The sequence below is a fragment of the Pseudomonas sp. QLc11A genome (genome assembly GCF_052112305.1).
Classification (GTDB): Bacteria; Pseudomonadota; Gammaproteobacteria; order Pseudomonadales; family Pseudomonadaceae; genus Aquipseudomonas; species Aquipseudomonas laurylsulfatiphila.
In genome coordinates, this window is record NZ_JAVAJJ010000023.1 from 57,672 (window position 1) to 111,146 (window position 53,475).

A 53,475-nucleotide genomic window follows, 5' to 3' on the forward strand; every position below is an offset into this window, starting at 1 on the left:
TGTACACAATCCGGTCCTCACGCTTGATCAGCGCTTCGAGCGCCAGCAGATTTTCCGGCAGATCGTCCACGATCAGCAGTTTGGCCTGGATATTACTCAGCATGCGATTCGTTCCATCTCGACAAGCAGACGGCCGATGCCGCGTACAGAAAGTATGTGGTCTGGCTGATGCATATCCAGCGCAGCCTGGGGCATGGTGGCGACCTGAGCCTCTTGCGGGTCTTGCACGATGGTGATGCCACCGCGCTGTTTGACCTGGGCCAGCCCGTGCGCGCCATCGCGGTTGGCGCCTGTGAGCAGGACTGCAGCGAGCCCGGCGCCGTAGGCATCGGCAGCCGACTCGAACAGGTAATCGATGGCGGGGCGCGAATGATGCACTCGAGGCTCAAGGCTCAGGGAAAAGCTGCGGTCCCGCTCCACCGACAGGTGATAACCGGGCGCGGCGAAATACAGCGTGCCGGCCTCGACCGCGGTCTTGTCGCACGCCTCCAGCACCGGCATGGCCACCCGGCGGGCAAACACATCCGCCAGCTGGCTGCGGCGTTCGTCCGGCAGGTGCAGCACGACAATGATCGGCAACACAAATCCTTCGCGCAGCGGTCCGAGGATGTTCAACAGCGCCTCAACGCCACCGGCGGAGGCACCGATCACGATCGCTTCGATAGCTGGCAGGCTCGTTGCACTGTTCATTTTTTTCGATAGATCCGTTCTTGTTTGACCAGCGGCTCGAACTCATCGCCAAAAGACGAGAAATCCGGGGTTTCCTTGCTGCCCAATACCAGGAAACCGCGATGGCAGAGGGACTCATGAAACAGTCCGAACGCCCGATCCTGAAGTTTTTTATTAAAATAAATCAATACGTTACGACATGAAATTAATTGAGTTTCGGAGAACACACTGTCCGTCGCCAGGCTGTGATCGGCGAAGGTCACGTTTTCGCGCAGTTTCTTGTCGAAAATCGCGTACCCATAGGCCGCCGTATAGTAGTCGGCAAAGGAACACTGGCCACCGGCCTGCTGGTAATTGGCAGTGTAGGCGCGTACGTTCTCCATCGAGAAAATCCCTTGCTTGGCTTTTTCCAGAGAGTTCGGATTGATGTCGGTCGCGTAGATGATGGTACGGTCGAGCAAGCCCTCTTCGCGCAACAGAATGGCCATCGAATACACCTCTTCCCCGGTACTGCATCCGGCGATCCAGATCTTGATCGAGGGGTAGGTTCGCAGCAGCGGCACCACTTCCTTGCGGATAGCCAGGAAGTGCGAGGGGTCACGAAACATCTCGCTGACCGGGATGGTCAGCAATTGCAGCAATTGCATGAAAGCGGCCGGATCGTGCAGGACCTTTTCCTGCAGCGCCGAGATGGTCTGGCACTCGAACTGACTCAACGCATGATTGACCCGACGCTTGATCGACGCGCCGGAGTAATCGCGAAAATCGTAGCTGTACTTGAGGTAAATCGCCTCGATCAACAGGCGCAATTCGATTTCGCTGCTTCGCTCCCCTGAAAAATGGCGCTCCACTAGATGCGTTCCATCTTGGGCAACCACACGCGAATCAGCGAAAACAGGCGGTCCAGGTCGATGGGTTTGGCCAGGTAATCGTTGGCGCCGGCTTGCAGGCAGCGCTCCTGATCGTCCTTCATGGCCTTGGCCGTCACCGCGATGATCGGCAATTTGCGCCAACGCGGGACCTTGCGAATTTCAACAGTGGCTTCAAAGCCATCCATTTCCGGCATCATCACGTCCATCAACACCAGATCGATGTCCTCCACTTCATTGAGTCGTTCAATCGCTTCCCGGCCGTTGCGACCAATAACCACGACTGCGCCCTTTTGCTCCAGCGCGCTGGTGAGGGCGAAGATATTGCGCACATCGTCATCCACCAGCAGCACCTTGCGTCCTTCGAAGACCCGGTCGCGACTGCGGGCGACCTTGAGCATCTTCTGCCGGTCATGGGACAACCGCGATTCGACTTTGTGCAGAAAAAGTGTCACCTCGTCCAAAAGCCGCTCCGGCGAACGCGCGCCCTTGATGATGATCGAACGCGAATACTTGCGCAGTTCAGCCTCTTCATCGCGGGTCAGGTTGCGCCCGGTATAGACGATGACGGGTGGAAAGGAGCAGATGTCTTCGGTGGACATGCGCTTGAGCAGGTCGTTGCCGAGCATGTCAGGCAGCTTGAGGTCGATGATCATGCAATCGAAGACCGACGCGCGCAGCAGGTCCAGTGCCTCCTGCGCCAGGCCAACGGCGGTGATCTCTATGTCATCGTCGCCGATCAGGCGGGCAATGCTGTCGCGCTGCAGGTCGTCGTCCTCGACCAGCAGTACACGTTTGACCTTCTGGGTCAGCTTGGCCTCCAGGCGCGCAAATACGTCCTTGAGTTCCTCGCGGGTGGTGGGCTTGACCGCATAGCCAATGGCGCCCATGTGCATCGCCGCTTCGACCCGGTCCTCGACCGAAATCACATGCACCGGGATGTGCCGGGTTTCGGCGTGCTCCTTCAGGCGTTGCAGCACGGTCAGGCCGGAATGATCCGGAAGCCGCATGTCCAGCAGGATCGCGTCGGGGATGAAGGCCTTGGCCAGGTCGTAGCCTTCGTCGGCGCCATGGGCTACCAGGCACTGATAACCCAGTTCATGGGCAAGGTCGTAGAGGATGTGCGCAAAGTTCGGCTCGTCCTCCACCACCAGAATGCAGCGGCTGGTGAACGGCCCCTTGTCGCGATCATCGTCGAAATGTGCAATGTCGACTTCGGCCACCAATGGCGACAACGTGGGCGCCACTGCATCCGGCGCCGCCGCTACCGCAACGGCCCGCATCGGTTCGACAGGCACTTCGCCCGGTTCCACGTACTGCTGCGGCAGGACCAGGGTAAACACACTGCCCTGCCCCGGTTTGCTGGTCACACTGATGGAACCGCCGAGCAGCGCGGCCAGATCGCGGGAGATCGACAAGCCCAGCCCGGTGCCGCCGTAACGCCGATTGGTGGTGCCATCGGCCTGACGGAAGGCTTCGAAAATGCTGTCGTGCTGATCCGCCTCGATGCCGATCCCGGAATCGCGGATGCTGAACGCGATGCCGTCATTCGGCGCCGCGGCGACGGACAGGCTGACGCTGCCGCTTTCAGTGAACTTCACGGCGTTGGACAACAGGTTCTTGAGCACCTGCTCCAGGCGCTGGCGGTCGGTGAACAGCATCTGCGGCACGCCGTCCAGCAAGTCCACCTGGAAATCCAGTTGCTTGTCCATGGCCAATGGCTGGAACAGGCCCCGCAGGCCATCGACCAGGCGTGCCACACTGGTGTTCTCCGGACGGATTTCCAGCTTGCCGGCCTCGACTTTGGAGATGTCCAGAATGTCGTTGATCAGGTTGAGCAAGTCGTTGCCGGCGGAGTAGATCGACTCGGCGAATTTCACTTGCTCGGCCGTGAGGTTTTCTTCCGGGTTTTCCGCCAGCAGCTTGGCCAGGATCAACGAGCTGTTGAGCGGCGTGCGCAGCTCGTGGGACATGTTGGCGAGGAATTCAGACTTGTACTTGCTCGAACGCTGCAATTCCAGCGCACGCTCTTCGAGCTGGATCTGCGCCTGATTGAGTTCGGAGTTCTTCAGGTCCATGGCGTCGCGTTGCTCGGCCAGCACTTGTGCCTGCTCGGCGAGTTGTTCGTTGGTCTGCTCCAGCTCCACCTGCTGGGTTTCCAGGTGCGCCTGGGACTCCTTGAGCACCCGCGACTGTTCTTCGAGTTCTTCGTTGGCGGTCTTGAGCTCTTCCTGCTGCACCTGCAACTCTTCATTGAGCTGTTGGGTTTGGGCCAACACTTCCTGCAAGCGCTGGCGATAGCGTGCGGCCTCGATGGACGTGCCGATGTTGCCGGCAATCAATTCCAGCAACGCGACATCGCGGTCATCCAGCGGACGCAGGAAACCCAACTCGATCACGCCGTTGACCCGGTCGTCGTCGCTGGTCGGTACCACCAGCACACTGCGCGGCAAACCGTCACCGAGGCCGGAGCTGACCTTGAAATAATCCCCCGGTACCTCGTCCAGGCGAATCAGCCGCGCCTGCTGCGCCACCTGACCGACAATGCCTTCATCGCTGTAGATCTGCTGATCGCGTTCTTCCTGTTCGCGGGAAAAACCGTAGCTGGCGATGCGTCTGAGACCGCCGTGGTCTTCCCGAACATAGATCGCTGCCACAGCGGTACCGAGGTACTGCGCGCAAAACTGCAGGATGTTGCGACCCAGCAGGTTCAGGCTTAACTGTCCCAGCACCTGTTCAGCGAGCTCGGTCTGGCCGTTGCGCAGCCAGGCCTGTTGCTCCAGGCGCTGGGCACTGGCTTGCTGGGCGGCGAGACTGACACTGTAGCTTTGAGAAAGGCTGAGCAAATCGCGGCGCCCGACATACGCCAGCAAACCACTGACGCCGGCGATGAACAACAGATAGAGGCTGATGCTCCAGACCGTGGTGCGCCGCACCTCATCATTGCGCGTGGTGCGCAACTGTTGTTCGGTATCGATCACGTCCTCGAACTGCTTGCGAATTTCATCGGTCAGGCGTTTACCGCGCCCGGCCTTCACCACCGAGCGATAATCACCGCTGCTGCGCTGCAGATCGATCATCGATTGCGCATAGCTGGCCCACTCCTGTTGCAACGCCTGCAAACGCAGCAAGCGGTCGGTCTGCACCGGGTTGTCGGCGGTCAGCTCGAGCAAGGTGTTGAGGGCCACGGCAATCCGCGGCTTGGCGGTTTCGTAAGGGTCGAGGAAGTGCTCGTCGCCACTGAGCAGGAAACCGCGCATCCCGGTCTCCAGGTCCACGGTCAGCTTGACCGCTTCATTGGCGTTATTGATCACCCGGTCGGTGTGTTCCACCCACTGGATCGTCGACAGCAGATAGGTGATCAGCGAAACGAAGAACACCGCGCTGATAAGGCCCAGCCCCAACGGCAGGCTGATATTGCGGCTCAGGAGTTTACGAAATCGTTGCTCATCAACCGAGGACGCAGAGGTCATGGGGCAGGCCTTGTCGAACTGTCAGAATGCAAGGAGTTTGCCCCAAAACTGGCACATGGATCCATTTTTCTGACATGTTTTCGCGCATAGGCCTACATTGCGCTGCGCCCACGCTAAACGGCGGGTTATCCTTGCTGATCTGCGTTGCATGCTTTTTTGCGCCACCTCGGGAACTTGTCTGGATCTGCCACTTACTGATGCTAGAGGCCGGTGATTTCCAGCGACCGGCAATGCCAAACTTATTCAGGAAGTCGACTATGTCATCCGCCAACGCCTACACCATCCTCGTCGTCGAAGACGATGCCATCGTGCGCATGCTGATTGTCGATGTACTGGAGGAGCTGGAGTTCAAGGTGCTGGAAGCCGATGGCAGCGAACAGGCGCTGGAGACGCTCAAGGACTCTAACCAACACATAGACCTGATGATGACGGATGTCGGCCTGCCGGTCATGGATGGCCGCGAACTGGCCACCCTCGCCCGCACGATACGCCCCGACCTGCCCATCCTGTTTGCCAGCGGTTATGCCGAAAGCATCGACGTCCCCCCCGACATGCACGTGATCGGCAAACCCTTCTCCATTGATCAGTTGCGCGACAAGGTCAAAGGCATTCTCGGGTGACCTGGCGATCCACTGTGGTTTAATGCGCGCCGTTTTTGTCCCTGCCCTGTCTTCGCTTCAAGGAAATTCCGTACATGATTGAGCCCCGCGCAACCAAAGTCCTGGTCATTGGTTACGTCTGGCCCGAGCCCCGCTCTTCGGCGGCCAGCGGGCATGTCATGCAGATTCTCGAGGTCTTCCTGGAGCAAGGCTGGGACATCACCTTCAGCAGCCCGGCAGGTTTCGGAGAACAGCGCGCAGACCTGACGGCGCTGGGTATTGGTGAAGTCCCCATCGAGCTGAACAACAGCAGTTTCGACACCTTCATCAGTGAACTGGCGCCGGACATCGTGTTGTTCGATCAATTCATGATGGAGGAACAGTTCGGGTGGCGGGTCGAGAAGTATTGTCCCGATGCGTTGCGCGTGCTGGAAAGTTGCGACTTGCAAAGCCTCAGACAGGGTCGGCATCAACGCCTCAAGGAGCGTTTGAAGGCCAGTGAGGACAACAATGACTTCAGCGGTCTGTTTGCCCCGGCGTCGCGTGAAGAGTTTGAACACATGGCCAATACCGATCTGGCCAAGCGCGAGATCGCCTCGTTTTATCGTTGTGATTTGACGCTGATGGTTTCCGAAGTGGAAATCGAATTGCTGGTCGAGCAGTTCAGGATCCCGCGCAGCCTGTTGCACTGGTGCCCATTGATGGTCGATCTTCCGGCCGGCGCGCCAGTAGAGTACGAAGATCGCGCGCATTTCCTGCACATCGGCAACTTTCGCCATGCGCCCAACTGGGATGCCGTGCTCTGGCTGAAAACCGCGATCTGGCCGCTGGTTCGCGCGCAACTGCCTGATGCGCAGTTGCACATCTATGGCGCGTACACCCCACCCAAGGCCACTGCCCTGCACAACGCGGCACAGGGCTTTCATGTGCTTAACTGGGCAGAAGATGCCTTGCAGGTGATGTCGAAGACGCGGGTGTGCCTGGCACCGCTGCGTTTCGGCGCCGGCATCAAAGGCAAGATCGTCGATGCGATGCTCTGTGGAACACCCAATGTCACCACGCCAGTGGGCGCCGAAGCCATGCACGATCAAGAGCCCTGGCCCGGTGCCATAACCCGTACGGCGCGCGAGTTCGCCGACAGCGCCGTGCGGCTTTATCAGGACAAGGCGCAGTGGCTTGTCGCCCAGGCCCAGGCCCGTCACCTACTGAGCAGCCGCTACCCACAGTCCACCCATGGCCCTGCGTTGATCGAAAGGCTGATTGAATGCCAGAGGCATCTGCCACAGATCAGGCGCGATAACTTTACCGGCAGCATGTTGCGCCATCATCAACACAAAAGTACCCAGTACATGGCGCAATGGATCGAGGAAAAAAATCGCAATCAAGCACACACCTTGTAGCGCTGATCCATTTCCCAACAAAACGCCGACAGGATACTCACTGAATTCCGTCGGCGTTTTGCATTTCAGTGCGGTTAACCTATTCAAGGCACCGCGATGCTGTAGATAAGTAACACCCCTCCCTTTGTCACTCCGGATAGTTTCGGGCTGCCTTGAACTTGAAGCCTTCAGGTTGCCAGTGCATTCAGACAAAGGAGAAACCATGACAGTCAAAAAAACGGAATTTATCTACAAACAGAACTGGATGAGCAAGATCCTCGACGTAGACAGATTAAAACTCACCGATATTGTCTGGCCCTGCACCCATAACGCCGGGATGGACAAAAAAGCACCTGATTTTGATGATGTGACCGGTAACTGGACCACTTGCCAGAGCGATTCATTTGCCTGGCAACTGGCCAATGGCGCACGGGCCTTGGATATTCGCCTCGAATACGCGGAAGATCCGCAAGCGGTTTTTTACTTTCAACACAGTGGCCATCGCTCGGGCCGGGTACTGGACGAGTTGATCGAGGCAGTGCTGTCGTTTCTTGATGACAACCCGGATGAATTCCTCGTACTGGACTTTCATGAACTCAGGGATGGCGGCAAGCCTTTCGATTACAAGAAGCTCAACGACCAACTAATGCGGCGACTCGGGATGCGGGTCATACTTCCCGCCAACAGGCATGCCACCGTGGGCGAACTCAAGCGCTCCAGTACAAGTCGGCGAATTGTCATGGCGGCGCAGTTCAGGTCTGGTCTGGACGATAACTATTTCTGGCCGCGTATCCCCCACAAATGGCGCGACAGTTCATTCACCAGTTCCGGCGATCTGCGGACCTATATTGCGAAAACCCTGAAAAATGCGTCTTACGACACATTTTTTTGGTCATTGTCGGCAACTGCCTACACGCTATTTGGCGGGCCAAGGAATATCAAAGAAGAGATCAACGACTGGTTCAATACCACCGCAGACTGGGTGACGCGTTGCAGCATCATCAATACCGACTTTTTCGACACATCTGAAATTGTCCGTTACTGCTGGAGTGCCAGCAGCATGAAGGCCGTTTACGGCCCCTCACTGCACAAAACATGATCGAGGCGATCAAACAGCAAAGTGCGCACAACTCACGCTCGCTGGCCAGCCGCTACCCAACATCCCGTATGAAGTTGATGATTGACCGCGCGCGTCCCACGACAAAATACTTGACCGCCTTCAATCAACACTACTTTGGCGCAACTTGTTATTCATCAATCAATGCAAGGACGCATTAATGAACAATACGACCCGAGACGATTACGCACTCAATAACTGGATGAGCGCTACACCGGCAATCGACAACCTCTCGCTTGGTGAACTTACGCTACCCGGCACACACAATGCAGGGTGCGACCGGCAAGCGAGCTATCCACTGATCCCCGGCGCGCACTGGCTGGCCTGCCAGCACGATTCGTTCGCAGCTCAACTCAACAACGGTTCACGCGCACTCGATTTACGACTGGACTTTGACGGCCCGGCCACAGAGTTTGAAAAATTCCGGTTCCAGCACAATGGCTATCGCTCATCTCGTAACGTGTTAGCTTTATTTGCTGCAGTGAATCTGTTTTTGCGCGATAACCCTGATGAGTTTGTGGTTCTGGATTTTCATCAACTCAAGGACGGGCAACAATCGTTCGACTATGCACTCTTCAACGAGATGATGCTCCGTTATCTTGGCGAGAGAATAATCCCCACCGGCAATAGAGACCTGCCACTTGGCGAGCTAAAGAAAATCAGCGGCAAGCAACGAGTTCTGGTAGCGGCCCAACAACATCCGGAGTTAAATCCCGCCTGGTTCTGCGAGAAAATCGAACACAAATGGAGCGGAATTGGCGACACAAATGTCAAGGAACTGGAGCAGCACATCACGAACGTGTTGAGGTCGCCACCTCCCCGTACCAGCTTATGGTCACTGTCCGCCACAAGCTACTCAAAAGCTGGAGGCCCCGTCGATATCCATGATGAACTGGATAACTGGTTTGACCCTGCCACCCACAACCAAAGCGAAAGGTGCAACATTATCAATGTCGATTTCATGGAGGAGTCGCAACTGGTTGCCTACTGCCGTAGCGCGAGCTTGATAAATGCCAGAAAAGCCAGAAAAACCAGATAGTCCCGAAAGCCGTGAAGGCTCCTGTCAGGTTACGCGACATCGACAACTGGCATTAGCCCCCGCACAAGAGGCATGATCAGGACGCGATAACAAGAAAAGTGTATCGACATGCCCCGTATTGCCAGAGTCACCGATCCTTCCTACGAATTGATGGACGACCACAACGGCTTGTCCATCATTTACCGCCAGCATGGTTTCCCCTGCCCGCTGGTGCGCTGGCATTTCCACAAGGAATATGAGCTGCACCTGATCGTCGCCAGCTCCGGCAAGGTGTTCATTGGCGACTACATCGGCAACTTTTATCCGCAAACCCTGTTCCTGACCGGTCCCAACCTGCCGCATAACTGGATCAGCCAGGTGGCCGAGGACGAAGTGGTGCCCAAGCGCGACATGCTGGTCAACTTCACCGACGAGTTGTTCGACAGCGGCTATCAAGTGTTCGCCGAGCTCAAGACCCTGGCACCCTTGCTGGAGCGCGCGCAGTACGGCATCGAGTTTCGCAGCAAGCACACCATTACCCAGGCCATGCAGTTGATGCAGCGTATTGCCGACACCAGCGGCATGACCCGGCTCGGGCACTTTTTCATCCTGCTCGAATTGCTCGCCGCCACCGACGACTACCAATTGCTCTCCGGCGCCACGACGCCACAGTTGGCCGACGAGAACAACATCGATCGGACCAACCGTGCGGTGGATTACATCTTCGCCCATTACGGCCGGGAATTGCCGCTGGAAGAAGTCGCCGAACATCTGGGCATGAAGCCCACATATTTCAGCCGCGTATTCAAGCAGGCCACCGGGCGCAACTTCATCGAATTCGTCAATCGCCTGCGCATCAGCAAGTCCTGCGAGTTGCTGGCCGATGGCAACAAACCGGTGACGGACGTGTGCTTCGAATCCGGCTTCAACAACATTTCCAACTTCAACCGGCGCTTCCAGCAGCTCAAGGGCATGACGCCTTCGCATTACCGGCGATTGGTGGTGCAGCGGTTGACCGAGCAAAACCAGGGATAGCCGCTGGTCGCAACTGGTAGTTTTGACAGTGGTTTGGCCGTGAAGGGGTATCCATGCTTGCAGCAACCCAGCCATCCACATCGAGACCTCAGACCATGAGACCTGATTCCTCGCAAGATTCCGTCACCCCAACAAACATCGACGAATACGCACGCTTCGACAAAACGGGAGACACCCAACAGTGGACGGGCGAAGGTGAAATAAAACAGGATGACATCACCAAAGAAAACTGCTGGTTTTCAACCCTCGCCCGGCGGGATTTTGGGGAGCAACTTACGCCGTCGATTGACGTCCGGGTGCTGATCCGCCTCCGCGGTCTTTTTCCCGGTGAAACATTGATTGCCGAGCATCCGGCTGGTTTCCACGAGATCCAGGGGCTGCCTTTTCGTCAGCACAACTTGTACCTGATTACAGGTGCAAAAGCCGATGCGGATGGAAAATTCTTCGTGCAGTTTAAATTGGCCACCGGACAAACCATGTCGATTGAGTCTATCCATGTGCGAGCGCCCGTGCGGCGACGCAAAGTATGGACTCGCATTTCAGCCATTCTCCATCAGTGCAAAATAGTATCAGCCAAAGTGCTGTCAAAGCTTTGTCATCGCCCGTATTGAAGGTTGTAATCAGTGCACATTCTTCCTGCCTTCGGAAGACACAAAAACAATAACTGTCCTTCTGTAACCCGCCGGGTGCAGAAAAGGAGTGCACGATGCAACATTCGGTAAAAGCCCTGCTTGCCCTCACCTGCATGACCCTCAGCAGCGTCAGCCTTGGCGCCCAGACCCTGACCATCGCCACCGTCAACAACAGCGACATGATCCGCATGCAAAAGCTCTCGAAAACCTTCGAGGCCGAGCACCCGGACATCAATCTCAATTGGGTTGTGCTCGAGGAAAACGTCCTGCGCCAGCGCCTGACCACCGACATCGCCACCCAGGGCGGGCAATTCGACGTGCTGACCATCGGCATGTACGAAGCGGCACTCTGGGGTGCCAAGGGCTGGCTGGAGCCGATGAAGGATTTGCCGGCCCGCTATGCCCTGGACGACGTCTTCCCGTCGGTGCGCGAAGGCCTGTCGGTCAAAGGCTCGCTGTACGCCCTGCCGTTCTACGCCGAAAGCTCGATCACCTATTACCGCACCGACCTGTTCAAGGACGCCGGCCTGAGCATGCCCGAGCGCCCGACCTGGGAGCAGATCGCTGAGTTCGCCGCCAAACTGAATAAACCCGGACAGGAACAGTACGGCATCTGCCTGCGCGGCAAGGCCGGTTGGGGCGAGAACATGGCGCTGGTCACCACCATCGCCAATGCCTATGGCGCGCGCTGGTTCGACGAACAGTGGCAGCCGCAATTCAATGGTCCCGAGTGGAAGAATGCGCTGAACTTCTACGTCGATACCATGAAGCAATCCGGCCCGCCGGGTGCATCGAGCAACGGATTCAACGAAAACCTGGCGCTGTTCAACAGCGGCAAATGCGCGATCTGGGTCGATGCCAGCGTCGCCGGCTCGTTCGTGACCGACAAGACCCAGAGCAAGGTCGCCGATCACGTCGGTTTCACCTATGCGCCGCATCAGGTCACTGACAAGGGCTCGGCCTGGTTGTACTCCTGGGCGCTGGCCATTCCGAGCAGTTCCAAGGCCAAGGACGCGGCGAAAACCTTCAGCGCCTGGGCCACCTCCCGGGAATACAGCGCACTGGTCGCGGAAAAGGACGGCATTGCCAACGTGCCGCCCGGCACCCGGGCCTCGACCTACAGCGAGGCCTACATGAGTGCCGCGCCGTTCGCCAGGATGACGCTCGAATCGCTCAAGGCCGCGGACCCGGGCAAGCCGACGCTCAAACCGGTGCCTTACATCGGCATCCAGTTGGTGACCATTCCCGAGTTCCAGGGCATTGGTACCCAGGTCGGCAAATCCTTCTCGGCGGCGCTGATCGGCCAGACCACGGTCGACCAGGCGTTGGCGGCGGCCCAGCAAACCACCGAGCGCGAGATGAAGCGCGCGGGTTATCCCAAGTAACCCGCACCAGCCTGCTCCTGCTTACTGTAGGAGCGAGCTTGCTCGCGATGAGGCCGTCAAATTCAACATTTGTATCGACTGACAGTCCGCCATCGCGAGCAAGCTCGCTCCCACAATTGATCTTCATTGCCTGTACCCAATCGGTTTAACGCCATGAATACATCAACTGCCAAAGCTCACATGGACATTGCCCTACCCCTGCGCAAAAGCCGCGTGGCCAATCCCGGCTGGTTTCTGGTCAGCCCTTCGGTGGCACTGCTGCTGTTGTGGATGATCGTGCCGCTGGGCATGACCCTCTACTTCTCGACGATTCGCTACAACCTGCTCGATCCCGGCGAGAACGCGTTCGTCGGGTTGGAGAACTTCACCTACTTCCTCACCGATTCAGGCTTCCTGCCCGGCGCCACCAACACCCTGTTGCTGGTGGGCAGCGTGCTGTTGATCAGCGTGGTGTTCGGTGTGCTGATCAGTGCACTGCTGGAGGCCAGTGAGTTTTTCGGTCGCGGCATCGTGCGGGTCATGCTGATCTCGCCGTTTTTCATCATGCCCACAGTCGGCGCGCTGATCTGGAAGAACCTGATCTTCCACCCGGTGTCGGGGATTCTCGCCTACGTCTGGAAACTGTTCGGCGCACAACCGGTGGACTGGCTGGCGCACTACCCGCTGCTGTCGATCATCATCATTGTCTCCTGGCAATGGCTGCCGTTCGCCATCCTGATCCTGATGACCGCCATGCAGTCCCTCGACCAGGAACAGAAAGAGGCCGCACGCCTGGACGGTGCCGGCCCCATCGCGATCTTCTGGCACCTGACCCTGCCGCACCTCGCGCGACCGATTGCGGTAGTGGTGATGATCGAAACCATCTTCCTGCTCTCGGTGTTCGCCGAAATCTTCACCACCACCAACGGCGGCCCCGGCTACGCCTCGACCAACCTCGCGTACCTGATCTACAACCAGGCGCTGGTGCAGTTCGATGTCGGCATGGCCTCGGCGGGCGGTTTGATCGCGGTGGTCATCGCCAACATCGCGGCGATCATTCTGGTGCGGATGATCGGCAAAAACCTGACCGACAAAGCCTGAGGACTGCCATGACTCTTCAACAATCCCGTCGTTTGCAAAGCCTGTTGCTCGGTACGCTGGCCTGGGCCATCGCGATCCTGATCTTCTTCCCGATCTTCTGGATGGTACTGACCAGCTTCAAGACCGAAATCGAGGCCTTCGCCACGCCGCCACAGTTCATCTTCACACCGACGCTGGAGAACTACCTGCACATCAACGAGCGCAGCGACTACTTCAGCTTCGCCTGGAACTCGGTGGTGATTTCCTTCAGCGCCACCGCCCTGTGCCTGCTGATCGCGGTGCCGGCGGCCTACTCCATGGCGTTCTACGAAACCCGGCGCACCAGAGGCACGCTGCTGTGGATGCTCTCGACCAAGATGTTGCCGCCGGTGGGCGTGCTGATGCCGATCTACCTGCTGGCCAAGAGTTTCGGCCTGCTCGACACACGAATCGCGCTTATCGTCATCTACACGCTGATCAACCTGCCGATCGTGGTCTGGATGATTTACACCTACTTCAAGGACATCCCCCGGGACATCCTCGAAGCCGCGCGGCTGGATGGCGCAACGCTGGTCCAGGAGATGCTCCGGGTATTGCTGCCGATCGCCAAGGGTGGCCTGGCGTCCACGGTGCTGCTGTCGCTGATCCTGTGCTGGAACGAGGCCTTCTGGTCGCTGAACCTGACCTCGTCGAAAGCCGCGCCACTGACCGCCTTGATTGCCTCCTACTCAAGCCCCGAAGGGCTGTTCTGGGCCAAGTTGTCGGCGGTCTCGACCCTGGCCTGTGCGCCGATCCTGATCTTCGGCTGGATCAGCCAGAAACAGCTGGTCCGCGGCCTGTCGTTCGGCGCCGTGAAATGAAAGCCCCCTGACCGAACACGATACCTGTGGGAGCGAGCTTGCTCGCGATGGACGTGAACGATAACGCTGGCTGACTGGAAGAGCGCGTCGCCTGAACGTTCATCGCGAGCAGGCTCGCTCCTACAAAAAGCCTGAATATATACAAACGGAGGCCCATCACCATGGCCAACCTGAAAATCAAGAATCTGCAAAAAGGCTTCGAAGGTTTTTCCATCATCAAGGGCATCGACCTTGAAGTGAACGACAAGGAATTCGTGGTCTTCGTCGGCCCGTCGGGCTGCGGCAAATCCACGCTGCTGCGCCTGATCGCCGGGCTCGAAGAAGTCAGCGGCGGCACCATCGAACTCGATGGCCGTGACATCACCGAAGTGAGTCCGGCCAAGCGCGACCTGGCGATGGTGTTCCAGACCTACGCCCTGTACCCGCACATGAGCGTACGCAAGAACATGTCGTTCGCCCTCGACCTGGCGGGCGTAGCGAAAGCCGAAGTGGAGAAAAAGGTCAGCGAAGCGGCGCGCATCCTCGAACTGGGGCCGATGCTGGAGCGCAAACCCAAGCAACTGTCCGGCGGCCAGCGCCAGCGCGTGGCGATTGGCCGGGCCATCGTGCGCAACCCGAAAATCTTCCTGTTCGACGAACCGCTGTCCAACCTCGACGCCGCCCTGCGGGTGCAGATGCGCCTGGAATTGCTGCGTCTGCACAAAGACCTGCAAGCGACGATGATCTACGTCACCCACGACCAGGTCGAAGCCATGACCATGGCTGACAAGGTCGTCGTACTCAACGGCGGCAAGATCGAGCAAGTCGGCTCGCCACTGGATCTCTACCACCAGCCCGCCAACCTGTTCGTCGCCGGCTTCTTGGGCACGCCGAAAATGGGCTTGCTCAAGGGCAAGGTCACCCGCGTCGACAGCCAGGGCTGCGAAGTGCAACTGGAGGCCGGCACCCGCATCAGCCTGCCCTTGAGCGGCAGGCATCTGAGCGTCGGGAGTGCAGTGACCCTGGGCATTCGTCCGGAACATCTGGAATTGGCCAAGCCCGGCGACTGCACCTTGCAGGTCACCGCCGATGTCAGCGAACGCCTGGGCAGCGATACGTTCTGCCACGTCCGGACGTCCTCCGGCGAAGCCCTGACCCTGCGCGTCCGCGGCGATCTGGCCAGCCGCTACGGCGAACCCCTGAGCCTGCACCTGGACGCGCAACACTGCCATTTATTCGATGCCGACGGCATGGCGTTGACCCGCCCGTTGCGCGTTGCTGCCTGATCCCAGAGAGCCTGCGATGAAACTCAATAAACAGAACCTCAACCGCCTCGCACCCGCAGTGGCCCTGCCCGCCTACGCGTTGGGCGATACCCGTCAGGGCATTGCGCACATCGGCGTCGGCGGTTTCCATCGCGCCCACCAGGCGTTTTATACCGATGCGCTGATGAACACCGGAGAAGGTCTGGACTGGGCCATTTGCGGCGTCGGCCTGCGTGCCGAGGACCGCCGCGCCCGTGACGATCTCAAGGATCAGGACTACCTGTTCACCCTGTTCGAGCTCGGCGATGGCGACGATACCGAAGTGCGGGTGATCGGGGCCATCCGCGACATGCTGCTGGCCGAAGACGACACCCAGGCGTTGATCGACAAGCTGGCCAGTCCCGAGATCCGCATCGTCTCGCTGACCATCACCGAAGGCGGTTACTGCATCGACGACAGTACCGGTGAGTTCATGGCGCACTTGCCGCAAATCCAGCATGACCTCGCGCACCCCGACACGCCAACAACCGTGTTCGGCCTGCTCTGTGCCGCGCTGGCCAGGCGCCGCGCCGCCGGCACAGCGGCCTTCACCCTGATGTCCTGCGATAACCTGCCGCACAATGGCGCCGTCACCCGCAAGGCCCTGCTGGCCTTCTCCGCCTTGCACGACAGCCAACTGCGCGACTGGATCGACACCAACGTCAGTTTCCCCAACGCCATGGTCGACCGCATCACGCCGATGACCAGCACCCGGCACCGCCAGCAACTGGCGGACCAGCATGGGGTGGACGATGCCTGGCCGGTGGTCTGCGAACCCTTTGTGCAATGGGTGCTGGAAGACAAATTCGTCAACGGTCGCCCGGCCTGGGAAAAGGTCGGCGTGCAGTTCACCGACGACGTCACGCCCTACGAAGACATGAAGATCAAGCTGCTCAACGGCAGCCATCTGGCGCTGACCTACCTGGGATTCCTGAAGGGTTACCGTTTCGTCCACGAAACCATGAACGATCCGTTGTTCGTGCGCTATATGCGCGCCTACATGGACCTGGACGTGACGCCGCAACTGGCCCCGGTGCCGGGAATCGACCTGACCGAGTACAAGAACACCCTGGTGGCGCGCTTCTCCAACCAGGCGATTGCCGACCAGCTTGAACGGGTGTGTTCGGACGGCTCTTCGAAGTTTCCGAAATTCACCGTGCCGACCATCAACCGCCTGATCGCCGACGGCCGCGAAACCAAACGCGCGGCGTTGGTGGTGGCGGCGTGGGCCCTGTATCTGAAGGGCGTGGATGAACATGGCGACACGTACAGCATTCCCGATCCTCGTGCCGAGTTCTGCCAGGCGCTGGTGGCCGATGATGTGCTGATCACCCAGCGGTTGCTGGCTGTCGAAGATATTTTTGGTACGGCCCTACCCCGCTCGGCGGAGTTTGTCGCGGCGTTCGAGTGGTGCTGCAACAGTTTGCGCGAGGTGGGGGTGTCGCGGACGCTGGAGCGGGTGTTGGCGTAAGGTCGGTGGCGTGACAACTGCCGTCTTCGCGAGCAGGCTCGCTCCCACATTGGATATCCGGCGAGCACAACCTGTGTGTCCACTGAAGATCTCCTGTGGGAGCGAGCCTGCTCGCGATGAGGGTTTACTGATATCGAAGGATCTTGCATGACAACCCGACAACTCTTCCTCGGCATCGACTGCGGCACCCAGGGCACCAAGGCCATCATCCTCGACGCAGTCAGTGGTGAAGTGCTCGGCCAGGGAGCGGCCAGCCACAGCCTGATCAGCGCGGCCAATGGCCGTCGCGAACAGGACACCCATCAGTGGCTGGACGCCTTCGCCACGGCCACCCGCCGCGCGTTGCTCGCGGCCAGGGTCGATGGCCAGTCGATCCTCGGCATTGGCGTGTCTGGCCAGCAACATGGCCTGGTGCTGCTCGACGATCAGGGCCAGGTGCTGCGTCCGGCCAAGCTCTGGTGCGACACCGAAACCACGCCGGAGAATGACCGTCTCCTGGCCCACCTCGGCGGCGAAAAGGCTTCGCTGGAGCGCCTCGGCGTGGTCATCGCGCCGGGTTATACCCTATCCAAACTGCTCTGGACCAAAGAGCAGCATCCCGAGGTGTTTGCCCGGATCGCCCATATCCTGCTGCCCCACGACTACCTCAACCATTGGCTCACCGGCCGCAGTTGCAGCGAATACGGTGATGCCTCGGGTACCGGGTACTTCAATGTGCGTACCCGGCAGTGGGATGTGCAATTGTTGCGCGACATCGACCCCAGCGGACGCCTGCAAGCGGCGCTACCCGAGCTGATCGACGCGCACCAGGCGGTTGGCACGATTCTGCCGGACATTGCCCAACACCTGGGCATCAATCCGCGGGCACGGGTGTCCAGTGGCGGCGGCGACAACATGATGGGGGCCATCGGCACCGGCAATATCCAGCCCGGTGCAATCACCATGAGCCTCGGCTCGTCAGGCACGGTGTACGCCTATGCCGACCGGCCGAACGTCGCCGCGGATTACGCAGTCGCCACCTTCTGTTCTTCCAGTGGCGGCTGGCTGCCATTGATCTGCACCATGAACCTGACCAATGCCACCGGCCTGGTTCGCGACCTGCTGGACCTCGACATCGATCAGTTCAACGCACTGGTTGCCCAAGCACCCATCGGTGCCGAAGGCGTGAGCATGTTGCCGTTCTTCAACGGCGAGCGGGTGCCCGCCCTGCCCCATGCCAGCGGCAGCCTGTCGGGCCTGACCATGAGCAACCTGACCCGGGCCAACCTGTGTCGCGCGGTCGTCGAAGGCACGACATTCGGTTTGCGGTACGGACTGGACCTGCTACGCCACAATGGCTTACAAAGCCGCAGCATTCGGCTGATCGGTGGCGGTTCGAAAAGCGCGGTGTGGCGGCAGATCGTCGCCGACATCATGAATACCCCCGTGATCTGCACGGAACAAAGCGAGGCCGCGGCCCTGGGTGCGGCGATCCAGGCGGCCTGGTGCGTATCCCGGGCAAGCGGAAACGAACTCAGCCTGGCGGACTTGTGCGAGCGCTGCGTGAAGCTCGACCCGGCCGGTGAAACCCTGCCGGTCGCCGACAATGTACAAGCCAGTCAGCAGGCTTATGAACGCTATCGACAGCAAGTCGCAACCCTTTGAAGAGTGAACAACTATGTACCTGGTGTGTGGCGAAGCGCTGTTCGATTTTTTCAGTGAAAACGACGCCAGCGGTCTGGCGTCCAAAGTGAATTTCAAAGCCATCGCCGGTGGCTCGCCGTTCAACGTGGCCGTGGGATTACGCCGGTTGGGCGTGGATTCGGCGCTGTTGGCCGGGTTGTCCACCGACTACCTGGGCCGGCGCCTGTTGCAGGTGCTGCAGGATGAAGGTGTGCGCCAGGACTTCCTGCTGGATTTCGCCGCGCCGACCACCCTGGCGATGGTCGCCGTAGGCGCCAATGGCTCGCCGCAATACAGCTTTCGTGGCGAAGGTTGCGCCGATCGACAGTTGAAACCGGAGCACCTGCCGGCACTCGGGCCTGAAGTGCGCGGCCTGCATATCGGATCGTTTTCCCTGGTGGTGCAGCCGATTGCCGACACCCTGTTGTCACTGGTTCGCCGGGAAAGTGGCAAACGCCTGATCAGCCTCGACCCGAACGTGCGCCTGAACCCGGAACCGGACATTGAACGGTGGCGTAAACGGATCGCGACGCTGGTGCAGTTGGCCGACCTGATCAAGGTCAGCGACGAGGACCTGCATCTGTTGTACCCAGGCCAGGACCCGGCGCAAGTGATCGAGGGCTGGATGCAGCATCGCTGCCAGCTGGTGTTCCTGACCCGGGGCGGCGAAGGCGCGACCGTGTTCAGCCGGGTTCACGGCTCGTGGTCGACTACAGCCTGCGCGGTAAAAATCGCCGACACCGTGGGTGCGGGCGATACCTTTCAAGCGGCATTGATTGCCTGGTTGACCGAGAAGCAACTGGATTCGGTGGAGGGTGTGAAGCAACTTGGCCGCGAGCAGATTGACGGCATGCTGAAGTTCGCGGTGCAGGCGGCGGCGTTGACGTGCAGCAAGACCGGGCCGGATCTGCCTTATCGGGAGCAGCTGGATCTGCGCTGAATTCGAGGGCCTCTTCGCGAGCAGGCTCGCTCCCACAGGGTTGTGGGAGCGAGCTTGCTCGCGATGACTTTCTATCAGGCGCTCGATGGTCTTAACTGATACACAGGATCGCGCCTTCGCGACAGGCGGCGTTCAGCCGGGTTAACCCTCGTTTAACCGCGCGGTCCAACACTTCACTGGACCGCACGCCCTCAGACTGTTCTGACGCCCGGTGCGGCAGGTTCGACAAGCCACACATCGAACTGACTTTCCGTACGCACTGGAGATCGCTGATGAACACTCGCACCTTGCTGATTACCGCCGCCCTCGCCTGCACCGCGTTTGCCGGCCTGGCCCAGGCCAATGACACCGCTACCTCTCAAGCCGTGCCCTATCACTACGGCATGCCATTGCATGTCAGCAAAGTGATTTCACTGACCGAGCCGGACACCCTGGAATGCAAAGTGGTGAAGGCTGACATGAAGTACATCGATGACACGGGAAAACCCGCAGAAATCACCTATCGTAAACTTTCCGACGCCTGCGAGAACCAAGGCTGACTGAAAAGTCTGATTTGATACCTGGCAGTATTCCTTTGAGGGCTGCGGCGCTATGCTCTAGCGCCCCCCCCTCACTGCCCGCAAGGATTGGCCATGCAGTTTTCGTTTCGCACCTTGTCGATGTTTACCGCCGCCTTATGCCTTTTATTGAGCCTGGTCTGGGGTTTGGCACCTCAATGGCTACTGTCGCTCTGGGGTATCGAATTTACATTCGTGGCGGGATTGGTCGCGCGCCGCACAGCCGTGCTGTTCGCAGCGTTTAGCGTGCTCTCTTACCTGGTTCGCAACGCCCCCCCTTGCGCAACCCGCAATGCGCTGAGCCTCGGCTTCGTCGTCGGCTGCTGGGGATTGGCCGTACTGGGTTTTGCCGAATGGCTCGCCGGCCATGTCGGGCCGGGCATGTTGCTGGCTGTCGGGCTTGAACTGGCGCTGGGCCTGGCATTCTTCCAGACCCGGCACGTGTCGGTGGAACTCGAAACTGCAGGTTAAAGCGCTTTGCCCAGTATGGAGTGTGACTCGACTTCTACGTGATGCTGTCCGGAACGCAGTTGGGTAATCAACTCGTTTATTTCCCGACAACCATTGAGTCCGGAGGCATCGATGCCGGTGACATTTAGATCGAGATGATCGGTTTGCCCGTCGGCATAAACCTTCACGGTCATCAACAGATCCGGTGACAACGTGCACTCGCAACGCTTGGGTAAAAAGCTGGTTTCGATGATACGGCGAAGTTCCAAGGCAGAAAGAAACATGGCGACCCTCTCCTTTGTGAGACTGCCAATCAACATCAACGCTCGCTCGTATGCTCTCTCATATAAAAGCCCGGCAAGCTTCAAGGACAGCTACAGCATAAAACATACCCCGGATTTCGGAGTGCAGCTCATCGGCAATTCAAGGGTTTAGGTCAGTCACCTGTAAAACCTGCCGTGCAGTTTGCAATATACGCCCCTGGAGCCCCCTGCAGTTTGCACGTTGGGCGCCGCGGGTTTGCATTCGTGCCACACGACAGTGAAAATGCCGCCCTTCACTTCAAGCAAGGAGGCATCATGAATTCTTTGGCCGTTAACGCTGGCGCTGCGCTGTTCGCACTGGGGCTTGCCAGCGTGGCGCACGCCGCCAAACTCGAAGACACCGCGCCCTATCCGAAAGCCGAGAGCGGGTTTACCCGCCAGGTGATTCACCTGGCGCCACAGCCCCGGGAAGACGACTTCCAGGTCGAGATCCTGGCCGGTAAAACCATGACCGTAGATTGCAACCGCCCTCGTCTGGGCGGCATTCTCGAAGAGAAAAATCTCGAAGGTTGGGGCTACCCCTTCTATCGCCTGGAAAAAGTCATTGGCCCGATGAGCACGCTGATGGCCTGCCCGGACGGCACGAGCAAACAGGATTTTGTGCCGGTGGTCGGCGACGGCTTCCTGCTGCGTTACAACAGCAAGCTGCCGCTCGTGCTGTACGTGCCCAAGGACATCGAAGTGCGCTACCGAATCTGGTCGGCGTCGAACAAGGTCGAGAAAGCCATTCAGGAATAACCCGGGCATCTGCTATTGGCCTGCACCAGGGTCATGCCGGCGCGCTGCTCAACGCGGCGCGCTCGGCCACATGCCCCAGGCTGTCAAAATTGATGTTGGCACCGGAATCGATGGCGACCAGCGTCTGGCCGCGTACCCCGCTGCGTGCCACGTACTGCTTGATTCCGGCCACGGCCAGCGCACCGGAAGGTTCGGTGATCGAGCGGGTATCGTCGTAGATATTCTTGATGGCGGCGCAAAGCTCATCATTGCTGACCGTCACCACCTCATCAACGCCAAACCGGCAAACCTCAAAACCGTAAGCGCCGATCTGCGCCACCGCCACCCCATCGGCAAAGGTGCCGACCTTGGGCAGGATGACTCGCTCACCGGCCAGCAACGCGGCTTGCAGACACGCCGAATGCTCCGACTCGACGCCAACGATGCGCACCTGCGGCCGCAAGTATTTGATGTAAGCGGCGATGCCTGCGATCAGCCCCCCGCCACCCACCGGCACGAAGATCGCGTCCAGCGGACCTTGATGCTGACGCAGGATTTCCATGGCCACCGTGCCTTGGCCCGCGATCACATCCGGATCGTCAAAGGGCGAAACAAAGGTGCGCCCGCTTTCCCCGGCCAGTTCCAGTGCATAGGTCAGCGCAAACGGAAAACTTTCGCCATGCAATACCGCATCGGCGCCCCGGCTACGAACTCCGATCACCTTCAATTGCGGCGTCGTGCAAGGCATTACGATGGTGGCGCTAATCCCCAACTCCCGCGCTGCCAGCGCCACACCCTGCGCATGATTACCGGCAGAAGCCGTGACCACGCCGCGAGCCTTTTGCGTATCACTCAGTTGCACCAGCTTGTTGTAGGCGCCGCGGATCTTGAAGGAAAAGGTCGGTTGCAAGTCTTCGCGCTTGAGCAGGACCTGGTTGCCCAGTGCCTCAGACAAGGCCGGTGCCGCTTGCAACGGCGTGCGCACCGCCAGTTCATATACCGGCGCGGCAAGGATTTTTTTGACGTAGCGTTCAAGCAAGGCTTGCTGGTCGGTTGTAAAACTCATGGTCGTCTCCTGACATTGATCGGGGCCCGAGAGACAGAAAGTAAAAACCCGCCTCGAGGGCGGGTTGGGTGCTGCAGTCGTGAGCTAGCCCGCCAAATGAGGAATGGCGGTAATAATGCTTGGCTGGCAGCGCAATACGGTGGAAGTCATGGCTCGAAATTAGCCGGGCGTTGATGGCAAGTCAATGGCAAATTTGTGCAGATCCCTCTAGGCTGCCGATTCCGGTCATTGCCCAAGGAAGGAACACATGAATGCCATTGCCCTGCCCCTTATCGCCCTGATCGCCTTTGCCGGCTATACCCTTTCGGTGATGCTCCAGGCCGAACAATCGCTGATCGACTTCGGCATCAGCCTGATGTCGCGTCCCGATACTGCGCAGGTGGTGATCGATCTTTACTTGCTGGCAACGCTGGCGGGTATCTGGATGTACCGGGATGCGCGAAAGCGCGGGCGATCGACGCTTTCGGTGGTGCCTTATCTATTGATCACCGCTGTGTTTGTGTCGGTTGGGCCATTGTTGTATCTGGTGGTACGCGGGGTTCAGGATCGTAAGAGATTGGCGGCCGCGACTCGACAGTTGTAGAAACCTTGAAATTGCTTTCGCGAGCAAGCCCGCTCCCACACGGGTCTTGCGCCCACTGAAATCCCCTGTGGGAGCGGGCTTGCTCGCGAAGGCGGCGTGTGAGATTCACTTCAATCCGACTTTATACAACGCACCATCCTCTTCATCGGTCAACACATACAAATACCCGTCCGGCCCCTGTCGCACGTCGCGAATGCGCTTTCTCAACGCCCCGAGCAAGCGCTCCTCGTGAATCACCTTGTCGCCATCGAATTCCAGGCGGATCAGCTCCTGGCTGACCAACGCGCCGATGAACACATTGCCTTGCCAGGCCTTGAATCGATCGGCATCGTAGAACGCCATGCCGCTCAGGCCCGGCGACTTTTCCCAGACATGGTTCGGGGCAACGGTGCCTTCAACGGTTTCACCCCTGGCTTCGGGAATCGGTTTACCGGAGTAGTTGATGCCATGGGTCGCCAGCGGCCAGCCGTAATTCCTGCCGCGCTCGATGATGTTGATTTCATCGCCGCCCAGAGGGCCATGTTCGTTTTCCCACAGCGTGCCGTTCCACGGGTTGAGCGCCGCGCCTTGCGGATTACGCTGCCCGTAGGACCAGATTTCCGGGCGCACGTTGGCCTGGCCGACAAAGGGGTTGTCCTTGGGCACCGTGCCGTCCGGGTAGATTCGCACCACCTTGCCTTGCAGCTTGTCGAGGTCCTGGGCGGTCGGGCGTTCATTGTTTTCCCCCAGCGTCACGAACAGATAGCCGTCGCGATCGAACACCAGCCGCGAACCAAAATGGTTGCCTTCCGAAAGTTTGGGTTCCTGGCGCAGGATCACCCGGAAATCCTTGATCGCCGTCAGATCGTCGGAGAGCCGACCGCGCCCCACCACCGTACCGGCCTTGTTATCCGCTCCACCCCCTTCGGCATAAGACAGATAGACCATCCGGTCCTGTTTGAAATCGGGTGACAACGCGACGTCGAGCAAGCCGCCCTGGGCCTTGGCCCAGACCGTTGGCACGCCATTGAGCGGCGCCGACAGCTTGCCGTCGGCGGTGACCAGCCGCAGGTTGCCGGGCCGCTCGGTGACCAGCATGTTTTTACCATCCGGCAGGAATGCCAGCGCCCAGGGGTGCTCCAGCCCCGTCACGACGGTGGTCACCTCGAGTGTGCCTTCTTCGCTTTTCATTGTCTGGGTGGGCGCGGCAAGCACAGGGACAGTGGCGGCGATCAATACGCTGGCACAGAGGATTGCCAATGAGTTTTTGCGCAACATGCAGACTCCTTTTCTGATGATCATGAGGCCTGGAAAACAGGGTGGGCGTACGTCCTGCCGGCCACTCAACGGTTGCCGGTGCCGGCGTCTCGTGGCGCAGGATTGGGAATGAATGTCGGTGGGCTGGCGGGAGCGCTCCGCTCGGGATAGCGATTACCGATGCCGCCGTTGTCCAGTGTCGGCGGGCGCGGGACCGGCACGGTATTGGGCCCGCGAATGGCCGGGGCACTGGGTCGGGTGCCTTGCATGCTGTTGGGGTTGGCCCGGTTGATCGGGCTGCTGTAAGGGTTGTTGTTGGTGCTGCCCGGCAGGTTCTGGGCCACGCGCAACGAAGCAGAGGTGTCGGCCTCGACCAGTGGCACCAGCATGGCACTCAAGGCCAGCGCAAGGGCGCCATACACGTATCGGTTCATGGGGGTGCCTCGCTACGTCACGTGGATAAGGACTTCGATATCACGCTACGCCCGGGGTTCGTATTTGTTAACAAAAACCTCCCCGGCAAGATGTAACACGACGTTGATCCGGTTAAAGGAACGGCCCCCAAAGACCACGGAAACTTTTGCTCGAGGCCGCAGGTCACCTGAACATCACTTTCGAGTAGACGACCATGGCACGGGCAATCTGGAAAGGCGCAATCAGCTTCGGACTGGTGCATATCCCCGTGGCGCTGGTCTCGGCAACGTCCTCCCAGGGCGTCGATTTCGACTGGCTCGACAGCCGCAGCATGGACCCGGTGGGCTATAAGCGTGTCAACAAGGTCACGGGCAAGGAAGTCACCAAGGAGCACATCGTCAAGGGCGTGCAATACGAAAAGGGCCGGTACGTGGTGCTCAGTGAGGAGGAGATCCGCAGCGCTCACCCGCTCTCGACCCAAACCATCGACATTTTTTCCTTTGTCGACGGCGAGCAGATTCCCTTGCAGAACATCGACACGCCTTACTACCTGGCACCCGACAAGCGCGGCGGCAAGGTCTATGCACTGCTGCGCGAAACCCTGAGCAAAACCGGCAAGGTCGCCCTCGCCCATGTGGTGCTGCATACCCGCCAGCACCTGGCCGCGCTGATGCCGCTGGAGTCGGCGCTGGTGCTGGTGATGCTGCGCTGGCCGGCGGAAGTCCGAAGCCTCGATGAGTTGGCGCTGGGCAGCGAAGTGACCCGGCCGGAACTGGCCAAGGGCGAACTGGACATGGCCAGGCGCCTGGTGGAGGACATGAGCGCCCAGTGGACGCCGCAAGACTATCGGGATGGTTTCGAGGACAAGATCATGGCCCTGGTGGACAAGAAGGCGCACGAAGGCAAGATTGAAGACGTCGAAACCGCCTCTGGTGAAGAGCTACGTAAAACGGCGGATGTCATTGACCTGACCGAACTGCTCAAGCGTAGCCTGGGCAGCAAGGGTGCCGGCAAAGCAACGGCCAGGCCCAAGGCGAACAGCAAACCGGCCGCGAAGAAGAAAGCCGGTCAGTGATTGGCTGGATGTACCGGCCTCATCGTCTGGACGCCGCCCGGACATACCACTCAGATCAGAATGATGACCACCAGCAACCCGGCGAAGATCGACCACTTTTCGAGGTAATAAAGCTTGCGGTTGCGTTTTTTCAGTTGCTTGCCGTGCAGGCGAACCTTGTAGATCTTGCCGAACAGGCGGTTGAGGCCACCGGTCTTGTCGCCCGCCTCGTTGGGTGCACCCGCCGCCGACATGACATGACGACTGAACCAGCGATTGAATGCCGCTGCCCACCTGTATTTCATCGGCCGCTCGACGTCGCAGAACAAAATGATGCGGTTCTGCTGCGTGGTGTTTTCCGCGTAATGAATGTAGGTCTCATCGAACATCACCGCTTCGCCATCGCGCCAATGATAGTTCTGGCCATCGACATTGATGTAGCAACCCTCGGCGTTGGGGGTTTCCAGACCCAGGTGATAACGGTACGAACCGGCATACGGGTCGCGGTGGCGCACCAGTCTGGATCCCGGTGGCAACTCGGCAAACATTGCCGCCTTGATCGAACCAATGCCCTGCACCAGCTCGGTGGTGCGCGGGCACAGCTTCATGGCCGATGGATGGCTGTCGCCGTACCATTTGAGGTAGAAGCGCTTCCAGCCGGTCTTGAAAAACGAGTTGAATCCGACGTCATCGAACTGGTTCGAACGCTTGATCTGGCCGGCCCGAAGCAAATTCTGGCCTTCGGCACGAATTTCTTCCCAGTGCGCCTGCAGCGGACTCAGGTCGGGGAAGTCGGCCGGGTCGAGATAGGGTTTGTTGGGGATTTTCGAAAACAGATAAAGAAAGCAATTGATCGGCGCCAGAAACGTCGAGTGATCACTCAACTGGCGGCCCAGCTTATGGCGCACTTGACCACGCAGGTGGACATACGCAATAGAGACAACGTAGATAACGGCAATGATCAGTTTCACGGAAATCGTCACACGTCAGAAGAAAACAAACTGCGCCCTTTACCGGAATGCCGGTCTCCGGGTCTTGTGCAGCGGCTGAAAACGAAACAGCGGCCCTGTAGCGCCATTGAGCTACACCGACGATCGGCGCTTGGCCGACAGATGGCATTTTAGCCACAGTTTGTAATCAATAGTTAACCTGTAACTGTGAAAAACTGTCCACAAAATCCGTCGAAACGTCACTGCGGCCTCAACGCCCTATCGTTTAAAGAGCCAGACCAGTACAATCGCCGCCAAACTTTACGCGCCACCAGGTTGAAAGCGGGAAATCCCCCTTTCAGCGCACGTCGACTCGGGCCAGGCGCGCCACATGCTGCTGTCCACTTAATGCCAGATTGAACTTCCACTGCCGATCGGGATGAATGTCCCGCGGACCGGACAGTGGAAACGGGTACTGAACCGGTACTGCCGCACCCCTAGCTACTCTGAATGCTTCGCAGGAAAAACCTTTGATTTCTACAGCTAACATCACGATGCAGTTCGGCGCCAAGCCGCTCTTCGAAAACGTTTCGGTCAAGTTCAACGGTGGCAACCGTTACGGCCTGATCGGCGCCAACGGTTGCGGCAAGTCGACCTTCATGAAGATCCTCGGCGGCGACCTCGAGCCGTCCGGCGGCCAGGTCATGCTGGAGCCGAACGTGCGCCTGGGTAAATTGCGCCAGGACCAGTTCGCCTACGAAGAATTTACCGTGATCGACACCGTGATCATGGGTCACGAAGAGCTGTGGAAGGTCAAGGCCGAGCGTGACCGCATCTATTCTTTGCCGGAAATGAGCGAAGAAGACGGCATGGCCGTGGCCGAGCTGGAAACCGAATTCGCCGAAATGGACGGCTACACCGCCGAATCCCGCGCCGGTGAACTGCTGCTGGGCCTGGGTATTCCCCTGGAACAGCATTTCGGTCCGATGTCCGAAGTGGCACCGGGCTGGAAGCTGCGCGTATTGCTGGCCCAGGCGCTGTTCTCCGATCCGGAAGTGCTGTTGCTCGACGAACCGACCAACCACCTGGACATCAATACCATTCGCTGGCTGGAATCGATTCTCACCGTGCGTAACAGCACCATGATCATCATTTCCCACGACCGTCACTTCCTCAACAGCGTCTGCACCCACATGGCCGACCTGGACTATGGCGAGCTGCGCCTGTTCCCGGGCAACTACGACGAATACATGACCGCGGCGACCCAGTCCCGCGAGCAACTGCTGTCGGACAACGCCAAGAAGAAAGCCCAGATCGCCGAACTGCAAACGTTCGTCAGCCGCTTCTCGGCCAACGCCTCGAAAGCCAAGCAGGCCACTTCCCGCGCCAAGCAGATCGACAAGATCCAGCTGGCCGAAGTCAAGCCATCGAGCCGCGTGAGCCCGTTCATCCGCTTCGAACAGACCAAGAAACTGCACCGCCAGGCCGTGACCATCGAACAGATGTCCAAGGGCTTCGACGGCAAGACCCTGTTCAAGAACTTCAGCTTCACCGTCGAAGCCGGCGAGCGCGTGGCGATCATCGGCCCGAACGGTATCGGCAAGACCACCCTGCTGCGTACCTTGATGGGCGAGCTGACCCCGGACGCCGGTTCCGTGAAGTGGACCGAAAGTGCGGAGCTGGGCTACTACGCCCAGGACCACGCCCATGACTTCGAAGACGACGTCAGCCTGTTCGACTGGATGGGCCAGTGGACCCAGGGCGAGCAGATCATCCGTGGCACCCTGGGCCGCATGCTGTTCTCCAACGACGAGATCCTCAAGTCGGTCAAGGTCATTTCCGGTGGTGAGCAAGGCCGCATGCTGTTCGGCAAGCTGATCCTGCAAAAGCCGAACGTTCTGGTGATGGACGAACCGACCAACCACCTGGACATGGAGTCCATCGAGGCGCTGAACCTGGCGCTGGAAAACTACCCGGGCACGCTGATCTTCGTCAGCCACGACCGTGAGTTCGTATCGTCCCTGGCCACCCGCATCATCGAGTTGAGCCCGAACGGCGTGACTGACTTCAGCGGCACCTATGACGACTACCTGCGTAGCCAGGGTGTAGTTTTCTAAGACCAGCCTGTAGGAGCGAGCTTGCTCGCGATGGACCCAAGATCACCACGTTTAGTCAGTAAGCGCGCGTTATTCTTAACCTCCATCGCGAGCAGGCTCGCTCCCACAATTGAATGCAGGCCCCTGCTCGCGAAGGCTGATTCAAGAACGCTGAAAAGCAAAAACAGTTAGCCTGCTTCCTTTTACCCCACCACCGCGCCATGATGCAGCTCTCCCACCGCCGCCCGCGAACGAGCCCTCATGTCTGTGCAGCAAGTGCCCCCGCAAAGCTCCATGGCGATCACCCTGCAGATCGTCTCCATCGTGTTCTATACCTTTATTGCCTTCCTCTGCATCGGTTTGCCGATTGCGGTATTGCCGGGTTATGTCCACGAGCAACTGGGGTTCAGCGCCATCGTGGCCGGGCTGACCATCGGCTCGCAATACCTCGCCACCCTGCTCAGTCGCCCCATGGCCGGGCGCATGTCGGACAGCGTCGGCACCAAGCGGGCGATCATCTATGGCTTGTCCGGGATTGTGCTCAGTGGCCTGCTGACGCTGCTGTCGACCCTGTTGCAAGGTTTTCCGTTGCTCAGCCTGCTGATCCTGATCGCCGGGCGCTTGTTGCTGGGCATTGCCCAAGGCTTGATCGGCGTCGGCACCATCAGTTGGTGCATGGGTCAGGTGGGCGCCGAGCACACCGCGAGGTCGATTTCCTGGAACGGCATCGCCTCCTATGGTGCGATTGCCATTGGTGCGCCGCTGGGCGTGGTCATGGTGCAACAACTCGGTTTCGCCAGCCTGGGCATCGCCCTGTCGCTGCTGGCCCTGGCTGCACTATTGCTGATTCGCAACAAGCCCTCGGTGCCGGTGGTACGCGGTGAACGCTTGCCGTTTTGGGCGGTGTTCGGGCGCATTGCGCCGTTTGGCGCGAGCCTGAGCCTGGCTTCCATCGGCTATGGCACCCTGACGACTTTTATCACCCTGTATTACGTCAATCGCGGCTGGACCGGTGCCGCCTATTGCCTGACCGTGTTCGGGGTCTGTTTCATTCTGTCGCGGCTGCTGTTCATTTCCGCCATCAGCCGATTCGGCGGGTTCACCTGCGCCATTGCCTGCATGTGCATCGAGACGGTGGGCCTGGTGCTGCTGTGGCTGGCACCGTCGACCGGGTACGCGCTGATTGGCGCCGGCCTGACCGGCTTCGGCCTGTCGCTGGTGTATCCGGCGCTGGGTGTCGAGGCAATCAAACAGGTGCCCAATTCCAGCCGGGGCGCGGGACTAAGTGCCTATGCGGTGTTTTTCGACCTGGCGCTGGCGATCGCCGGCCCCTTGATGGGCGCGATCGCATTGAACATGGGGTATTCGTGGATTTTCTTCAGTGCGGCGTTGTTGTCGGTGACCGGACTTTGTTTGACACTGATGCTGTCTCGTCAGTTCCGACACAGAACCGGTTGAATCTTCTAATAACAATAAAGATTAAATTATTTCAGACTGCAATTTAAATTCAACATCCAGAATCGATTAGTTAGAAGTGCCAGCATTGTTTTGGCTGTACGCTTTGACAAAATCCGGCGCACTACTTCCTCATAAGATCGAAAATCAGGATGAACCAAAAATGCGCATACTGCCTTTAGCTATACTCGCCCCGGCGATGGTTCTTACACTTTCTTCCACTGCCCATGCGGAAAGCTCGACACAGCAAATCTGTCATAACGGTCAATGCTGGGACATCGGCGACTTGCCGGGGCCGGGTGACGAGTGCTGCCCGTTCAGCGACGAGCGACTGAAAACCGATGTGAAACGCCTCGAAAACCCAACAGAGACTCTCCTGAAACTTCACGGAGTTACATTTAACTGGAAACAAAACAACCAGGCTGATGTTGGCTTGATTGCTCAGGACGTACAAAAGATTTATCCACAATTAGTGCGCACCGATGGCGAACACCTACAAGTGGACTATCAAAAACTGGTGGCGCCGCTTATCGAGTCTGTTCGCGAACTTGATGCCAGAGTTAAAACACTGGAAACAGCGCTGGCCAATAAGTAACGGTTAATGAAATCCGCCGATCCTGCGTTCATTGATCGGCGGTCTGCATCCCGGCCCGGTTCGCCCTGCCCAGGGTGCGCGAGAAGAAGCTTGCGGCTTCAGAGATCAGATTGCGATGAATGTCTTGCCGATCGACGCCATCGGCATCGGTACACAGCGCGGGCATGATCGCTATCTGCTCGTCATTGCACGGCGCCATGAAGACGAAGTGCCCTGCTCCCGCCAGTAACTTGAAGTCAGGCGCCGTCGGCAACTTGCGCGCCAGTGCCGCGGCATTCTTGTCCACCGCCACCAGCTTGTCGCCATCGCCGCTGTAAAGCAGCACCGGCACGTGCACATCGGCCAGGGTGTGGCGACCGAACTTCAGGCTCAACGGCGCCATCAGCATCAAGGCGTGCACCCGTGGGTCCGCCACCGGTTGCAGGTCGTCGCGGTCGACAATCAACTCGCCTTGGGTATTGCAGGCGTCGCGGTCGTCCGGACGTTCCTGGCAATAACGGCGCAAGCGATCCAGGTCCGGCGTGGCGCCGGACAGAATCAATGCGGTCTCGCCACCGGCCGAATAACCAATGACGCCAACCTGATCGGCGTTGACGAAGGGGGACAACATGCGGTCGCCCAGGGTGGCAGTGATGGCTTCGGAAATCTGGATCGGCCGGCCATACAGGTTACTCAAAGTACCGAGGCGGCTGTGGTCCCTGGAGTTGTCACCGGGGTGGATCACCGCCACCACCACGAAACCTTTGCGTGCCAGCGAGGTGGCGAGGTCGTGCAAGGCCAGGGGGGTTCCGGTGTTGCCGTGGGACAGCATCAGCATCGGGAACCGGCCAATGGCGACCTTGGTGTCCTCCCCGGCTTCGACGGTATAACCCTCGAGTTTGCTGGTGTGCTCCCAATCACTGGAAGGATAGAAGGCGATGGCACGCATCGGCTGCAGGTCCAGTGGGTCGAGAAACGTCATCTCATGAAAGCCGACGCTCCAGTGCGGATGCGGTGCAGGCGCGGCGTGCACTGTATTCAGGCTGCTGAGCAGGCAAATCAGTAAAGTTGCACAAAGACGCACCATGAGATGCCCACCTTGTTACCGGACTTGAGACGTACACCCCGAATTGCATAAGTCGGACCACCACCCGAAACGACCAGAAACAAAAAACTCCGCAGCTGGTACTTGCGTAGCCAGAATACAGAGTTTTTTGGGCTTTACCTGAACGGTTGCGAACTTTTACGCAGGCCTTACGCAGCAGCGAACAACTGCTCGCTGATTTGCGCCTGAGCAGCGCTCATGGCTTTGCTGCGTACGTCGTCACCGTAAGCCAGGCCTTCGGCGCGGACGATTTCGATGTCGGTGATACCGATGAAACCGAACAGCAACTTCAAATATTCTTCGTGGGCAACTCCGGTTGCCTGACCGGCGTGCATGCCGCCGGAAGTCGAAACGATCACCACTTTCTTGCCGCCGCACAGGCCTTCAGGGCCGGCTTCGGTGTAGCGGAAGGTCTGGCCGGCGACGGCGATGCGATCGATCCAGGCCTTCAACTGAGTCGGGATGGTGAAGTTGTACATCGGTGCGGCAATCACCACGGCATCGGCGGCCAGGAATTCGGCCAGGGTCGAGGCGCTCAGTTCGGCTTCGTGCTGTTGTGCGGCGTTTCGCAGTTCAGCGGTGGTGCCGGCGGCGACCAGGGTAGTGGAAGAGAAATGGCTGATGGCATCAGCGGCCAAGTCGCGGTAGGTCACTACGGCGGTTGGCTCGGCGGCTTGCCAGGCCTTTACGACTTCACCGCTCAACTGACGGGAAGCGGAGTTGTCGCCCAGGATGCTCGAATCGATATGCAGCAGTTTCATGTGGGATCTCCAAGTGAGGATCGCCCACAAGGGCGATCTGATGGGACTAATCCTACAGACGAAACCAATAGCTGATTAGTCGGCAACAATGCGATAGTTCGTCCCACAGATAGAACAATCGGATGCACATCATGCAAGACCTCAACGACCTGTATTACTTTGCCAAAGTCGTGGAAGCCGGCGGATTCGCGGCAGCCGGACGCTTGCTGGGCATCCCCAAGTCCCGACTGTCGCGGCGCATCGCCGAACTGGAAGAGCGCCTGGGTGCACGTTTGCTGCAACGCACCACCCGACAGCTGAAACTGACCGCTGTGGGTGAACGCTACCTCAGGCACTGCCAGGCGATGCTGCTGGAAGCGGAAATGGCCGACGAGGCCGTGGCCAGCATGTCCAGCGAACCCCGAGGGCGTTTGCGGGTGTCCTGCCCGGTCGGGTTGGCCCACGAAATACTACCGGGGGTAATCAGCGACTTTCTCGAACGCTTTCCGCAAGTCCAGCTGGAGGTCATGCTGCTCAACCGCCGGGTTGACCTGGTGAACGAAGGCATTGACGTTGCCCTGCGCGTGCGGGAGCTGGGCGACGAAGACCCGCTGCTGGTCACCCGCCGCCTGCGTCAGGCGCAGATGCTGATGGTCGCCAGCCCCGGTTTCCTCAAAGGTCGTGAGATCAATCACCCCGAAGATCTGAAAAGCCTGCCGGTGCTCGGCGCCTTGGAACCCGACCGCCTGGTGCACATCCGCCTGCTGGATCAAAACGGCAAGAGTTGTGAACTCGCGCTCGAGGCCCGGCTGGGCATCGATGACTTTATCGTGCGCAAGGCCAGCACCCTCTCCGGCATCGGCTTTACGATGCTGCCCATGATGTATTGCGAACAGGAGCTGGAAAACGGCTCGCTGGTGCAGCTGTTGCCCGAGTGGTCCCTGCCCGGTGGCTGGCTGCAGGCGGTCTATCCTCATCGACGTGGGGTGATGCCGGCGGTACGCGCCTGGATTGACCACCTGGTCGAATCCTTCAATGCCTGTGGGGAACGATTGTTATGAAAGCTGGACGGATGAGCGAAGAGGACGTCGCGAAGTTCTGCCTCGCCCTGCCTGGAGCGCGGGAAGACTATAAGTGGGGAGGCGTGCGGGTGTTTTCGATTGCCGGGAACAAGATGTTCGCCTTGCAGGGCCTGAGGGGTGATTCCCTGGCCTTCAAGGTCGACAAGGATCTGTTTCTCGGTCACTGCGACCGTCCGGGCATTCACCCGGCGCCGTACCTGGCCCGCGCCCAGTGGATCATCATGCAAACGCCCTACCCGCTCGGCAGCGAAGAACTGCAGGGCTTGCTGCAGCGCTCCCACCAATTGGTGGTGAGCAGACTGCCCAGGCGCACTCAAGTCGGACTGCTACTGTAGGGCTTTGTTTAAAAGGTCAAGGCGAAAACATGTGCGCCGAGAAACAGGCGATCGATCCAGAACACCTGGTGCAATAGCACTATGATCCAGAACACCAACTGGTACGAGACTTTGCGGGTTTTATGGCGAAACGCCTGCTGAGCCAGCAATGCACCGGGCCAGCCGCCGGCGAGCTCCAGCGCATGCAGGACGTTCTCCGGCGTACGCCATTGCTCGGCGCGTGCCTTGCGCTTGTCGCTCCAGTACGGGAAAAACGTCACGACGCTGACGATGCCGTAGGCCGCGAGGGGAATCAGCGACTCCCCGTGCAGCCATAACGACAGCGAACCCGACAGCGGCAACGTGCACAGGACTGCAAACAACAGCCACTTCAGCCGTGGATGGCGGAACTGTCCCCCGGACGAGCGTCCGGGGTTGTTGCGCGAGCGCGAGTCACTCACGGCTTGACCGCACTCCAGTCGACCCAGCCGAACTGCCAGGTCGCCAGGATGATCAGGCCGAACACAATGCGATACCAGGCAAACGCCGCATAGCTGTGGTTGGCGATGAACTTGAGCAGCCCGCGGACCGCAATCATCGCAAAAATGAACGCCGTGACGAAGCCGATGGCGAACACCGGGAAATCCGCCGGGACAAACAGTTCACGGTACTTGTAGCCCGAGTACACCGCTGCGCCGACCATGGTGGGCATCGCCAGGAAGAACGAGAACTCGGTAGCGGTCTTGCGCGACAGGCCGAACAGCAAACCGCCGATGATCGTCGAGCCCGACCGCGAAGTGCCCGGAATCATCGCCAGGCATTGGGCGAAGCCGACTTTCAAGGCATCTTTCCAGGTGATGTCATCCACGGATTCGGCGTGTACTTCATGCTGGCGGCGCTCGGCCCACAACATCACGATCCCGCCCACGACCAGCGCCGTTGCCACGGTGATGGGATTAAACAGGTAATGGTGAATCAGGTCGGCGAAGATCACGCCCAACACCACGGCCGGCAAGAACGCGATCAACAGGTTTGCGGTAAACCGCCGGGCGCCCGGCTGGGTTGGCAGACCGATGACCACGTCGAAGATCTTGCGTCGAAACTCCCACACCACCGCCAGGATGGCACCCAGCTGAATGATGATGTTAAACGCCATCGCCCGCTCGCCCCCGAAGCCGAGCAAGTCGGCCACGATGATCTGGTGGCCGGTACTGGAAATGGGCAGGAACTCGGTAAGTCCTTCTACAACCCCAAGAATCAATGCCTGAAAGGCGGTCCAAAGATCCATCAATCCCCCAAAAGGCTATGCACGCCGGCATGCCCCGTTAATATTTTTCAAATGCTTTTTGCGATCAGCCTGGCTGAGCTCTCCCGCGCATCAAGGATCACCACAGAACCGTTAAAATCCTGTGAAAAAACCGCCTTGAATCAGCTTTACCTGTGCGAGGGGGCGAAATCCTATCAGACAAGTCCGATCGGCGGTTACAATCCGCCCCTCTTTGATTTCCCAAAGGTATCTCCATGTCCGGGCTTGAACTGTTTGCCGCCGCCCTCGGTGTCATTGCCGTCTGGCTGACGGTCAAACAGAACCCCTGGTGCTGGCCTATCGGCCTGGTCATGGTGCTGCTCTACAGTTGGATCTTTTTTGAGGTGAAACTGTATTCCGACATGCTGCTGCAAGTCGTCTATGCCGCCTTGCAGCTTTACGGCTGGTGGCAGTGGACACGGGTTGGCGACACGACCCATGGTCGCGAAGTCAGTCGCCTCGACGCTCGAACCGTGGTGTTGAGCCTGGCCATTGGTGCCGTCGGCAGTCTGTCGCTGGGAGCCGCCATGGCCCACTGGACCGACGCTGCACAGCCCTGGCTTGATGCGGCGCTCACCGGGTTCAGCCTGGTGGCGCAGGTCTGGATGGCGCAAAAACGTGTCCAGTGCTGGCCGTTGTGGATCGCTCTGGATGTGATATTCGTCGGGTTGTTCGTCTATAAAGGCCTGTACCTGACCGCCACCCTGTACGGGTTGTTCGCCGTCATCGCCGTACAGGGCTGGCGCGAATGGCGTGCCGACCCGGCATTGCGCGCATGAAAGTCCTGGTCCTCACAGGCCCTGAATCCAGCGGTAAAAGCTGGCTGGCAGCCGAGTTGCAACAGCGTTTCGGCGGAATGCTGGTTGACGAGTACGTGCGCTGGTTCATCGAGCAGAATCCGCGGGACACCACGTTGGCCGACATTACGCCCATCGCCCGCGGTCAATTGGCATGGGAAGACCAGGCGCGGGCGCAACAGCCACCTTTGCTCATCCTCGACACGCACCTGCTGAGCAATATCCTCTGGAGCCAGACCCTGTTTGGCGATTGCCCCGCCTGGATTGAACAAACGCTACTGGCCCGGCATTACGATTTACACCTGCTGCTGTCACCGGAGCACGTCGAGTGGACGGATGACGGCCAGCGTTGCCAGCCCCGATTGAGTGAGCGTCAGGCATTTTTCGAGCAGACCCTGGCCTGGCTTGAACACCACGCACAACCGGTTCAAGTGCTGCACGGAGATTGGACAGAACGCCGAATCCAGGCACTGAACGCCGTGACCCGATTGCTCGGCGCCTGACCGGCGTTTGGGGCATTTTCCCCACCCTCCCCCTGCTGTGGGGGGGAAAGTGTCCGATCCTGAAACAACCTCCCTGCCTGAAACTACCCGTTTCAACACCCCTCACCGCTTGCCCACAGGATGTGTTAAAGCATTGTTACAACAACACTAGAACCCTTGTTCCAGAGGGGTTTGTCCGCAATTACGGGCTGCCAGCGCATGGATTCGTCTCACCGTTGGTACACCCTCGACAAAGGGTTCCCGAACCAAGTCTGTAAGCCATTGAATCAACTCGATATTCAAAAGGCGGCACAGCTTTCGCTGTATTCCTCACACAGCTGACCGTGGCCAGCTTACAAATGAAGGAATGAATGTCGTGGAGATATTCAAAAAAAAAGGCTTGATGTGCCTCCTGCTGATCGCGACCGCTGCTGGCACTGTTCTCAGTTTAAACGTTCAAGCCGAAGGCAACGGTGTCATCGTGCTTGACCGTACCGTTCACCCAACGCTCATCGGTCGCAGCGGCGGCAGGGATCCGAACCCGGCCACCATCAGCGCCAACCCTTCTGCCCGCGTCACCGGCGAACTCAGCGACGCCGACATCGCCGGGGTAACCACCGGTACGACCCCTCATAACAGCTTCGGGCAAAACCCGGGCGGCATGCACGGCCTGAATGTCATCACCAACCCCAACGGTTTGCCCGGCATGTCCGTCGGCCACAGTGGTGGCAGCGGCGGCACCATTTCCGGAACCATCAACCGCGCCATGAGCAGCGGCCTCAGCCCACTGGGCAGAATCACGGGGGGGCAATGAGATGGATCGTTCCCTTTTTTTAACTGCCCTTTTACCTGCCCTGTTACTTGCCCTGCTCGGCGGCACCAGCGTGATGGCCGATTCGGGCGTCAGTTCGGTGAACAACGCCACCCTCCTGGATTCCGGTACCCAATACCGAGGCAACTTCAGCGTCAACCAGGCGGCGGGTGATCAACAGCAGCAGGCCAACGTCCGCGCGATCGCCATTGGAACCGAAACCGGGGCGACCACCAGCGTCAGGCAGAGCATCACCACGCCGGCCAATCCGTCGATGGATGCGACGGCCAATATCGGTGGCACCTCTTTCAGTAATGGCAACGGCGTACTGGGCGTCAACCAGAGTGCCGGGGCGAACAACCAGATGGCCAACGCCCTGCGCATCAGCATCGGCGCTGCACCACAAGCCATCGACGACAGTGCTCTTTCTCAACAGAACGTGGCGTTGCTACCGAGCTCGGGAGCAACTGGCACCCAAAACGGCAGTCGCCAGGTCGTGACAAGCGACCAGGCCTTTACCGGCAGCCGGGGCGTGATCCAGGTGAACCAGAGTGCCGGGGTGGGTAATCGAATGGCTAACACCCTGAGTATCCGGGTCTCTGACTGACCCCGATACAGTGCGAATGGGGAAGTATCAACACTTGACCAACTAATGAGCACGGAGAATCACCATGAACCCGACAACTGCTCTCAAACCACTGGCTTTTGCCCTGGCAGCAGTGATGGCATTCGCAGCCCAGGCAGCCGGTGTTGATGATCCCGAACAGGCCAATGGACAGGGCAGCAACCAACAGCCTAATGGCCCGTCGCTGGAACAGATTCTGCAGATAACCGCAGGTGCCGGGGCCGCCGTGCTGGACTCGCAGGAAAGCAGTGACAGCAGAGTAGTGAACCGGGGCACCCAAAACGACGCCAAAATCGATAACTCCCTGAACAACTCCAACGGCAACATGGGCGCCAACGTTGCAGCGGGTAACGGCAACCAGCAAGACAACGCCGCCGCCCTTGCCACGGCTGACGAAGCCTTCATCTTCGGCTCCGCCGTAACCGTCTCCAGCGCGACTCAGAGGAGCAACGGCAACACCGCCAGGAACCACTCCAACACCAACAACACATCACTCAATAACGCGGGCAACAGCGGTTCCGGCAACATCGGCATCAACGTGACCACCGGCGACTTCAACCAACAGAAAAACAACCTGGCAATTGCCGTTTCCGGCGGCCGTGTAGCAGTAGCCGCGGCGGCGGCCAACCAAAGCACGTCCGGGCTGAAAGTCACCAACAACGCCAGGACTGAATTCGTACCCGTGGGTGTACTCGGCCTGTCCGGCATAACCACTCAACAAGTGATGACGCCAGAAGGCTGGAGACCTCCTGTAACCAACAATGCTTCGATCACGAGCTCGATGAACAACTTCTCCGGCAACGGCGGAGCCAACGTATCGTCCGGCGTCGGCAACCAGCAAAGCAACTCGCTGTCCATCGCCGCAGGCTGTAAATCATGCCCATAATCGCGACCGCCATGAAAGCCCCGGCGACGGCGCTTTTCCTTGGTTTGAAGGCGTATCGTCCATGCGTAAGACGGCCCTTTTCGTACTGCTGTGCCTGTCTGGCCTGACCCAGGCTGCACAGATGCCGGTTGCCGCCCTGCCGGGCGGCGTGCTGGTGTACAAGCACGTACAGAGTTTGCGTGAGCGCAAGTTCAGCGACATCGTCGAACAGAAAACCGATTTCAGCTGCGGCGCCGCCGCGCTGGCAACGATACTGCGCCAGGCCTATTGGCTCGACGTCGATGAGGAGCACATCATCAAAGGCATGCTGGTCTTCGCCGACCAGGACCTGGTCCGTACCCAGGGTTTTTCCATGCTGGACATGAAGCGCTACATAGAAAGCATCGGCATGCGCGCCCGGGGTTACAAGATCCCGCCTGAAAGACTCGATGCCGTGACGATTCCGGTGGTAGTACTGATGGAAACTCGTGGCTACAAGCACTTCGTGGTGTTGCAGCGGGCGGACAAGAACTGGGTCTACATCGGCGACCCGGTGCTCGGTCACAAACGCTACTCCCATGATGATTTTGTCAAAGGCTGGAACGGCATTGTCTTCGCTATCATCGGTCCCGGTTACGACAAGACCAATGCGTTACGCAGTCCACCGGAACCGCTGACTGCCAAGAACAAGATGGATAATTTCAACCCGGTCAAAGATGCTGAATTGATGGAATTTGGTTTCATACAGAGCGACTTCTTCTAATCGCCAATAAGATGACAGGGGGCAGGATGCTCCGGGAGCAGCAAATGAAAACCTCGTATTGGGTGGTCACTGCCTGTCTGGCAGCGACCACTTCAGGTTTTGCTGATGAGTTCAGACCCATCGAAATCAACGACCAGGAACTGGCCGAGTTGCGTGGCCGGTATGTAATGCCGGGGCGGATCATCAGCTTCGGTGTTGTCATGAGCAGTACCTGGCGCAACGCCAGTGGTGACCTGATCGGGGCAACCACCTCGATGCGTCTTCAAGCCGAAACGGTCAAGCCCGAGTTCTACGTATCAACCATCAAACACAGCGGTAAAGGCGGTTCGCCCAACTCGGGTACCGGTCGTGTAACGGGTGGCGCCGGACTGAGCACCTCTCAGGGCATTACCCAGGTCACACGGGCTGCAGGCGATGGCAACCGCTCAAACAACAAGATCGCCATCAACGTCAAAGAGGCCAGTACGGCCCCTGCGCCGGTGCCTAGCCGGGGCCAGGCGCTGATAGCCGGTCAAACCATCACCGGCAGCAATGCTGCAGGGAGTGTCGCCGTGTCCGCGACCGGCGGCGGTGTTCAGCTGGCCATTACCGCCAACAACAACCAGGGCTCAAGCCTGCAACAAGTCGCCCAGGGCGGATTACTTCAAGACACCCGATTGCTGGGCAGCAGCAATGTGGTCAACAACATGACTCGACTCAACGTCGTGCTCGACAATAAAAGCCCGAGTGCTGGTGCATTGGGCTACAACCTGAACCAACTCACTGCATTACGAACCTTGGGGTATTGAACTACGCTGAATCACGACCATTGGGCACAAATGGACGGCTTTTTCATGTACCGATCGGTATCACTGCGTACAGTTATATGCTTGTGTACTCTACTCCCGGTGGCGTTGGTGCAGGCAGCACCTGACCCGGAACTGGAGGCTCTCAAACGAGAGCTTCTGGAGTTGAAACAACGATACGAAGTCCAGCAAAAAGCTCTGGCGGTTCTCGAACAACGGGTCCGCCAGGTCGAAGAACAGCCCGCGCCCCCACCTCCCAAACGGCTGGCCAAGTCACCAGCAGACCTGAAGGGCAATCCAAACGTCGCCACCGGCACCGGTGCCGCGGCGGCTTCAGGGGGGGCCGCCGGAGGCAGCGGCAGTTCGTATGGACAATCGCTGGCCGAAGACTCACAACCGGCGCAAAGCGTTTCAAACCTGTATGACGAGGCCAGCGGGTTCTTCGGCGGTGGCAAGTTCAGCGTCGAAACCGGGATAACCTACTCCAGGTACGATACCCGCCAACTGGTCCTCAACGGTTTTCTCGCCCTGGACTCGATCTTTCTCGGTGCCATCAACCTGGACCGGATCAAGGCTGACACCTGGACGCTGGACCTCACCGGCCGCTACAACTTCAACAATCGCTGGCAGTTCGACCTGAACGTGCCGGTGGTCTACCGCCAGTCCACGTACCAGTCCGGTGGCGGCAATAGCGGTGCCGCCAACGTCACGACCGAAGACACCGTCAAGGAAGACCCGACCATTGGCGACGTCAACTTCGGTATCGCCTACAAATTCCTCGACGAGTCGGCCAACACGCCGGATGCCGTGTTGACCCTGCGCGTCAAGGCACCGACCGGCAAAGACCCGTTCGGCATCAAGCTGGTTCGGGTGGACGAAAACTCCAACCTGGCCGTGCCTGAATCCTTGCCTACCGGTAACGGCGTCTGGTCGATCACGCCGGGGATCTCTCTGGTCAAGACCTTCGATCCGGCAGTGCTGTTCGGCAGCCTGTCGTACACGCACAACCTGGAGGAGTCTTTCGACGACATCAGCTCCAACCCGGCGCTCAAGACGCCGGGCAAAGTGCGCATTGGCGACAGTTTCCAGATTGGCGCCGGTATTGCGTTCGCCTTGAACGAAAAGATGAGCATGTCGTTCTCGGTCTCTGACCTGGTGCAACGCAAAAGCCAGCTCAAGGAAGATGGCGGGGATTGGCAATCGGTGGTGTCCAGCGATGCCAACGCCGGTTACTTCAACATCGGCATGACCATTGCGGCCACCGACCGCCTGACCATCGTACCCAACCTGTCCATTGGCATGACGGACGACGCCCCGGACTTCCAGTTCAGCCTGAAATTCCCTTACTACTTCTGACGGCTCTTCACGTATTCCAGGGAAACTGTAGGAGCCAGCTTGCTGGCGATGGATTCAAGTGCGCCGCGTTTATCCAGATCACCCGCGTTATCGTTAACGACCATCGCTGGCAAGCCAGCTCCTACACGGGCCATGCCCACGCTGAAACTGTAGGAGCCAGCCTGCTGGCGATGGACTCCAGTGCGCCGCGATCATCCAGTTCGCCCGCGTAATCGTTAACGACCATCGCCAGCAAGCTGGCTCCTACAAGGGGCCATGCCCACGCTAAAACTGTAGGAGCCAGCCTGCTGGCGATGGACTCCAGTGCGCCGCGTTTATCCAGTTCGCCCGCGTTATCGTTAACGACCATCGCCAGCAAGCTGGCTCCTACAAGGGGCCATGCCCACGCTGAAACTGCAGGAGCCAGCCTGCTGGCGATGGACTCAAGTGCGCCGCGATCATCCAGTTCGCCCGCGTAATCGTTAACGACCATCGCCAGCAAGCTGGCTCCTACAAGGGGCCATGCCCACGTTGAAACTGCAGAAGCCAGCCTGCTGGCGATGGACTCAAGCGTGCCGCGACCGCAATTTCCATTGCAGCGGTCTTTTTGTTTGAAGCAGGAGTTCAACGAATCTGATGCTTGTGCAACAACCGGTAGAAAGTCGGGCGCGACACGCCCAAGACTTTGGCGGCGACACTCAGGTTATCGCTGTGGCGGTTCAATACATCGCACAATGCCTGGCGTTCGGCACGGGTCTTGTATTCTTCGAGGGTGCCCATCGGCGCGGCAATTGCGTGTTGACTGATCAACCCCAGGTCGCGGGCCTCGATCTGCCGGCCTTCGGCTAATACCAGTCCGCGACGTACGCGATTGGCCAGTTCACGCACATTGCCTGGCCAGTCGTGTTTGCCCATGGCAATCAAGGCGTCTTCGCTGAAACTGCGGGGGCGACGTCCGGTTTCACGGCTGTAGAAATGGGAAAAGTGATTGGCCAGCATCGATAAGTCGCCATGGCGCTCGCGCAACGGAACGGTCAGCACTTGCAGTACGTTCAGGCGGTAATACAAGTCTTCGCGAAAGCGTTTCTTCGCGATTGCGGCTTCAAGGTCGACATTCGTCGCCGCCAGCACCCGCACATCGACCGGAATCGGCTGACTGCCGCCCACCCGCTCAATGTGCTTTTCCTGGAGGAACCGCAGCAGATTGGCCTGCAACTCCAGCGGCAGGTCACCGATCTCGTCGAGAAACAGGGTGCCACCATTAGCGGCTTCTATTCGTCCGACCTTGCGTTGATGTGCGCCGGTAAACGCGCCTTTCTCATGACCGAACAACTCGGACTGGATCAAGTGTTCGGGAATCGCACCACAATTGATCGCGATAAAGGGTTTGCTGTGACGCTGGGACAGGCGATGCAGGGTTCGTGCGACCAATTCCTTGCCAGTGCCGCTTTCACCGCGGATCAATACCGGAGATTCGGTCGGGGCCAGTTTACTCAACAGTTTTCGCAGTTCACGCACAGGTTTACTGTCGCCGAGCAACTCGTGCTCGGACTGGTCAACATGCACCGTACCCTGCCCACGCAAACGCACCATGCCGTATGCCCGGCCCAGCGTTACCTGAACCCTGGACACATCGAATGGCAAGGTATGAAAGTCAAAAAACCACTCACAGACAAAGTCGCCGACATTTTTCAGTCGCAGCACTTCCTGGTTGAGTACGGCTATCCACTCTGCGCCACTGCGGCTGATCAACTCCTTGACGGGCTCCGGGTGCTCAAGGTGATACGGCTGCAGGCGTATCAAGCCCACGTCACAGGTTCGCTCAGCGGCGTGCTCCAGCGTGCAGCTGTCAACCTCCCAACCGATTTCGCGCAGTCCAGGGAGCAGACGATAGCAATCGTCACAGGGGTCCACCACTAATAGACGTCGTGAAGCTGACACATCGCTCATGACTGTTCCTTGGCGCCAAATTTTAGAAAATTTATTAAAAACAATCATTTGGCGGACCTGACTGTAACGTTAGCAAGAACTTGACAGTCCCTTGTACCGTTTGACTATAGGACTGCAATAAATGCAGTTATAAAAAGCGCCTTTGATAGTTACCTAACGACTCTTTCCTTTCATTCAGCTTTCAATGCCGGACTCATTCTTGAGCCTATGAAATAAAGTCGAAATTTCTTTTGATTGTGTGTGACCCGGACCCCGGTTGCGGGCATCAGTACAAGTAACCAGCCGAACGGTAAGCCCAACCGACGGCACATCACTTGATTGGGCATACAGAGAGAAGACCCTATGAACGCCCCGCTCCGTATCAACGAAGCACTTCTGATTGCCGACCGCGCATTCAAACCATTCAAATGCGTGGCCTGGGCTCCACAAGACGGTAATGGCGAACTCAGCCTGACCGTTATCGATCGCACCAGCACCAGCATTGGCCGCAAGCAGATCCCGAGCAGTGCTTATTCCGATCCTGCACAACTCGAACTGCTGCTGGAACAGGCCCGCGCCGAATTGAGCGAGGAAGGTTACACACTGCAGTCGTGGTCGATGCCGCACTAATCGTTTTGCGGATTACTCAGGGGTAATCCGCGCCCTCCCCCCGTCTTTTAGTTGGGCTGATGGTTCTCGCCCATACGCACTCATTGTCCCGTTAGTTTGACCTTTTGTGCGCCTGATACTTTGCAGGCTTGCCATTGGTTCGAAAAGACACTGTTGTGGCACACAGCGACTCTCCGTCTGTTAGTTCATACCGTTGTGCATCTCCCCATTCAGGGATTGAATATTCTTCTTATAAAGTCGCCACCCAAACTTCTGGATAAGGACGACTCGCAAGGAGATGCGGTTCATGCCAATCCAGTCCGCCATTGCCCGTCCCGCCGTCCGGAACACTGCCGGCACTCTCGATTCGACGTTTGCAGGCAACGGTAAAACCCAGGTGTATTTCGCCGACAGCCTTTGCAGCATGGCCAACGACGTCGCAATCGATGCCCGGGGCCGTATGCTGGTGGCGGCAAAGGTCGCCATGGCCGATGGCAGCCGCTTTGGCCTGGCCCGCTTGCTGGAGGATGGTTCGGCAGACCTTGCGTTCGGCAGGCAAGGCAGCGTCATCGGGCAATTCGAACCCGGATTCGAAGCCATGGGCGCCAGGGTTCTGGTCATGCCCGACGGCAATATCCTGTTGGCCGGCCTGCAATACGATAACGCACATCGCACGCTCCCGGGTCTGGCACTGTTCGATCAAGAGGGGCGCCTGGTTCGAAGCTTTGGCGATAATGGCCGCCGCGTCGTGCGATTGCCTGGTGGTCTGTCCCTCGGTATGCGCGATATGTGGCTGCCTCCCGGTGTGCCGGGCGCTGAAGCCTGCGATGTGGGCGTACAGCGAGACGGCCGGATCCTGATTCTGGCCAACCATCACTTCGAACAGGCCGATCACGTGGGCCTGTTGATACGACTGGATGTCGAAGGCTCGCTGGACTGCTCGTTCAATGGCCGTGGCTTTGTGGTGGTCCGGCACCTGCTGATGAATACCTGGCTCAGCAGCCTGACGGTACAAGGTGACGGCCGGGTTCTGGTGGGTGGGTCGATCAACTTTCCTGAAGAAGGCTTGCTGGCGCGCTACCACGCCGACGGCCGCCTCGACGACAGTTTTGCCGTGGATGGATTCCTGACGTTCAAGGCGCGTGGGCATGGCGCCCGGGTCAGTCAGGTGGTCCAGCAAAGCAACGGTGACGTCTTGTGTTTTGGCAGCAGTCGCGAACCGGTGCACTGCCTGACTTTCAAGATGCACAGTAACGGCCGCCCCGACAACCACTGCAACGGAGGCCAGCCGCAACGTCTGGTAATTGGCCACAAGGGCTGCCAGTGGAATACCGCGCAGTTACAGCCCGATGGCGGTGTGCTGACGGCGGGCGCAACCATCGGCGGCATCGAAGCAGACTTCATTGTCGGGCGATACCTGCCCAACGGCCTTCCCGATCGCCGTTTCGGCAAAGGCAGCGGCTATACACGTACTCGCCTGGGCCCGAGCCTGGATACCGCCACCTGTGTCGCGGCGCAGGCCGACGGAAACATCGTCGTCGGCGGCTATTCACTGCATGGAAACTACAAGGCGGTCATCGCTCGCTATCAGGGGTAGGCACATGCATGTTTCCTGCGCTTGATCTTCTCACTCGCTTGCGGCAACTTGCGCGCTTCTTAAAACAAGGAGCAGCCGATGTCCGGTTCAATGGCCCAGGCGTTCGCGCACAACTTTCTCGGGCATTCGCCCCGTTGGTACAAGGCCTGCATCGTCGGCTTTCTGATTCTCAATGCCCTGGTAATGTGGACCGCAGGCCCGGTGGCAGCCGGCTGGCTGCTGGTGCTGGAGTTCATCTTCACCCTGGCCATGGCGCTCAAGTGTTATCCGCTGATGCCCGGCGGCCTGTTGTTGGTCGAAGCCCTGCTGCTGAAGATGACCACGCCCCAGGCGCTGTATGACGAGTTGCTGCACAACTTCCCGGTGATCCTGCTGCTGATGTTCATGGTGGCCGGTATCTACTTCATGAAGGACTTGCTGCTGTACCTGTTCTCGCGCCTGCTCTTGGGGGTTCGCTCCAAGGCTGCGCTGGCCCTGATGTTCTGCTTCCTGTCGGCCTTCCTGTCAGCGTTCCTCGATGCCTTGACCGTGACCGCCGTGATCATCAGTGCCGCCGTAGGCTTTTACTCGGTGTATCACCGCGTCGCCTCGGGTAACGACCCGCGCCAGGACAGCGAGTACAGCGACGACAAACATCTGCCGACCCTGCATCAGGGCGATCTCGAACAGTTCCGCGCCTTTTTGCGCAGCCTGCTGATGCACGGTGCCGTAGGCACCGCACTGGGTGGTGTGTGTACGCTGGTCGGCGAGCCGCAGAACCTGCTGATCGGCCATGAAATGGGTTGGCATTTCTACGAATTCTTCATCAAGGTTGCACCGGTATCCCTGCCGGTACTGGTTGCAGGCCTGGTGACATGCGTCCTGCTGGAAAAGCTGCGCTGGTTCGGATACGGCACGCTGCTGCCGGATAACGTCCGTGCGGTGCTGGCCAACTACGCCGCCGAAGACAATGCCGAGCGCACCGCCCGCCAACGTGCCGCGCTTCTGGTACAGGGCGCTGCCGCATTGATTCTGATCGCCGGGCTGGCGTTTCACATCGCCGAAGTGGGCTTGATCGGTTTGATGGTGATCGTATTGATCACCGCGTTTACCGGCATCACCGACGAACACCGCCTCGGCACCGCGTTCAAGGACGCCATGCCGTTTACCGCCTTGTTGGTGGTGTTTTTCGCCGTGGTCGCGGTGATTCACGACCAGCAATTGTTCTCGCCGTTGATCCAATGGGTACTCGCGCTGCCGGCGGACCAACAACCGGGCATGCTGTTCATTGCCAACGGCCTGCTGTCAGCCATCAGTGACAACGTGTTCGTCGCGACTATTTACATCACCGAAGTGAAGCGCGCATTCATGGCCGGTGAGATGACCCGCGAACATTTCGAGACACTGGCCATTGCGATCAACACCGGCACCAACCTGCCGAGCGTGGCGACGCCCAACGGCCAGGCAGCGTTCCTGTTCTTGCTGACCTCGGCGATTGCACCGCTGGTGCGCCTGTCTTACGGGCGAATGGTCTGGATGGCGTTGCCCTACACCGTGGTCATGGGCTTGCTCGGGTGGTATGCGGTGAGCTACTGGTTGTAATCCCCCAACCCTGTGGGAGCGAGCCTGCTCGCGATGGCGTCGGCACATTCACATCCAAGTGCCTGACAGACCGCTATCGCGAGCAAGCTCGCCCCCACATTATCCGAGGCGGTGCCAGACGCGACCGTCACGGGTGAGCAATTCTTCGCCGGCCTTCGGGCCGTTTTCCCCGGCGGCATAGCTCTGCACGCTGGCGTCCTGCTGCCAGGCATCGAGGAACGGCTGCACGGCGCGCCAGCCGTTTTCGATGTTGTCGGCGCGCTGGAACAACGTCTGATCGCCGGTCAGGCAATCGTAAATCAGGGTTTCGTAGCCCGTGGACGGCTGCATCTCGAAAAAATCCTTGTAGGCAAACCCCAGTTCGATGTTGTCCATTTTCAGGGCCTGACCGGGACGCTTGGCCAACAGGTCGAACCACATGCCTTCGTTGGGCTGGATCTGAATGCGCAAATAAGTCGGCTGCAGTTCATCGACCTCGGTATCGCGAAACTGCGCATAGGGCGCCGGCTTGAAACAGATGACGATCTCGGTGTCACGCACACTCATGCGCTTGCCGGTGCGCAGGTAGAACGGCACCCCGACCCAGCGCCAGTTATCGATCATGACCTTGAGGGCCACATAGGTTTCGGTATTGCTGTCGGATGCGACCTTGTCTTCCTGGCGATAGCCCGGCAGCACCTTGCCGTCGATTTCACCCGCGGCGTATTGACCGCGCACCGAGTTGGCACGGGCCTCCTCGACCGTCCAGGGCCTGATCGCGCCGACGACCTTGGCTTTCTCGCCGCGTACCGCATCGGCGCCGAACGCGGCGGGAGGTTCCATCGCCACCATCGCCAGCAACTGGAACAGGTGATTGGGCACCATGTCCCGCAGCGCGCCCGTGTGCTCATAAAAACTGCCACGGGTTTCCACGCCGACGGTTTCAGCGGCGGTGATCTGCACGTGGTCGATGTAGTGATTGTTCCAGAACGCCTCGAACAGACTGTTGGAGAACCGGCTGACCAGAATGTTCTGTACGGTCTCTTTGCCCAGATAGTGATCGATCCGGTAGATCTGCTTTTCCGTCATCACCTTGAGCAGGCAGGCATTCAAGGCCTCAGCCGTTTGCAGGTCGGAGCCGAAGGGTTTTTCGATCACCACCCTTCTGAAGGCCTCGGGGGTTTCTTCCAGCAAGCCGGCGGCACCGAGTCGGCGCGCCACCTCACTGAAGAAGCGCGGCGCGGTGGCCAGGTAGAACACCGCATTGCCGGTTCCGCTGTCGGCGATTTTCGCCGCCAGCGCTTGATAAGTGCTGTCGTCCAGGAAATCGCCCTGGACGTAGCTGATGCCTTTGGCAAGTTTGGACCAGACCGCTGGATCAAGGGTGTGATCGCCCTTGCCAGCCATCTCGTTGCGAATGAAGTCTTCGAGCTTTTGCGCAAAACCCTCATCGCTGATGGCGTTGTGGTCAACGCCGATGATCCGCAGTCCATCCCCGAGCAACCCGTTGCGCTTGAGGTTATACAGCGCGGGCACCAACAGACGCTTGACCAGGTCGCCATGGGCGCCAAACAGAAACAGCGTCGTCGCGGGTGCCGGCTCAGCCTTGGATTTCCTGCGGATCACGTGGGTCATTTTTTCGAGGTCTCCACATGGCCGCCGAAGCCGAAGCGCTGGGCCGAGAGAATCTTGTCGCCAAAGGTGCCCTGGCCGCGCGAGCGGTAGCGGGAAAACAGCGAGTTCGACAGCACCGGCACCGGCACCGCTTGCTCCATCGCCGCTTCGATGGTCCAGCGCCCTTCACCGCTGTCTGCCACCGACCCGGAGAAACCGTCGAGCTTTGGATCACTGGCCAGGGCGTCGGCCGTCAGGTCGAGCAACCACGAGGAGACCACGCTGCCACGACGCCAGACTTCGGCGATGTCGGCGACGTTCAGGTCGAAACGCTGGTCGGCTGGCAAGCTCTCGCTGTTTTTGGTTTGCAGGATGTCGAAGCCTTCAGCGAAGGCCTGCATCATTCCGTATTCGATGCCGTTGTGGATCATCTTCACGAAATGCCCGGCGCCGGCGGGACCGGCGTGAATGTAGCCACGCTCGGCACGATCGTCGTCGGACTTGCGGTCCTTGGTACGCGGGATGTCACCCATGCCCGGGGCCAGGGTTGCAAACAGCGGGTCGAGACGCTTAACGGTCGCGGCATCGCCGCCGATCATCATGCAGTAGCCACGCTCCAGGCCCCAGACGCCGCCGGATGTACCGACGTCAATGTAATGCAGGCCTTTTTCCGACAGGGTCTTGGCCCGGCGGATATCGTCCTTATAGAAGGTGTTGCCACCGTCGATGATGGTGTCGCCGGCTTCGAGCAAAGTGCTCAGGGTGTCGATGGTCTCTTCGGTCGGCGCGCCTGCCGGCAGCATGACCCACACCGCACGCGGCCTGGCCAGGCCAGCGACCAGCGCAGGCAGATCGGCGACGCCGGTGGAACCCTCAGCGGACAAGGCTTCGACAAAGGCGGTATTGCGGTCGTAAACAACGGTGGTGTGCCCGTTGAGCATCAGGCGCCGCGCAATATTGCCGCCCATGCGGCCCAGTCCAATAATCCCGAGTTGCATGTGCTGATGCTCCCTACTACAAATAAAAAGTGTGTCAAAGGTTATAGCCCAACGCGACTCATGAGGTTAGTCCAGAGCGTTGGCGTGAAGTTTCCGGGCATTGTGCCCGATCCTGATGGATAACGTCGGGAATCAAACCGAAGACACAACGACAATGAAAAATAAAAAAGTTCCCTTCGGGAGCAAAAGAAATCAAAATTGGCGCCGATAGTAGATCAGCCGTTGATTTCGACGCGGCTCTACAGTTGAGACACGCCATTTGCGAGGTGAGCAATGGGCACAGTACATACCGCACTGCCAGCACAAACCCTTTACGTCACTATCCGTCGCGATGAATTGCGTCAGTTGAAGGACGAACGCGATCAATTGAAACAGGAGCTGGCGCAGTTGCGACTGCTGCTGCAAACAGGTCAGGCGCAGCCCCTGGCTGCGGTGCAACGCGCCCCACTCGCCTGATTCCCCGTCTCAAGCGGGAGCAGTCTGCACTGCTTCCGCACCGGCTCACGCCCTGCCATCTGCGGCAACTCACGAAATTTTCACAATTGTCTCACGATAATTACAAGTTCCAGGCTGCCCGGTTCCGTGCGGCCCTCGTTCGTCGTCCGCGATCTCCAAGTCCCGGCGGTGGTAGTGAATTCTCGGCTGGAGCGCTGAATGTCTTTGTTCGAACGCAGCAAAACGACTGCGGCAGGTTTTGATTGGGCCGGATTCGTCTGGCTGTTTGTATTCTTCTGGTACTTTTCCGGCATTACCCAACTGTTGATCCAGCTGACGGGCACCTCCGGGTTTTCCGGATTCCGCCAGGCCTTCGTCATGAGCGCGATCTGGCTGGCACCGATGCTGCTGTTCCCCAAACAGACCCGTGTCATGGCCGCCGTGATCGGCGTCGTGCTGTGGGCGTGCTCCATGGCGAGCCTGGGCTATTTCTTCATTTACCAGCAGGAGTTTTCCCAGAGCGTCATCTTCATCATGTTCGAGTCGAACGTGGCTGAAGCCGGCGAGTACATGACCCAGTACTTTGCCTGGTGGATGATCCCGGCGTTCCTGGCCCACACCGCATTTGCCTACTTCCTGTGGACTCGCCTGCGCCCGGTGTACCTGCCCCGTGGCAAGGCCATCGTGGCGGCGCTGGGCATTGTCGTAGCGGTGGTCGGTTATCCGCTGATCAAGCAAACCTTGCGCACCGGCAGTTTCGCCGAAGGCTTCGACAAGTTCGAAACCCGCATCGAGCCGGCGGTGCCATGGCAGATGGCCGTGGCCTATCACCGTTACCTGGAAACCCTGGCCGGCATGCAGGACATGCTCAACAGCGCCAGCAGGATTGCACCGCTGCACAACCTCAAGGACGCCATGGCCAACACGCCTGCGACCCTGGTGCTGGTGATCGGCGAGTCCACCAACCGTCAGCGCATGAGCCTGTACGGTTACCCACGGCAAACCACGCCGGAACTGGACAAGCTCAAGGATCAACTGGACGTTTTCGACAACGTCATCACTCCGCGCCCCTACACCATTGAAGCGCTGCAACAGGTCCTGACCTTCGCCGACGAAGAAAACCCGGACCTGTACCTGTCGACGCCATCGCTGGTCAGCATGATGAAACAGGCCGGTTACAAAACCTTCTGGATCACCAACCAGCAGACCATGACCAAGCGCAACACCATGCTCACGACCTTCTCCGAACAGGCCGACGAGCAGGTGTACCTGAACAACAACCGTAACCAGAACGCCGCGCAGTACGACGGCGACGTGATCGAGCCGTTCAACAAGGCCCTGGCCGACGCGGCGCCGCGCAAACTCATCGTCGTGCATCTGCTCGGCACGCACATGAGCTACCAGTACCGTTACCCACAGGCCTTCGACAAGTTCCAGGACCGCAATGGCGTACCGGCCGGCGTACGTGACGATCAGGTGCCGACGTACAACAGCTATGACAACGCCGTGCTGTACAACGACTTCGTGGTGTCCAGCCTGATCAAGGATTACGCCAGAACCGATCCGAACGGCTTCCTGCTGTACCTCTCCGACCATGGCGAAGACGTGTTCGATTCCGCGGGTCACAACACCCTGGGGCGTAACGAGAACAAGCCGACGGCACCGATGTACACCATTCCGTTCATGGCCTGGGCTTCGCCGAAATGGCGGGCAAGCCATGACTGGAACCTCGCCGGCGATCTGTCGCGTCCTTACAGCAGCTCGCACCTGATCCACACCTGGGCCGATCTGGCAGGCCTGAGCTTCGACGAACTCGATCGCAGCAAGAGTGTGGTCAGCGACAGCTTCAAGGCCCGGCCATTGATGATAGGCAACCCCTATGAGCGTGAGCAGCGCGCGTTGATCGACTTCAGCCTGATGAAGCCGAAAACGTCACCCGCGGTCGTTCAGCAGTAATCCTTTCAGGGGCCGCTTGCGGCCCCTTTTTCATGGGGCGGCCAGCGGTGAAGTTAATTCCCATTTAAGCGAATCGGCGGATAATGCCATTTCGACACTGCTTCATTGATTCATGGACGAAAGGCATCCGACAACTTTAGTGGGAGGCATACCATGAAACGCACCGCCGTGATCCTCGCCGGCCTGATGGCGCTGGGTTCAACCAGCGCATTCGCCGAAGGTGGAGCCGAACGCATGCGCTATTACTTCGAAAGTCTGCGACTGGCCCAGCAAGAAGCCCTCGGCCATCCGATCCAGAGCACCGAACTACGGGTGCCTGACGATCAAACCGCACAAATGACTGAAACCTACAGACCGAAATGATCCTCTGACTGCGGCTCTACAGTCGCAGAAGACCGTTTGGGCGTCCCGATGGACGCCCTTTTTTTGGGTTCCTCACGCATACCCGCGACACTGTAGGAGCCAGCCTGCTGGCGATGGACTCAAGCGCGCCGCGTTCATCCAGTTCACCCGCGTCATCGTTGACGACCATCGCTGGCAGGCCAGCTCCCACAAGGGGCTATACCCACGCTAAAACTGTAGGAGCCAGCTTGCTGGCGATGGACTCAAGCACGCCGCGTTTAACCAGTCCAAACGCGTAATCGTTAACGACCATCGCTGGCAAGCCAGCTCCCACAAGGGGCCATGCCCACGCTAAAACTGTAGGAGCCAGCTTGCTGGCGATGGACTCAAGCGCGCCGCGTTTAACCAGTCCAAACGCGTAATCGTTAACGACCATCGCTGGCAAGCCAGCTCCCACAAGGGGCCATGCCCACGCTAAAACTGTAGGAGCCAGCTTGCTGGCGATGGACTCAAGCGCGCC

The 53,475-nt window shown here is 59.1% G+C and carries 54 protein-coding genes and 1 pseudogene (1 of these 55 cut by a window edge); 37 read left to right on the forward strand and 18 right to left on the reverse strand.

Features of this window, described 5'->3' with window-relative positions; translation table 11 throughout:
• The 4 genes in view from Q8X48_RS26530 to Q8X48_RS26545 are tightly spaced (each overlapping or abutting the next) and all read right to left on the reverse strand, a layout consistent with a single transcriptional unit that may run on beyond the window.
• Positions 1-103, reverse strand: the 5' portion of a protein-coding gene (locus Q8X48_RS26530) for a hybrid sensor histidine kinase/response regulator (protein WP_407802081.1). It extends 1,079 nt beyond the left edge of the window; 103 of the gene's 1,182 nt are visible here — the first part of the coding sequence; the start codon lies at positions 101-103; its stop codon lies off the left edge, out of view.
• Positions 97-690 carry a chemotaxis protein CheB gene (locus Q8X48_RS26535; protein WP_126045775.1) on the reverse strand — a complete coding sequence of 198 codons (594 nt, stop codon included), beginning with the start codon at positions 688-690 and terminating at the stop codon, positions 97-99. The genes Q8X48_RS26530 and Q8X48_RS26535 overlap by 7 nt, the downstream gene beginning before the upstream one ends.
• Positions 687-1,520 (reverse strand): CheR family methyltransferase, encoded by an 834-nt coding sequence (locus Q8X48_RS26540; RefSeq protein WP_407802082.1) that lies wholly within the window; start codon positions 1,518-1,520, stop codon positions 687-689. Before Q8X48_RS26540 ends, Q8X48_RS26535 begins: the two co-directional genes overlap by 4 nt.
• Positions 1,520-5,011 carry a response regulator gene (locus tag Q8X48_RS26545; RefSeq protein WP_407802083.1) on the reverse strand — a complete coding sequence of 1,164 codons (3,492 nt, stop codon included), beginning with the start codon at positions 5,009-5,011 and terminating at the stop codon, positions 1,520-1,522. Before Q8X48_RS26545 ends, Q8X48_RS26540 begins: the two co-directional genes overlap by 1 nt.
• Positions 5,012-5,268: 257 nt before the next feature.
• On the opposite strand from Q8X48_RS26545, the gene Q8X48_RS26550 reads away from it, so the two are divergent.
• The 15 genes from Q8X48_RS26550 to Q8X48_RS26620 all read left to right on the forward strand — a co-directional run bounded on the left by Q8X48_RS26550 (position 5,269) and on the right by Q8X48_RS26620 (position 20,479).
• On the forward strand, positions 5,269-5,631 hold the full coding sequence (locus Q8X48_RS26550; protein WP_407802084.1) for a response regulator: 363 nt from the start codon (positions 5,269-5,271) through the stop codon (positions 5,629-5,631).
• Positions 5,632-5,705: 74 nt separating this feature from the next.
• Complete coding sequence (locus Q8X48_RS26555; RefSeq protein WP_407802085.1) at positions 5,706-7,010, forward strand: glycosyltransferase; 1,305 nt, start codon at positions 5,706-5,708, stop codon at positions 7,008-7,010.
• Positions 7,011-7,212: 202 nt separating this feature from the next.
• Positions 7,213-8,088 (forward strand): phospholipase, encoded by an 876-nt coding sequence (locus tag Q8X48_RS26560; RefSeq protein ID WP_407802086.1) that lies wholly within the window; start codon positions 7,213-7,215, stop codon positions 8,086-8,088.
• A 178-nt stretch (positions 8,089-8,266) separates the two neighbouring features.
• Entirely contained in the window at positions 8,267-9,145 is an 879-nt protein-coding gene (locus Q8X48_RS26565) for a phospholipase (RefSeq protein ID WP_407802087.1), read from the forward strand.
• 108 nt (positions 9,146-9,253) lie between these two features.
• The gene (locus Q8X48_RS26570; protein ID WP_407802088.1) at positions 9,254-10,159 is read left to right on the forward strand and encodes an AraC family transcriptional regulator; all 906 of its coding nucleotides are present in this window, start codon (positions 9,254-9,256) and stop codon (positions 10,157-10,159) included.
• A 53-nt stretch (positions 10,160-10,212) separates the two neighbouring features.
• Positions 10,213-10,770, forward strand: a complete 558-nt coding sequence (locus Q8X48_RS26575; RefSeq protein ID WP_407802089.1) for a hypothetical protein — start codon at positions 10,213-10,215, stop codon at positions 10,768-10,770.
• A 95-nt stretch (positions 10,771-10,865) separates the two neighbouring features.
• Complete coding sequence (locus Q8X48_RS26580) at positions 10,866-12,176, forward strand: ABC transporter substrate-binding protein (RefSeq protein WP_407802090.1); 1,311 nt, start codon at positions 10,866-10,868, stop codon at positions 12,174-12,176.
• A gap of 153 nt (positions 12,177-12,329) precedes the next feature.
• The gene (locus Q8X48_RS26585) at positions 12,330-13,256 is read left to right on the forward strand and encodes a carbohydrate ABC transporter permease (RefSeq protein ID WP_033047392.1); all 927 of its coding nucleotides are present in this window, start codon (positions 12,330-12,332) and stop codon (positions 13,254-13,256) included.
• 8 nt (positions 13,257-13,264) lie between these two features.
• Positions 13,265-14,095, forward strand: a complete 831-nt coding sequence (locus Q8X48_RS26590; protein ID WP_095966710.1) for a carbohydrate ABC transporter permease — start codon at positions 13,265-13,267, stop codon at positions 14,093-14,095.
• A gap of 161 nt (positions 14,096-14,256) precedes the next feature.
• On the forward strand, positions 14,257-15,360 hold the full coding sequence (locus tag Q8X48_RS26595; RefSeq protein ID WP_407802091.1) for an ABC transporter ATP-binding protein: 1,104 nt from the start codon (positions 14,257-14,259) through the stop codon (positions 15,358-15,360).
• A 16-nt stretch (positions 15,361-15,376) separates the two neighbouring features.
• Positions 15,377-16,849: a mannitol dehydrogenase family protein gene (locus Q8X48_RS26600; RefSeq protein ID WP_407802092.1), complete on the forward strand. Its 1,473-nt coding sequence runs from the start codon at positions 15,377-15,379 to the stop codon at positions 16,847-16,849.
• Positions 16,850-16,996: 147 nt separating this feature from the next.
• A complete protein-coding gene (gene xylB, locus Q8X48_RS26605) occupies positions 16,997-18,493 on the forward strand; it encodes a xylulokinase (RefSeq protein WP_407802093.1) in 1,497 nt (498 codons plus the stop codon).
• 13 nt (positions 18,494-18,506) lie between these two features.
• Positions 18,507-19,451, forward strand: coding sequence for a carbohydrate kinase family protein (locus tag Q8X48_RS26610; RefSeq protein ID WP_407802094.1), 945 nt, complete (start codon positions 18,507-18,509; stop codon positions 19,449-19,451).
• Positions 19,452-19,723: 272 nt separating this feature from the next.
• Complete coding sequence (locus Q8X48_RS26615) at positions 19,724-19,990, forward strand: DUF2790 domain-containing protein (RefSeq protein WP_407802095.1); 267 nt, start codon at positions 19,724-19,726, stop codon at positions 19,988-19,990.
• 93 nt (positions 19,991-20,083) lie between these two features.
• A complete protein-coding gene (locus Q8X48_RS26620; RefSeq protein WP_126045759.1) occupies positions 20,084-20,479 on the forward strand; it encodes a hypothetical protein in 396 nt (131 codons plus the stop codon).
• On the opposite strand, the gene Q8X48_RS26625 is transcribed toward Q8X48_RS26620, so the two are convergent.
• On the reverse strand, positions 20,476-20,742 hold the full coding sequence (locus Q8X48_RS26625; protein ID WP_407802096.1) for a DUF1652 domain-containing protein: 267 nt from the start codon (positions 20,740-20,742) through the stop codon (positions 20,476-20,478). The two genes, Q8X48_RS26620 and Q8X48_RS26625, sit on opposite strands and share 4 nt — an antisense overlap.
• Positions 20,743-21,036: 294 nt before the next feature.
• On the opposite strand from Q8X48_RS26625, the gene eco reads away from it, so the two are divergent.
• Positions 21,037-21,519, forward strand: a complete 483-nt coding sequence (eco, locus tag Q8X48_RS26630) for a serine protease inhibitor ecotin (protein WP_407802097.1) — start codon at positions 21,037-21,039, stop codon at positions 21,517-21,519.
• Positions 21,520-21,550: 31 nt separating this feature from the next.
• Here eco and ilvA read toward each other — a convergent pair whose 3' ends face one another.
• Positions 21,551-22,564 carry a threonine ammonia-lyase, biosynthetic gene (gene ilvA, locus Q8X48_RS26635; RefSeq protein ID WP_407802099.1) on the reverse strand — a complete coding sequence of 338 codons (1,014 nt, stop codon included), beginning with the start codon at positions 22,562-22,564 and terminating at the stop codon, positions 21,551-21,553.
• Positions 22,565-22,811: 247 nt separating this feature from the next.
• On the opposite strand from ilvA, the gene Q8X48_RS26640 reads away from it, so the two are divergent.
• Positions 22,812-23,147 carry a DUF2834 domain-containing protein gene (locus Q8X48_RS26640; protein WP_407802100.1) on the forward strand — a complete coding sequence of 112 codons (336 nt, stop codon included), beginning with the start codon at positions 22,812-22,814 and terminating at the stop codon, positions 23,145-23,147.
• Between the two features lie 105 nt (positions 23,148-23,252).
• On the opposite strand, the gene Q8X48_RS26645 is transcribed toward Q8X48_RS26640, so the two are convergent.
• Positions 23,253-24,404, reverse strand: a complete 1,152-nt coding sequence (locus Q8X48_RS26645; protein WP_407802101.1) for a PQQ-dependent sugar dehydrogenase — start codon at positions 24,402-24,404, stop codon at positions 23,253-23,255.
• 65 nt (positions 24,405-24,469) lie between these two features.
• On the reverse strand, positions 24,470-24,817 hold the full coding sequence (locus Q8X48_RS26650; RefSeq protein ID WP_407802102.1) for a hypothetical protein: 348 nt from the start codon (positions 24,815-24,817) through the stop codon (positions 24,470-24,472).
• Positions 24,818-25,011: 194 nt separating this feature from the next.
• On the opposite strand from Q8X48_RS26650, the gene ku reads away from it, so the two are divergent.
• Entirely contained in the window at positions 25,012-25,872 is an 861-nt protein-coding gene (ku, locus tag Q8X48_RS26655) for a non-homologous end joining protein Ku (protein WP_126045751.1), read from the forward strand.
• A 50-nt stretch (positions 25,873-25,922) separates the two neighbouring features.
• Here the strand turns inward: ku and lpxO are convergent, their stop codons facing one another.
• Positions 25,923-26,822, reverse strand: coding sequence for a lipid A hydroxylase LpxO (gene lpxO / locus Q8X48_RS26660; RefSeq protein WP_407802103.1), 900 nt, complete (start codon positions 26,820-26,822; stop codon positions 25,923-25,925).
• Positions 26,823-27,310: 488 nt separating this feature from the next.
• Here lpxO and Q8X48_RS26665 point away from each other — a divergent pair, with 488 nt between their 5' ends.
• The 3 genes from Q8X48_RS26665 to Q8X48_RS26675 all read left to right on the forward strand — a co-directional run bounded on the left by Q8X48_RS26665 (position 27,311) and on the right by Q8X48_RS26675 (position 30,926).
• Positions 27,311-28,897: an ABC-F family ATPase gene (locus Q8X48_RS26665; RefSeq protein ID WP_033044478.1), complete on the forward strand. Its 1,587-nt coding sequence runs from the start codon at positions 27,311-27,313 to the stop codon at positions 28,895-28,897.
• 240 nt (positions 28,898-29,137) lie between these two features.
• Positions 29,138-30,334, forward strand: a complete 1,197-nt coding sequence (locus Q8X48_RS26670; protein WP_407802104.1) for an MFS transporter — start codon at positions 29,138-29,140, stop codon at positions 30,332-30,334.
• A 76-nt stretch (positions 30,335-30,410) separates the two neighbouring features.
• Complete coding sequence (locus tag Q8X48_RS26675; protein WP_407802106.1) at positions 30,411-30,926, forward strand: tail fiber domain-containing protein; 516 nt, start codon at positions 30,411-30,413, stop codon at positions 30,924-30,926.
• A gap of 28 nt (positions 30,927-30,954) precedes the next feature.
• Here Q8X48_RS26675 and Q8X48_RS26680 read toward each other — a convergent pair whose 3' ends face one another.
• Complete coding sequence (locus tag Q8X48_RS26680) at positions 30,955-31,992, reverse strand: alpha/beta hydrolase family protein (RefSeq protein WP_407802107.1); 1,038 nt, start codon at positions 31,990-31,992, stop codon at positions 30,955-30,957.
• 167 nt (positions 31,993-32,159) lie between these two features.
• Positions 32,160-32,771 (reverse strand): FMN-dependent NADH-azoreductase, encoded by a 612-nt coding sequence (locus Q8X48_RS26685; protein ID WP_407802108.1) that lies wholly within the window; start codon positions 32,769-32,771, stop codon positions 32,160-32,162.
• A 131-nt stretch (positions 32,772-32,902) separates the two neighbouring features.
• Here Q8X48_RS26685 and Q8X48_RS26690 point away from each other — a divergent pair, with 131 nt between their 5' ends.
• A complete protein-coding gene (locus Q8X48_RS26690; protein ID WP_015095006.1) occupies positions 32,903-33,811 on the forward strand; it encodes a LysR substrate-binding domain-containing protein in 909 nt (302 codons plus the stop codon).
• Complete coding sequence (locus Q8X48_RS26695) at positions 33,808-34,167, forward strand: MmcQ/YjbR family DNA-binding protein (protein ID WP_015095005.1); 360 nt, start codon at positions 33,808-33,810, stop codon at positions 34,165-34,167. Before Q8X48_RS26690 ends, Q8X48_RS26695 begins: the two co-directional genes overlap by 4 nt.
• A gap of 8 nt (positions 34,168-34,175) precedes the next feature.
• Here Q8X48_RS26695 and Q8X48_RS26700 read toward each other — a convergent pair whose 3' ends face one another.
• A complete protein-coding gene (locus Q8X48_RS26700) occupies positions 34,176-34,607 on the reverse strand; it encodes a DUF1294 domain-containing protein (RefSeq protein WP_407802109.1) in 432 nt (143 codons plus the stop codon).
• The gene (locus tag Q8X48_RS26705; RefSeq protein WP_126045746.1) at positions 34,604-35,434 is read right to left on the reverse strand and encodes an undecaprenyl-diphosphate phosphatase; all 831 of its coding nucleotides are present in this window, start codon (positions 35,432-35,434) and stop codon (positions 34,604-34,606) included. The genes Q8X48_RS26700 and Q8X48_RS26705 overlap by 4 nt, the downstream gene beginning before the upstream one ends.
• A 233-nt stretch (positions 35,435-35,667) precedes the next feature.
• Here Q8X48_RS26705 and pnuC point away from each other — a divergent pair, with 233 nt between their 5' ends.
• The 8 genes from pnuC to Q8X48_RS26745 all read left to right on the forward strand — a co-directional run bounded on the left by pnuC (position 35,668) and on the right by Q8X48_RS26745 (position 41,936).
• The gene (gene pnuC, locus Q8X48_RS26710) at positions 35,668-36,231 is read left to right on the forward strand and encodes a nicotinamide riboside transporter PnuC (protein WP_126045745.1); all 564 of its coding nucleotides are present in this window, start codon (positions 35,668-35,670) and stop codon (positions 36,229-36,231) included.
• The gene (locus tag Q8X48_RS26715) at positions 36,228-36,752 is read left to right on the forward strand and encodes an AAA family ATPase (RefSeq protein ID WP_126045744.1); all 525 of its coding nucleotides are present in this window, start codon (positions 36,228-36,230) and stop codon (positions 36,750-36,752) included. The genes pnuC and Q8X48_RS26715 overlap by 4 nt, the downstream gene beginning before the upstream one ends.
• Positions 36,753-37,098: 346 nt before the next feature.
• Positions 37,099-37,545 carry a hypothetical protein gene (locus Q8X48_RS26720; protein WP_407802110.1) on the forward strand — a complete coding sequence of 149 codons (447 nt, stop codon included), beginning with the start codon at positions 37,099-37,101 and terminating at the stop codon, positions 37,543-37,545.
• 1 nt (position 37,546) lies between these two features.
• A complete protein-coding gene (locus tag Q8X48_RS26725) occupies positions 37,547-38,149 on the forward strand; it encodes an adhesin (protein ID WP_407802111.1) in 603 nt (200 codons plus the stop codon).
• Between the two features lie 64 nt (positions 38,150-38,213).
• Positions 38,214-39,053 (forward strand): heme utilization protein, encoded by an 840-nt coding sequence (locus Q8X48_RS26730; RefSeq protein ID WP_126045743.1) that lies wholly within the window; start codon positions 38,214-38,216, stop codon positions 39,051-39,053.
• Between the two features lie 61 nt (positions 39,054-39,114).
• The gene (locus tag Q8X48_RS26735; RefSeq protein ID WP_015094997.1) at positions 39,115-39,795 is read left to right on the forward strand and encodes a C39 family peptidase; all 681 of its coding nucleotides are present in this window, start codon (positions 39,115-39,117) and stop codon (positions 39,793-39,795) included.
• Between the two features lie 26 nt (positions 39,796-39,821).
• Positions 39,822-40,583, forward strand: coding sequence for a hypothetical protein (locus Q8X48_RS26740; RefSeq protein ID WP_126045742.1), 762 nt, complete (start codon positions 39,822-39,824; stop codon positions 40,581-40,583).
• Positions 40,584-40,628: 45 nt separating this feature from the next.
• On the forward strand, positions 40,629-41,936 hold the full coding sequence (locus tag Q8X48_RS26745) for a transporter (RefSeq protein WP_407802113.1): 1,308 nt from the start codon (positions 40,629-40,631) through the stop codon (positions 41,934-41,936).
• A gap of 121 nt (positions 41,937-42,057) precedes the next feature.
• Here the strand turns inward: Q8X48_RS26745 and Q8X48_RS26750 are convergent, their stop codons facing one another.
• Both Q8X48_RS26750 and Q8X48_RS26755 read right to left on the reverse strand, forming a co-directional pair.
• Entirely contained in the window at positions 42,058-42,408 is a 351-nt protein-coding gene (locus tag Q8X48_RS26750) for a hypothetical protein (RefSeq protein ID WP_407802796.1), read from the reverse strand.
• Positions 42,409-42,539: 131 nt separating this feature from the next.
• Positions 42,540-43,865 (reverse strand): sigma-54 dependent transcriptional regulator, encoded by a 1,326-nt coding sequence (locus Q8X48_RS26755; protein WP_407802115.1) that lies wholly within the window; start codon positions 43,863-43,865, stop codon positions 42,540-42,542.
• Between the two features lie 342 nt (positions 43,866-44,207).
• Here Q8X48_RS26755 and Q8X48_RS26760 point away from each other — a divergent pair, with 342 nt between their 5' ends.
• The 3 genes from Q8X48_RS26760 to nhaB all read left to right on the forward strand — a co-directional run bounded on the left by Q8X48_RS26760 (position 44,208) and on the right by nhaB (position 47,631).
• Entirely contained in the window at positions 44,208-44,474 is a 267-nt protein-coding gene (locus Q8X48_RS26760) for a hypothetical protein (protein ID WP_007970062.1), read from the forward strand.
• Positions 44,475-44,760: 286 nt separating this feature from the next.
• The gene (locus tag Q8X48_RS26765; protein ID WP_407802116.1) at positions 44,761-46,050 is read left to right on the forward strand and encodes a hypothetical protein; all 1,290 of its coding nucleotides are present in this window, start codon (positions 44,761-44,763) and stop codon (positions 46,048-46,050) included.
• Positions 46,051-46,128: 78 nt separating this feature from the next.
• Positions 46,129-47,631 carry a sodium/proton antiporter NhaB gene (gene nhaB, locus Q8X48_RS26770; RefSeq protein ID WP_407802117.1) on the forward strand — a complete coding sequence of 501 codons (1,503 nt, stop codon included), beginning with the start codon at positions 46,129-46,131 and terminating at the stop codon, positions 47,629-47,631.
• A gap of 99 nt (positions 47,632-47,730) precedes the next feature.
• Here the strand turns inward: nhaB and zwf are convergent, their stop codons facing one another.
• Both zwf and gnd read right to left on the reverse strand, forming a co-directional pair.
• The gene (gene zwf / locus Q8X48_RS26775) at positions 47,731-49,245 is read right to left on the reverse strand and encodes a glucose-6-phosphate dehydrogenase (protein ID WP_407802118.1); all 1,515 of its coding nucleotides are present in this window, start codon (positions 49,243-49,245) and stop codon (positions 47,731-47,733) included.
• Positions 49,242-50,222: a phosphogluconate dehydrogenase (NAD(+)-dependent, decarboxylating) gene (gene gnd / locus Q8X48_RS26780; protein WP_407802119.1), complete on the reverse strand. Its 981-nt coding sequence runs from the start codon at positions 50,220-50,222 to the stop codon at positions 49,242-49,244. The genes zwf and gnd overlap by 4 nt, the downstream gene beginning before the upstream one ends.
• Positions 50,223-50,495: 273 nt before the next feature.
• Here gnd and Q8X48_RS26785 point away from each other — a divergent pair, with 273 nt between their 5' ends.
• The 3 genes from Q8X48_RS26785 (at position 50,496) to Q8X48_RS26795 (ending at position 52,976) form a co-directional block, all read left to right on the forward strand.
• On the forward strand, positions 50,496-50,678 hold the full coding sequence (locus tag Q8X48_RS26785) for a DUF6026 family protein (RefSeq protein WP_407802120.1): 183 nt from the start codon (positions 50,496-50,498) through the stop codon (positions 50,676-50,678).
• A 198-nt stretch (positions 50,679-50,876) separates the two neighbouring features.
• Positions 50,877-52,613 carry a phosphoethanolamine transferase CptA gene (locus Q8X48_RS26790; protein ID WP_407802121.1) on the forward strand — a complete coding sequence of 579 codons (1,737 nt, stop codon included), beginning with the start codon at positions 50,877-50,879 and terminating at the stop codon, positions 52,611-52,613.
• A 153-nt stretch (positions 52,614-52,766) separates the two neighbouring features.
• Positions 52,767-52,976 carry a hypothetical protein gene (locus tag Q8X48_RS26795; protein ID WP_015094988.1) on the forward strand — a complete coding sequence of 70 codons (210 nt, stop codon included), beginning with the start codon at positions 52,767-52,769 and terminating at the stop codon, positions 52,974-52,976.
• 196 nt (positions 52,977-53,172) lie between these two features.
• Here the strand turns inward: Q8X48_RS26795 and Q8X48_RS26800 are convergent.
• Positions 53,173-53,475: pseudogene (locus tag Q8X48_RS26800) on the reverse strand (hypothetical protein); the annotation flags it as partial.

Bases quoted from the DNA above. Each gene is read 5' to 3' on its own strand.
- Q8X48_RS26760 (WP_007970062.1), top strand. From the start codon at position 44,208: ATGAACGCCCCGCTCCGTATCAACGAAGCACTTCTGATTGCCGACCGC.
- Q8X48_RS26625 (WP_407802096.1), bottom strand. From the start codon at position 20,742: ATGTTTCTTTCTGCCTTGGAACTTCGCCGTATCATCGAAACCAGCTTT.
- Q8X48_RS26680 (WP_407802107.1), bottom strand. From the start codon at position 31,992: ATGGTGCGTCTTTGTGCAACTTTACTGATTTGCCTGCTCAGCAGCCTG.
- gnd (WP_407802119.1), bottom strand. From the start codon at position 50,222: ATGCAACTCGGGATTATTGGACTGGGCCGCATGGGCGGCAATATTGCG.
- Q8X48_RS26755 (WP_407802115.1), bottom strand. From the start codon at position 43,865: ATGAGCGATGTGTCAGCTTCACGACGTCTATTAGTGGTGGACCCCTGT.
- Q8X48_RS26620 (WP_126045759.1), top strand. From the start codon at position 20,084: ATGCAGTTTTCGTTTCGCACCTTGTCGATGTTTACCGCCGCCTTATGC.
- Q8X48_RS26765 (WP_407802116.1), top strand. From the start codon at position 44,761: ATGCCAATCCAGTCCGCCATTGCCCGTCCCGCCGTCCGGAACACTGCC.
- Q8X48_RS26740 (WP_126045742.1), top strand. From the start codon at position 39,822: ATGCTCCGGGAGCAGCAAATGAAAACCTCGTATTGGGTGGTCACTGCC.
- Q8X48_RS26575 (WP_407802089.1), top strand. From the start codon at position 10,213: ATGCTTGCAGCAACCCAGCCATCCACATCGAGACCTCAGACCATGAGA.
- Q8X48_RS26580 (WP_407802090.1), top strand. From the start codon at position 10,866: ATGCAACATTCGGTAAAAGCCCTGCTTGCCCTCACCTGCATGACCCTC.
- Q8X48_RS26545 (WP_407802083.1), bottom strand. From the start codon at position 5,011: ATGACCTCTGCGTCCTCGGTTGATGAGCAACGATTTCGTAAACTCCTG.
- Q8X48_RS26735 (WP_015094997.1), top strand. From the start codon at position 39,115: ATGCGTAAGACGGCCCTTTTCGTACTGCTGTGCCTGTCTGGCCTGACC.
- ku (WP_126045751.1), top strand. From the start codon at position 25,012: ATGGCACGGGCAATCTGGAAAGGCGCAATCAGCTTCGGACTGGTGCAT.
- Q8X48_RS26685 (WP_407802108.1), bottom strand. From the start codon at position 32,771: ATGAAACTGCTGCATATCGATTCGAGCATCCTGGGCGACAACTCCGCT.
- ilvA (WP_407802099.1), bottom strand. From the start codon at position 22,564: ATGAGTTTTACAACCGACCAGCAAGCCTTGCTTGAACGCTACGTCAAA.
- Q8X48_RS26795 (WP_015094988.1), top strand. From the start codon at position 52,767: ATGAAACGCACCGCCGTGATCCTCGCCGGCCTGATGGCGCTGGGTTCA.
- xylB (WP_407802093.1), top strand. From the start codon at position 16,997: ATGACAACCCGACAACTCTTCCTCGGCATCGACTGCGGCACCCAGGGC.
- Q8X48_RS26565 (WP_407802087.1), top strand. From the start codon at position 8,267: ATGAACAATACGACCCGAGACGATTACGCACTCAATAACTGGATGAGC.
- Q8X48_RS26570 (WP_407802088.1), top strand. From the start codon at position 9,254: ATGCCCCGTATTGCCAGAGTCACCGATCCTTCCTACGAATTGATGGAC.
- Q8X48_RS26730 (WP_126045743.1), top strand. From the start codon at position 38,214: ATGAACCCGACAACTGCTCTCAAACCACTGGCTTTTGCCCTGGCAGCA.
- nhaB (WP_407802117.1), top strand. From the start codon at position 46,129: ATGTCCGGTTCAATGGCCCAGGCGTTCGCGCACAACTTTCTCGGGCAT.
- Q8X48_RS26600 (WP_407802092.1), top strand. From the start codon at position 15,377: ATGAAACTCAATAAACAGAACCTCAACCGCCTCGCACCCGCAGTGGCC.
- Q8X48_RS26745 (WP_407802113.1), top strand. From the start codon at position 40,629: ATGTACCGATCGGTATCACTGCGTACAGTTATATGCTTGTGTACTCTA.
- Q8X48_RS26670 (WP_407802104.1), top strand. From the start codon at position 29,138: ATGTCTGTGCAGCAAGTGCCCCCGCAAAGCTCCATGGCGATCACCCTG.
- Q8X48_RS26555 (WP_407802085.1), top strand. From the start codon at position 5,706: ATGATTGAGCCCCGCGCAACCAAAGTCCTGGTCATTGGTTACGTCTGG.
- zwf (WP_407802118.1), bottom strand. From the start codon at position 49,245: ATGACCCACGTGATCCGCAGGAAATCCAAGGCTGAGCCGGCACCCGCG.
- Q8X48_RS26705 (WP_126045746.1), bottom strand. From the start codon at position 35,434: ATGGATCTTTGGACCGCCTTTCAGGCATTGATTCTTGGGGTTGTAGAA.
- Q8X48_RS26645 (WP_407802101.1), bottom strand. From the start codon at position 24,404: ATGTTGCGCAAAAACTCATTGGCAATCCTCTGTGCCAGCGTATTGATC.
- Q8X48_RS26615 (WP_407802095.1), top strand. From the start codon at position 19,724: ATGAACACTCGCACCTTGCTGATTACCGCCGCCCTCGCCTGCACCGCG.
- Q8X48_RS26785 (WP_407802120.1), top strand. From the start codon at position 50,496: ATGGGCACAGTACATACCGCACTGCCAGCACAAACCCTTTACGTCACT.
- Q8X48_RS26695 (WP_015095005.1), top strand. From the start codon at position 33,808: ATGAAAGCTGGACGGATGAGCGAAGAGGACGTCGCGAAGTTCTGCCTC.
- eco (WP_407802097.1), top strand. From the start codon at position 21,037: ATGAATTCTTTGGCCGTTAACGCTGGCGCTGCGCTGTTCGCACTGGGG.
- Q8X48_RS26550 (WP_407802084.1), top strand. From the start codon at position 5,269: ATGTCATCCGCCAACGCCTACACCATCCTCGTCGTCGAAGACGATGCC.
- Q8X48_RS26715 (WP_126045744.1), top strand. From the start codon at position 36,228: ATGAAAGTCCTGGTCCTCACAGGCCCTGAATCCAGCGGTAAAAGCTGG.
- Q8X48_RS26590 (WP_095966710.1), top strand. From the start codon at position 13,265: ATGACTCTTCAACAATCCCGTCGTTTGCAAAGCCTGTTGCTCGGTACG.
- Q8X48_RS26640 (WP_407802100.1), top strand. From the start codon at position 22,812: ATGAATGCCATTGCCCTGCCCCTTATCGCCCTGATCGCCTTTGCCGGC.
- Q8X48_RS26690 (WP_015095006.1), top strand. From the start codon at position 32,903: ATGCAAGACCTCAACGACCTGTATTACTTTGCCAAAGTCGTGGAAGCC.
- Q8X48_RS26790 (WP_407802121.1), top strand. From the start codon at position 50,877: ATGTCTTTGTTCGAACGCAGCAAAACGACTGCGGCAGGTTTTGATTGG.
- Q8X48_RS26585 (WP_033047392.1), top strand. From the start codon at position 12,330: ATGAATACATCAACTGCCAAAGCTCACATGGACATTGCCCTACCCCTG.
- Q8X48_RS26610 (WP_407802094.1), top strand. From the start codon at position 18,507: ATGTACCTGGTGTGTGGCGAAGCGCTGTTCGATTTTTTCAGTGAAAAC.
- Q8X48_RS26725 (WP_407802111.1), top strand. From the start codon at position 37,547: ATGGATCGTTCCCTTTTTTTAACTGCCCTTTTACCTGCCCTGTTACTT.
- pnuC (WP_126045745.1), top strand. From the start codon at position 35,668: ATGTCCGGGCTTGAACTGTTTGCCGCCGCCCTCGGTGTCATTGCCGTC.
- Q8X48_RS26560 (WP_407802086.1), top strand. From the start codon at position 7,213: ATGACAGTCAAAAAAACGGAATTTATCTACAAACAGAACTGGATGAGC.
- Q8X48_RS26720 (WP_407802110.1), top strand. From the start codon at position 37,099: ATGAATGTCGTGGAGATATTCAAAAAAAAAGGCTTGATGTGCCTCCTG.
- Q8X48_RS26650 (WP_407802102.1), bottom strand. From the start codon at position 24,817: ATGAACCGATACGTGTATGGCGCCCTTGCGCTGGCCTTGAGTGCCATG.
- Q8X48_RS26535 (WP_126045775.1), bottom strand. From the start codon at position 690: ATGAACAGTGCAACGAGCCTGCCAGCTATCGAAGCGATCGTGATCGGT.
- Q8X48_RS26750 (WP_407802796.1), bottom strand. From the start codon at position 42,408: ATGGTCGTTAACGATTACGCGGGCGAACTGGATGATCGCGGCGCACTT.
- Q8X48_RS26595 (WP_407802091.1), top strand. From the start codon at position 14,257: ATGGCCAACCTGAAAATCAAGAATCTGCAAAAAGGCTTCGAAGGTTTT.